Annotated in this window: 51 protein-coding genes (2 of these 51 running past the window's edge); 16 read left to right on the forward strand and 35 right to left on the reverse strand. The window is 39.7% G+C overall.

Annotated elements, in window-relative coordinates; translation table 11 throughout:
* Positions 1-266, reverse strand: partial view of an L-type lectin-domain containing protein gene (locus tag KO525_RS01890; RefSeq protein ID WP_215962085.1) — the beginning only. The gene continues 556 nt to the left of window position 1, outside the view; 266 of the gene's 822 nt are visible here — the first part of the coding sequence; its start codon is at positions 264-266; its stop codon lies off the left edge, out of view.
* Between the two features lie 124 nt (positions 267-390).
* Positions 391-1,455: a DUF3549 family protein gene (locus KO525_RS01895; RefSeq protein ID WP_215962086.1), complete on the reverse strand. Its 1,065-nt coding sequence runs from the start codon at positions 1,453-1,455 to the stop codon at positions 391-393.
* Between the two features lie 99 nt (positions 1,456-1,554).
* Here KO525_RS01895 and KO525_RS01900 point away from each other — a divergent pair, with 99 nt between their 5' ends.
* The 3 genes from KO525_RS01900 (at position 1,555) to KO525_RS01910 (ending at position 3,139) form a co-directional block, all read left to right on the forward strand.
* Complete coding sequence (locus KO525_RS01900; protein ID WP_215962087.1) at positions 1,555-1,884, forward strand: YqcC family protein; 330 nt, start codon at positions 1,555-1,557, stop codon at positions 1,882-1,884.
* Entirely contained in the window at positions 1,877-2,632 is a 756-nt protein-coding gene (truC, locus tag KO525_RS01905; protein WP_215962088.1) for a tRNA pseudouridine(65) synthase TruC, read from the forward strand. Before KO525_RS01900 ends, truC begins: the two co-directional genes overlap by 8 nt.
* 66 nt (positions 2,633-2,698) lie before the next feature.
* Positions 2,699-3,139: a flavodoxin domain-containing protein gene (locus KO525_RS01910; RefSeq protein ID WP_215962089.1), complete on the forward strand. Its 441-nt coding sequence runs from the start codon at positions 2,699-2,701 to the stop codon at positions 3,137-3,139.
* 135 nt (positions 3,140-3,274) lie between these two features.
* On the opposite strand, the gene topA is transcribed toward KO525_RS01910, so the two are convergent.
* Entirely contained in the window at positions 3,275-5,911 is a 2,637-nt protein-coding gene (gene topA, locus KO525_RS01915) for a type I DNA topoisomerase (protein WP_215962090.1), read from the reverse strand.
* A 353-nt stretch (positions 5,912-6,264) separates the two neighbouring features.
* On the opposite strand from topA, the gene astB reads away from it, so the two are divergent.
* Entirely contained in the window at positions 6,265-7,614 is a 1,350-nt protein-coding gene (astB, locus tag KO525_RS01920; RefSeq protein WP_215962091.1) for an N-succinylarginine dihydrolase, read from the forward strand.
* Between the two features lie 152 nt (positions 7,615-7,766).
* Here astB and KO525_RS01925 read toward each other — a convergent pair whose 3' ends face one another.
* Positions 7,767-11,969 carry an Ig-like domain-containing protein gene (locus tag KO525_RS01925; protein WP_215962092.1) on the reverse strand — a complete coding sequence of 1,401 codons (4,203 nt, stop codon included), beginning with the start codon at positions 11,967-11,969 and terminating at the stop codon, positions 7,767-7,769.
* Positions 11,970-12,175: 206 nt separating this feature from the next.
* On the opposite strand from KO525_RS01925, the gene KO525_RS01930 reads away from it, so the two are divergent.
* Positions 12,176-13,522 carry a dicarboxylate/amino acid:cation symporter gene (locus KO525_RS01930; protein WP_215962093.1) on the forward strand — a complete coding sequence of 449 codons (1,347 nt, stop codon included), beginning with the start codon at positions 12,176-12,178 and terminating at the stop codon, positions 13,520-13,522.
* A 129-nt stretch (positions 13,523-13,651) separates the two neighbouring features.
* Here KO525_RS01930 and KO525_RS01935 read toward each other — a convergent pair whose 3' ends face one another.
* The gene (locus KO525_RS01935) at positions 13,652-14,041 is read right to left on the reverse strand and encodes a DUF3192 domain-containing protein (RefSeq protein WP_215962094.1); all 390 of its coding nucleotides are present in this window, start codon (positions 14,039-14,041) and stop codon (positions 13,652-13,654) included.
* Between the two features lie 174 nt (positions 14,042-14,215).
* Here KO525_RS01935 and KO525_RS01940 point away from each other — a divergent pair, with 174 nt between their 5' ends.
* Complete coding sequence (locus KO525_RS01940; protein WP_215962095.1) at positions 14,216-14,497, forward strand: hypothetical protein; 282 nt, start codon at positions 14,216-14,218, stop codon at positions 14,495-14,497.
* A 131-nt stretch (positions 14,498-14,628) separates the two neighbouring features.
* Here KO525_RS01940 and KO525_RS01945 read toward each other — a convergent pair whose 3' ends face one another.
* Positions 14,629-15,057, reverse strand: a complete 429-nt coding sequence (locus KO525_RS01945) for a DUF4124 domain-containing protein (RefSeq protein WP_215962096.1) — start codon at positions 15,055-15,057, stop codon at positions 14,629-14,631.
* 83 nt (positions 15,058-15,140) lie between these two features.
* On the opposite strand from KO525_RS01945, the gene pssA reads away from it, so the two are divergent.
* The gene (gene pssA / locus KO525_RS01950; RefSeq protein ID WP_215962097.1) at positions 15,141-15,920 is read left to right on the forward strand and encodes a CDP-diacylglycerol--serine O-phosphatidyltransferase; all 780 of its coding nucleotides are present in this window, start codon (positions 15,141-15,143) and stop codon (positions 15,918-15,920) included.
* 137 nt (positions 15,921-16,057) lie between these two features.
* Positions 16,058-16,849, forward strand: coding sequence for a TIGR00266 family protein (locus tag KO525_RS01955; RefSeq protein WP_215962098.1), 792 nt, complete (start codon positions 16,058-16,060; stop codon positions 16,847-16,849).
* 88 nt (positions 16,850-16,937) lie between these two features.
* On the opposite strand, the gene KO525_RS01960 is transcribed toward KO525_RS01955, so the two are convergent.
* The 9 genes from KO525_RS01960 to glyA form a co-directional block, all read right to left on the reverse strand.
* Positions 16,938-17,426: a phosphatidylglycerophosphatase A gene (locus KO525_RS01960; RefSeq protein WP_215962099.1), complete on the reverse strand. Its 489-nt coding sequence runs from the start codon at positions 17,424-17,426 to the stop codon at positions 16,938-16,940.
* Between the two features lie 6 nt (positions 17,427-17,432).
* On the reverse strand, positions 17,433-18,404 hold the full coding sequence (gene thiL / locus KO525_RS01965; protein ID WP_215962100.1) for a thiamine-phosphate kinase: 972 nt from the start codon (positions 18,402-18,404) through the stop codon (positions 17,433-17,435).
* Positions 18,405-18,430: 26 nt separating this feature from the next.
* Entirely contained in the window at positions 18,431-18,850 is a 420-nt protein-coding gene (gene nusB, locus KO525_RS01970) for a transcription antitermination factor NusB (RefSeq protein WP_215962101.1), read from the reverse strand.
* A gap of 9 nt (positions 18,851-18,859) precedes the next feature.
* On the reverse strand, positions 18,860-19,324 hold the full coding sequence (ribE, locus tag KO525_RS01975) for a 6,7-dimethyl-8-ribityllumazine synthase (RefSeq protein ID WP_215962102.1): 465 nt from the start codon (positions 19,322-19,324) through the stop codon (positions 18,860-18,862).
* A gap of 96 nt (positions 19,325-19,420) precedes the next feature.
* Positions 19,421-20,530, reverse strand: coding sequence for a bifunctional 3,4-dihydroxy-2-butanone-4-phosphate synthase/GTP cyclohydrolase II (ribBA, locus tag KO525_RS01980; RefSeq protein ID WP_215962103.1), 1,110 nt, complete (start codon positions 20,528-20,530; stop codon positions 19,421-19,423).
* Positions 20,531-20,549: 19 nt separating this feature from the next.
* Complete coding sequence (locus tag KO525_RS01985) at positions 20,550-21,194, reverse strand: riboflavin synthase (protein WP_215962104.1); 645 nt, start codon at positions 21,192-21,194, stop codon at positions 20,550-20,552.
* A 10-nt stretch (positions 21,195-21,204) separates the two neighbouring features.
* The gene (gene ribD, locus KO525_RS01990) at positions 21,205-22,344 is read right to left on the reverse strand and encodes a bifunctional diaminohydroxyphosphoribosylaminopyrimidine deaminase/5-amino-6-(5-phosphoribosylamino)uracil reductase RibD (protein WP_215962105.1); all 1,140 of its coding nucleotides are present in this window, start codon (positions 22,342-22,344) and stop codon (positions 21,205-21,207) included.
* Between the two features lie 11 nt (positions 22,345-22,355).
* Positions 22,356-22,856, reverse strand: a complete 501-nt coding sequence (nrdR, locus tag KO525_RS01995; RefSeq protein ID WP_215962106.1) for a transcriptional regulator NrdR — start codon at positions 22,854-22,856, stop codon at positions 22,356-22,358.
* Between the two features lie 101 nt (positions 22,857-22,957).
* Positions 22,958-24,214 (reverse strand): serine hydroxymethyltransferase, encoded by a 1,257-nt coding sequence (glyA, locus tag KO525_RS02000; protein WP_215962107.1) that lies wholly within the window; start codon positions 24,212-24,214, stop codon positions 22,958-22,960.
* Between the two features lie 568 nt (positions 24,215-24,782).
* Here glyA and ettA point away from each other — a divergent pair.
* Both ettA and KO525_RS02010 read left to right on the forward strand, forming a co-directional pair.
* Positions 24,783-26,456 (forward strand): energy-dependent translational throttle protein EttA, encoded by a 1,674-nt coding sequence (gene ettA / locus KO525_RS02005; protein ID WP_215962108.1) that lies wholly within the window; start codon positions 24,783-24,785, stop codon positions 26,454-26,456.
* 119 nt (positions 26,457-26,575) lie between these two features.
* A complete protein-coding gene (locus KO525_RS02010; protein WP_215962109.1) occupies positions 26,576-26,944 on the forward strand; it encodes a PilZ domain-containing protein in 369 nt (122 codons plus the stop codon).
* Between the two features lie 76 nt (positions 26,945-27,020).
* Here KO525_RS02010 and radA read toward each other — a convergent pair whose 3' ends face one another.
* Positions 27,021-28,385 (reverse strand): DNA repair protein RadA, encoded by a 1,365-nt coding sequence (gene radA / locus KO525_RS02015; RefSeq protein WP_215962110.1) that lies wholly within the window; start codon positions 28,383-28,385, stop codon positions 27,021-27,023.
* A 274-nt stretch (positions 28,386-28,659) separates the two neighbouring features.
* On the opposite strand from radA, the gene KO525_RS02020 reads away from it, so the two are divergent.
* Positions 28,660-31,203 carry a PilZ domain-containing protein gene (locus KO525_RS02020; protein ID WP_215962111.1) on the forward strand — a complete coding sequence of 848 codons (2,544 nt, stop codon included), beginning with the start codon at positions 28,660-28,662 and terminating at the stop codon, positions 31,201-31,203.
* 198 nt (positions 31,204-31,401) lie between these two features.
* Here the strand turns inward: KO525_RS02020 and KO525_RS02025 are convergent, their stop codons facing one another.
* From KO525_RS02025 to rluD, 4 genes are all read right to left on the reverse strand, one after another.
* Complete coding sequence (locus tag KO525_RS02025) at positions 31,402-31,641, reverse strand: hypothetical protein (protein ID WP_215962112.1); 240 nt, start codon at positions 31,639-31,641, stop codon at positions 31,402-31,404.
* 131 nt (positions 31,642-31,772) lie between these two features.
* Complete coding sequence (gene clpB, locus KO525_RS02030) at positions 31,773-34,370, reverse strand: ATP-dependent chaperone ClpB (protein ID WP_215962113.1); 2,598 nt, start codon at positions 34,368-34,370, stop codon at positions 31,773-31,775.
* 113 nt (positions 34,371-34,483) lie between these two features.
* Positions 34,484-35,233: a peptidoglycan editing factor PgeF gene (gene pgeF, locus KO525_RS02035; RefSeq protein WP_215962114.1), complete on the reverse strand. Its 750-nt coding sequence runs from the start codon at positions 35,231-35,233 to the stop codon at positions 34,484-34,486.
* A complete protein-coding gene (gene rluD, locus KO525_RS02040; RefSeq protein WP_215962115.1) occupies positions 35,214-36,197 on the reverse strand; it encodes a 23S rRNA pseudouridine(1911/1915/1917) synthase RluD in 984 nt (327 codons plus the stop codon). Before rluD ends, pgeF begins: the two co-directional genes overlap by 20 nt.
* A 121-nt stretch (positions 36,198-36,318) precedes the next feature.
* On the opposite strand from rluD, the gene KO525_RS02045 reads away from it, so the two are divergent.
* Positions 36,319-37,074 carry an outer membrane protein assembly factor BamD gene (locus KO525_RS02045; protein ID WP_215962116.1) on the forward strand — a complete coding sequence of 252 codons (756 nt, stop codon included), beginning with the start codon at positions 36,319-36,321 and terminating at the stop codon, positions 37,072-37,074.
* 87 nt (positions 37,075-37,161) lie between these two features.
* Here the strand turns inward: KO525_RS02045 and KO525_RS02050 are convergent, their stop codons facing one another.
* From KO525_RS02050 to KO525_RS02070, 5 genes are all read right to left on the reverse strand, one after another.
* Positions 37,162-37,464 (reverse strand): metalloregulator ArsR/SmtB family transcription factor, encoded by a 303-nt coding sequence (locus tag KO525_RS02050; protein ID WP_215962117.1) that lies wholly within the window; start codon positions 37,462-37,464, stop codon positions 37,162-37,164.
* Positions 37,461-37,841 carry a response regulator gene (locus KO525_RS02055; protein WP_215962118.1) on the reverse strand — a complete coding sequence of 127 codons (381 nt, stop codon included), beginning with the start codon at positions 37,839-37,841 and terminating at the stop codon, positions 37,461-37,463. Before KO525_RS02055 ends, KO525_RS02050 begins: the two co-directional genes overlap by 4 nt.
* Positions 37,842-37,991: 150 nt before the next feature.
* Positions 37,992-38,360, reverse strand: coding sequence for a hypothetical protein (locus KO525_RS02060; RefSeq protein ID WP_215962119.1), 369 nt, complete (start codon positions 38,358-38,360; stop codon positions 37,992-37,994).
* A gap of 296 nt (positions 38,361-38,656) precedes the next feature.
* Positions 38,657-39,397 carry an enoyl-CoA hydratase-related protein gene (locus KO525_RS02065; protein WP_215962120.1) on the reverse strand — a complete coding sequence of 247 codons (741 nt, stop codon included), beginning with the start codon at positions 39,395-39,397 and terminating at the stop codon, positions 38,657-38,659.
* A gap of 270 nt (positions 39,398-39,667) precedes the next feature.
* A complete protein-coding gene (locus tag KO525_RS02070; protein ID WP_215962121.1) occupies positions 39,668-40,450 on the reverse strand; it encodes a HupE/UreJ family protein in 783 nt (260 codons plus the stop codon).
* A gap of 160 nt (positions 40,451-40,610) precedes the next feature.
* On the opposite strand from KO525_RS02070, the gene KO525_RS02075 reads away from it, so the two are divergent.
* Complete coding sequence (locus KO525_RS02075) at positions 40,611-43,928, forward strand: amidohydrolase family protein (RefSeq protein WP_252736898.1); 3,318 nt, start codon at positions 40,611-40,613, stop codon at positions 43,926-43,928.
* Positions 43,929-44,053: 125 nt separating this feature from the next.
* Here the strand turns inward: KO525_RS02075 and KO525_RS02080 are convergent, their stop codons facing one another.
* From KO525_RS02080 to KO525_RS02105, 6 genes are all read right to left on the reverse strand, one after another.
* On the reverse strand, positions 44,054-44,743 hold the full coding sequence (locus KO525_RS02080; RefSeq protein WP_215962122.1) for an outer membrane beta-barrel protein: 690 nt from the start codon (positions 44,741-44,743) through the stop codon (positions 44,054-44,056).
* 190 nt (positions 44,744-44,933) lie between these two features.
* On the reverse strand, positions 44,934-45,968 hold the full coding sequence (gene fba, locus KO525_RS02085) for a class II fructose-bisphosphate aldolase (protein WP_215962123.1): 1,035 nt from the start codon (positions 45,966-45,968) through the stop codon (positions 44,934-44,936).
* Between the two features lie 429 nt (positions 45,969-46,397).
* Positions 46,398-47,561, reverse strand: coding sequence for a phosphoglycerate kinase (locus KO525_RS02090; RefSeq protein WP_215962124.1), 1,164 nt, complete (start codon positions 47,559-47,561; stop codon positions 46,398-46,400).
* Between the two features lie 40 nt (positions 47,562-47,601).
* Entirely contained in the window at positions 47,602-48,699 is a 1,098-nt protein-coding gene (gene epd, locus KO525_RS02095; protein ID WP_215962125.1) for an erythrose-4-phosphate dehydrogenase, read from the reverse strand.
* A 129-nt stretch (positions 48,700-48,828) separates the two neighbouring features.
* Complete coding sequence (tkt, locus tag KO525_RS02100) at positions 48,829-50,820, reverse strand: transketolase (protein WP_215962126.1); 1,992 nt, start codon at positions 50,818-50,820, stop codon at positions 48,829-48,831.
* 192 nt (positions 50,821-51,012) lie between these two features.
* A complete protein-coding gene (locus KO525_RS02105) occupies positions 51,013-51,363 on the reverse strand; it encodes a VOC family protein (RefSeq protein ID WP_215962127.1) in 351 nt (116 codons plus the stop codon).
* Between the two features lie 67 nt (positions 51,364-51,430).
* On the opposite strand from KO525_RS02105, the gene add reads away from it, so the two are divergent.
* Positions 51,431-52,435, forward strand: a complete 1,005-nt coding sequence (add, locus tag KO525_RS02110) for an adenosine deaminase (RefSeq protein WP_215962128.1) — start codon at positions 51,431-51,433, stop codon at positions 52,433-52,435.
* Positions 52,436-52,456: 21 nt separating this feature from the next.
* On the opposite strand, the gene KO525_RS02115 is transcribed toward add, so the two are convergent.
* Complete coding sequence (locus KO525_RS02115) at positions 52,457-53,707, reverse strand: MFS transporter (protein ID WP_215962129.1); 1,251 nt, start codon at positions 53,705-53,707, stop codon at positions 52,457-52,459.
* Positions 53,704-54,225, reverse strand: a complete 522-nt coding sequence (locus KO525_RS02120) for a GNAT family N-acetyltransferase (protein WP_215962130.1) — start codon at positions 54,223-54,225, stop codon at positions 53,704-53,706. The genes KO525_RS02115 and KO525_RS02120 overlap by 4 nt, the downstream gene beginning before the upstream one ends.
* Before the next feature lie 121 nt (positions 54,226-54,346).
* On the opposite strand from KO525_RS02120, the gene KO525_RS02125 reads away from it, so the two are divergent.
* Positions 54,347-55,969: a response regulator gene (locus KO525_RS02125; protein ID WP_215962131.1), complete on the forward strand. Its 1,623-nt coding sequence runs from the start codon at positions 54,347-54,349 to the stop codon at positions 55,967-55,969.
* Between the two features lie 37 nt (positions 55,970-56,006).
* Here KO525_RS02125 and KO525_RS02130 read toward each other — a convergent pair whose 3' ends face one another.
* Together KO525_RS02130 and KO525_RS02135 are read right to left on the reverse strand one after the other, a co-directional pair.
* The gene (locus KO525_RS02130) at positions 56,007-56,462 is read right to left on the reverse strand and encodes a DUF2919 family protein (protein ID WP_215962132.1); all 456 of its coding nucleotides are present in this window, start codon (positions 56,460-56,462) and stop codon (positions 56,007-56,009) included.
* Between the two features lie 54 nt (positions 56,463-56,516).
* Positions 56,517-57,302: a flagellin gene (locus tag KO525_RS02135; protein ID WP_215962133.1), complete on the reverse strand. Its 786-nt coding sequence runs from the start codon at positions 57,300-57,302 to the stop codon at positions 56,517-56,519.
* A gap of 287 nt (positions 57,303-57,589) precedes the next feature.
* Here KO525_RS02135 and fliS point away from each other — a divergent pair, with 287 nt between their 5' ends.
* Positions 57,590-57,671, forward strand: partial view of a flagellar export chaperone FliS gene (gene fliS, locus KO525_RS02140; protein WP_215962134.1) — the 5' portion only. It continues 335 nt past the right edge of the window; the window shows 82 of its 417 coding nt (coding positions 1-82); its start codon is at positions 57,590-57,592; the stop codon falls past the right edge of the window.

The following is a 57,671-nucleotide window of genomic DNA, read 5'->3' on the forward strand; positions in this document are numbered from 1 at the left end:
CCGCCGTTAATTTGGCCATCAAAATTGAACGAAAACTGCGTTGAAAATGAACCTTCGGTTAAATCAATTAAGTCAGTTGAAAAGACACTGCCATTTTTAGTTCCTTGAGCAGGTGTTAACTGTAATATATTACCCGCGACAACCTGCGCATCACCGTTTAAAGTTAACCCTACTGTCGAACTAAAGTCATTATATGTAATGACTGTCGCATTGGCTGTACCGACGACGCAGAAAAGTCCGATTTTGAATAATTTAGTTAAGTTCATAAAGTCCCAGTAATTTTATTTTATAATTAAACAAGTATTATTCAAAATCCATACCAAAAATTAAACCATTAATATTCAAAAGGTTAACTTAACAAATTCTATTTATGTAAAAAATACTGACACTTTATGCCCGACCAAATACTCGTCCAATAGCCACAGAAATTGCATCTGGACGATTTGGATTACGCACTAAAGAAAGCAATGCCTGTCGCACTTCAGGGACGGCCACTAAATCGGAAAATAGACCGGCAAACAGGTTTTTATTGCCATGGGTGGCAACCTTTTCAAAGTAGGCCATCAAAACTTTTTCATCGTTAAGTAAATGCCACAAACGCCCTGCGATGACAATATATAGGGCTTCTTCCTCAGCCTCTTCGCTACTTAACAATTTAATCACTTGTTCTGTCAGTAAGGTTTTACTTTGGCTCCCTGCCATGCACCTTAAAGAATTGATCACTTGTTCGCGATCCCCTTGTTGTAAAAACTGGTTTTGCATTTCAATCAACTTTTCAGTCAAAGAAACGCCAATTTCAACATGCTCTAATGACGCTGCTAATGACCCCATAATTTGCACTGGGAGTTCATTTAAACAGTCACCTAATTTCTGGCCATTTTGCTCATCATTTATTCTAGCGCAATAATCGGCAATACCTTGAACCGTTAAGTCCTGCCATTTGTCACTATCTAACGCCCCGTAAAAGTAAGATTGTACGTGCTCATAATACATTGACGCAGGTTGCTTTAACTCAACTTTAACTTTGGCATTAAACATGGCCAATCGGTGTTGATCTGGCGTAAAAGAATAAGGGTGGTTGTCTAATTTGTCTGAATTATGGGTCCCTTGTGCAATAAGTTTATTACCAAGCTCTTTGATCACTAATGAAATGTAATGATCTCTTTGTTGTTGTTTTAACAACCCCATTTCGTCGAGTTCAAACTGGAGAAACCAAATAAACGGGTTTTTGCGGTGTGTTGGTGAGTCTGACTTATCCCAAAATACAAAGGCAAAACGGGCTTTTTGCTGAATCGGGTATGGATAAGGTTTTTGATTGAGTTCAATTTTGTCAAATTCAGATTTAGAAATCGTTTGGATCCGACGCCCTAAATCAAAAATTCTATACTGGGCGTTTGCCTGCTCCATTAACACACCTAACGTAGGTACCGGATTATTCTCAGAGGACTGACTCATAAAACTCATTATTTTTTATAATTACAGATGGTGCGAATTATAGGGACATTTGATGCTTAGTGGTATCATAGTCGCACTTTTTTACAAATTTATTTGCCAATGACAGCTAAAATCTCGACGTATTTAATCGAACTTCAAAACGCCTTAATTGAAGAACAACTATGGTCTTGTGAAACACCAACTGTAACAGCACTATCAAGTTTGGAACCCTTTGCAATCGACACATTGGAAATAGAACAATGGTTACAATTTATATTTATTCCTAAGATGAATGCACTGATCCAAGCAGGCAAGCCATTACCCACACAACTCCATTTGTCCCCTGTTGTACAAATGAGCTTTGCTAACCGAAACCTTGTCGCACCAAATACACTGGCCGCAGTAGCAGTTATTGATCGTAAATTTGTTGAGAAACCTTTTAATGCGTAAAATCGTTTTCACAGAAGCACCTGTAATTAGTGTCTTATATAAAGATGAATATATTGTCGTTATTGACAAGCCATCGGGTCTATTGGTCCACAGAAGTGAGATTGATAGGCATGAAACCTTGTTCGCTATCCAATTAACACGAGACACAATTGGGCAACATGTGTACCCAATACATCGACTTGATAGGCCCACTTCTGGGGTTTTGGTTTTTGCGTTAAGTTCTGATATTGCAAGGTTATTGTCAGAACAAATGCAAAACCATGTTATATCTAAAAAGTATCAGGCAATTGTCCGGGGACATTGTCCCGAACACGCCACGATAGACTATCCCTTGAAAGAAATTTTAGACAAAAAGTCTGACAAGTTAAAAGATAAATTAGCCGAGCCACAGTCAGCCATCACCACATTAACTAGGCTCGACATAGCGGAAATGCCTTTTGCTTCTGGGCGCTATGACACTTCGCGTTACTCACTTGTTGAACTAAGCCCTATCACTGGCAGAAAACATCAGTTAAGACGTCACATGGCCCACCTGAGACACCCGATGATAGGTGATACAACTCACGGTGATGGTAAACAAAACAAATCTGCTAGTATCAATTTAAACCTTCACAGATTGGCGCTGGTTGCTAAATCTATTAGTTTTGACCATCCAGTAAGTCATCAGCCACTAACCATAACCGCAAATCTTGATACATCATTAAAAAATGTATACCAAAAACTAGGCTGGCAAAAATGGTATTTTTGAGTTGCAGGTGATTACATCTTGCATGTTAGAATCGTTTATAATCAACTGAATACAAGGTCATTTTCCATGGCAAATATTGCAATCATAATGGGGTCGGTATACGGCGCTGCTGAATACTTAGCGGATACCATCGACAAAGAACTTAAAAAAGCAGGCCATACAACGACCTATAACGCCTCCCCCCTTGTTACGGACATCCATGATGTTGACGCATCGTTGATCATTACATCAACCACAGGGCAAGGCGATTTACCGTCCAACATAGAAGATTTTTATTTTGCTGCGCAGGACAAAAGGCCGTCACATGCAGGAAAGCCCTTTGGTGTTATTTGTTTAGGTGATTCTAGTTATGAGTCGTTTTGTGGTGCTGGTGAAAAGCTAGAAGAGTTATTTTATGAATTACAAGGTCGAGCACCCATTCCGATGTTGAAAATTGACGCCTGTGAAACGTTAGACCCAGATAGTATTGCACTCCCGTGGTTACAAAATTGGCTTACCCAAATTTAAACGCCACTTCAACATAAGCGACAAGAAGCCGTTGGATTCAAAAAATAACCTTAAGTGCCTTATTTTCTATTTCCCAAAAACAAAAAGGCTTTCATCTGAAAGCCTTTTGCAGTTGTATCATCGTATTCTAAACGTTTATTTTTTCTTACGTTTGTCTTCGACTTGCCACTTATCATCGGTGTACCAAGCACTCCACCCTGTCGCTTTACCTTCAGCATTTTCCGTCATGACATATTGCTGTTTGGTTTTTCGGCTAAAACGTACAACGGTTTTATTACCATCAGGGTCTTTAACCGGCGCGTCTGCTAAATAGTAAAACTTAGGACTGATCCTATCACGATACTTTTTCAATTCCGCCACAAGTGGTGCTCGAGTTTCACGTGATTTAGGGAAAGTCGATGCCGCCATAAATATACCTGAAGCGCCATCACGTAATACAAAATAACCATCTGACTTCGTGCATGGTAATTCTTTTAAGTGAACTGGATCTTCTTTTGGCGGCGCAGCTTCACCACTTTTAAGCAACTTGCGGGTGTTTTTACATTCTTCACCGGTACAACCAAAATATTTACCAAAGCGACCAGATTTAAGCTGCATATCACTACCACACTTATCACACTCAATAAGTGGACCGTCATAGCCCTTAATTTTAAACTCGCCTTGTTCAACTACATGACCATCACAAATTGGGTTATTGCCGCAGATATGAATTTTACGTTTTTCGTCGATTAAATAACTGTCCATCGCAGTCGAACATTTAGGGCAACGCTTCATCTGACGAAGAACTTCAGTTTCAAGTTCTTCTTCATCTGACACATTTACGGCTTCTGCCTCATCACCATGAGTTAAATTCATGGTGTTGGTGCAACGCTCTTTAGGTGGCAAGGCATAACCTGAACACCCTAAAAACACCCCCGTTGAGGCCGTTCGAATATTCATGTCACGGCCACATTTGCTGCATTCAATATCGGTAGGGACTGGCGTATTTTCTCGCATCCCGCCGTCATCACTTTCACCAGCAGCTGTTGCTAACTTTTTGGTAAAGTCTTCATAAAATATATCTAACAAACGTTTCCATTCTAAATCACCTTCTGCGACTTCATCTAAACGACCTTCCATTTTGGCAGTAAAGTCATAGTTGAGTAATTCAGTGAAATTTTCTACCAATCTATCGGTGACAATTTCACCCATTTTTTCAGCATAAAATCGTTTGTTTTCAAGACGAACATAACCACGGTCTTGAATTGTTGAAATAATCGAAGCATATGTCGACGGACGACCAATACCACGTTTTTCCAATTCTTTAACTAAGCTCGCTTCTGAGAAACGCGCTATTGGTTTAGTAAAGTGTTGTTTTGGTAGCAATTCATTTAATGTAAGTGTTTCACCTACGGCAACATTTGGTAATTCAATATTGTCGTCATTGGCTTTTTTCATTGCACTTTGAACACGTGTCCAACCATCAAATTTTAATACGCGACCTTTAGCGCGCAATTCAAATTCACCAGCATTTACTGTTAAGTTTGTTACGTCATATTCAGCCGCTGTCATTTGACAGGCCAAAAATTGATTTCTAATTAAATCATACAAACGAACCGCATCACGTTCCATACTCGCCAATTGCTCAGCATCTACGCCAACACTTGACGGACGAATTGCTTCATGCGCCTCTTGAGCCCCTTCTTTACTTCCGTAAAGATTAGGTTTTTCAGGCAAATACTTGTCGCCAAATTCACTTTGAATATACATACGACATGCGCCAACCGCTTCCGAACTCAAATTCGTCGAATCGGTACGCATATACGTAATATGACCGGCTTCATATAAACGTTGAGCCATCATCATGGTTTTCTTAACACCAAAACCAAGTCGTGTACTCGCCGCTTGTTGAAGTGTTGAGGTAATAAACGGCGCAGAAGGACGACTTTTTGAAGGCTTATCTTCTCGATTTACAACGGTATATGTTTGCGCTTTAATGGCCGCAAGTATCGTGTCCATCTGTGCTTTGTTCGTTGGCTTAAACGCCTTTCCAGACTGTTTAGCCACCTCAAGCATAATTGGTTGTTTTTCAGCCGTTGCGGTATCTGCATGTAAACGCCAAAACTCTTCAGGCACAAACGCCTTAATTTCACGTTCGCGGTCAACAACTAAGCGCACAGCTACAGACTGAACTCTACCTGCTGATAACCCACGAGCGATCTTTTTCCACAATAATGGTGAAACCATAAAGCCAACAACGCGGTCAAGAAAACGCCTAGCTTGTTGTGCGTTAACACAATCAATATTTAACTCGCCGGGTTTAGAGAACGCTTGTTGAATTGCACTTTTGGTTATTTCGTTAAAAACAACTCGTTTAAATTTACTGTCGTCGCCGCCAATGATTTCACGAAGGTGCCAAGCGATAGCTTCCCCTTCTCTATCCAAATCCGTCGCGAGATAGATTTGGTCAGCGTTTGCTGCTAGTTTTTTTAATTCAGCGACAACTTTTTCTTTGCCAGGCAAGACTTGATAATTGGCCGCCCAGCCTTTTTCCGGATTGATCCCCATCCGGCCTACTAATGCTTCTTTGTCTTTTTTTGCTTTTAGTTTCGCTTTTTCTTCTACGGACAACCCTTTAGTGGATGCTCGCTCTGCCGGTTTTTTTGCACCACCAGACGTAGGAAGATCACGAATATGACCAACACTGGATTTCACGACAAAATCTTTGCCTAAGTACTTATTTATCGTCTTCGCTTTAGCCGGTGACTCAACGATGACCAGAGATTTTCCCATAATTCCTCAATCACTTAACAGGACGTTGCGCATTCTTTGCGTAGTTATACTAACTTATAAGATATATATGCGATTCTATTCGAACTCAAGGCAAATTCACCAACAATTTCTATGCAACATTTAGATTTTGTTGGTTAACTGCGTATAATATAACCTGTTTCATTACCTCGAAACGCACTAAATTCAATCCTTTCGGCGGAGAGGGTAAAATAAACAACATACAAATTACAAATAAAAATTAGAATAAAATCTGATTAGTTGATTGTTTTACAGAGGAAATGGAAAAAAGTCGAAAATTTTTTTCTGAATAATTATGTTATTCAGTCCGATAGCAGCTAGGAGTTATCTAAATAATGAAGTTTTTTGAAACAAATTTTGACGGTCTAGTCGGCCCTACACATAACTATGCGGGACTTTCAGTCGGAAATGTAGCATCACTAAATAACGCAAATGACATTTCTAATCCAAAAGCAGCTGCCAAACAAGGTTTGGCAAAAATGAAAGCGCTTCATGATATGGGCCTAAAACAAGGTGTTCTAGCTCCACAGGAACGTCCTGATTTAAATGCTCTGCGTCGTCTCGGATTCAGTGGGTCGGATGCAAGTGTGTTAGAACAGGCCGCTAAACAGAGCCCAGCGGTACTACGAGCAGTTTATTCTGCATCTAGCATGTGGACTGCCAATGCAGCGACGGTTTCGCCTAGTGGCGATACAGCGGACAATAAGGTTCATTTTACTCCAGCCAATTTAACCAACAAATTTCATCGTTCGTTAGAGCCGGAAACCAGTGGCCGAATTTTGAAAGCAATGTTTAATAACGAGCAACATTTTGCGCATCATACTCATCTTCCTGACAACGATCATTTTGGTGATGAAGGTGCAGCAAACCACACTCGCTTTTGTAGCGATTATGGCAGTAACGGTGTTGAAATGTTTGTATATGGTCGACATGCTTTTGATTCTTCAAAACCTGCACCGGTCAAATTTCCAGCTCGTCATACCTATGAAGCCTGCGAAGCTGTAGCACGATTACACAAATTGAATGACAGCAATACGGTTTATGTTCAACAAAACCCAGATGTTATTGATCAAGGTGTGTTTCATAATGACGTTATTTCTGTTGGTAATCAAAACGTGCTGTTTTATCACGAACAAGCATTTTTAAATACCGAACAAAAACTAGCGGAACTTGGCAATAAATACGAAGCCGCAACGGGCAAGTCTATGCACTTTGTTAAAGTCCCAACGGCTCAAGTGTCGGTTGACGACGCAATTCGTACATACTTATTTAATACACAGTTAGTGGATATCGGCAATGGGCAAATGGCTATCATTGCGCCAATGGAATGCAGTGAAAACCCGAATGTTTCCGCCTATCTTGATAAGCTAGTGACCTTAGGAACACCAATTCAAAAAGTGCATTACTTTGACGTAAAACAGAGTATGCGAAACGGCGGTGGTCCTGCATGTCTGCGCCTACGAGTGGCATTAAGTGAGCAAGAGCTTGCCGCAACCAATCAAAACGTATTAATGTCTGATAAGTTGTTTGGGGAGTTAAATCACTGGGTTGACCGCAATTACCGTGACGAAATAAATGAAAGCGATTTACGTGATCCACAATTGGTCATCGAATCAAGACAAGCATTAGATGAGTTAACGCAAATATTACAACTTGGATCAGTTTACCCATTCCAAATTTGTTAATTTGTTAATTTGTTAATTTGTTAATTTGTTAATTTGTTAATTTGTTAATTTGTTAATTTGTTAATTTGTTAATTTGTTAAAACAATAAAGTCACAAACAAAAAAATCCCTGCAACTGCAGGGATTTTTATTTGTAAAAACGTTGTCCAACTTTTAATTGACCGTGGAGCAAACTCCATCACTACCAAACAAATTAGGTGTCGGAGGTGAATCCTCGTTTGTCACATCGCCAGATGAATAAGGTAATACAAGCGGAACGGCTTGCATATATTCGGTCCCACCCACTTTCGCTTTGACGACCAAATTAATCTTAACCCAAGCACCATAGCTTTCTGCGTAGCGGATGTTGACGGTCGTTGCACCGTTTTCATCAGTAATTAGATCCCCTAAAACGGTAACAACATTACCAGGCTCAAGAGTACCATTTTGATTTCTATCTTCTGTAATACCATTGGTGTCAGAAATACCGTCGTGATTAAAATCATGTTCAACAACATCTAAATTTCCATCGCCGTCGATATCTTCAAAAAGTCCAACTTCAATTCCTTCAATTTTTTCATTTCCATCGAGATCTCGTCCAGCAATACCATCATAATAGTCTGGGTAGGTGTCTAGATAACCATCGCCATCTTTGTCTTCCGCTCCATCCGGCACACCATCGCCATCTAAATCAAGAATACCGTCCAATTTGCCATCACCATCGACATCTTCATTAACTCGATCAAAACGACCATCACCGTGATTACCGCCATTATTTACGTGAGCAATAGCATCTGCCAATGTTGCAGTAGTCGCTTCGTTAATATCGATATCATAATCCTGATGGCCTGCATCGCCTGTCACTCGTTTAGTATCTAGATCTTCAGTTAAATCCAACAATCCGTCGTTGTCTCGATCTTCACCGTCATCAAGTTTACCGTTACAGTTTACATCTTCGCCTGTATCTAAATTACCATCGTTGTTCAAATCGATATTACGGGCATCATCTAATGAACATACCCCTGCAACATATTCGTAAAATAAATCATGGTTATTATCGCCATCAATATCTTCATCGACGTCAATGTTAAGGTCTCCATCAAGATCTTCGGCAATATCCAACACTCGGTCACCATCAACATCTTCGTTAAATGTATCTAAACGACCATCACCGTCTATATCTTCTTTATACAGATCAAATTTGCCATCACCATCAATGTCTTCAATCTGATCTAAATAGCCATCTCGGTCAATATCTTCATTTGGACACTCTCCAGCAGCAAACGGAACGTACTTATCAAACTCCCCTTCATCATTATATGCAATTGCCCAAAAACCTTCGATATATGACTCCGGTACAGCCGATACCGATAGTTCGACCCCTTCTACAGGATTAGACTCAACATCAGTTACAATAACCGAGAATGACTTTTGATATTCTATATCACTAGCTGAATCCAAAGTATTGCCAGCACCGACCGCAATAAACAACTCTCTATCAGCGACAGTGAGTTTAACCTCATCGTGAACACAACTATCACTTTCTTCGCAGTGAAAAATATCATTTCTACGATTTTGGTCAGTAATATCATTCGGCTCAGTTAATACATTTAAGCAATCCCCAGAATCTTTGGCAACATCCGTACATGCCGCGACCACCACGCCGTCCAGCGCAGAGATACCATTTGAGGTATATACCGTTGTTGCAAGTCCATTGCTGTCTGTAATATCAGACTGTCTTGATATCGAACCATTACTCACATCATAAAGCGTGAAGTTAACGATTTTATTTTTAACAAAGTTACCTAAGTCATCTACAACAACAGCACTAACCGTCGATTTTTGACCATTTGGACCTAATGAGAATGGCGAAGCCTGAACTTGCAATAAGTGCGCGATTTCAGCCACAAACTCCACATTAAAACTCGCTGATAATCCGTCAGCTTTTGCCGTTATAATAGCAGGGCCGGCGTCAGTAGAAGTCATATTAACGCAAATTTGACCAGACGCATTTGTCGTATTAGATGCAGTTGTATCGTCTGCACAATCAACTGCGACTATATTACCGCGTGTTGAAGAAAACAAAACGTTGCCTACATTTGGCACATCATCTTTCTGCCAAGTTAAGGTTAATTGCCCACCACTAAGAGGAACTTCATTCGTACTGTTATTTGCAACATACGCGGCGCCATCAAATACTTTCAAATCTGAAATGACAAAACTATCTGGCGATACCGACAATGCAAGCTGTCCTGACTCGCCAAGTGCCTCTGCCGTTAACGTATCCAAACCACTATTATCGGCCGTCAATCTAAATGTCGCACTACCTGTAGAGTCTGTCGTGACATATTGGCTAACGGTTCCGTCCGCATTGTCTATTTGATTTAATACGTTGCCGTCACTTTTAGTAAACGTATTACCAGCTTGTGAACTAATTATAATGTTTCGTTGTGCTATGCCATTCCCGTCTGAGTCAAGCATAACTACCGTCATATCTACTGTGTCACCAGTAACGATAGAGTTATTGCCAACAATTTTAATTGTAGTGCCTGATACTTCAATTGTGACTGACGCACTTTTATCGCCAACAAAAGCTGAAGCACTGATGGTTCGAGATTCTGGGTTATTTAATGTTTTTAATAATGCGGTTGCCACACCGTTCGCTGCCGTACTAGGCTCAGTTACCTGGATAACCCCAGTATCCGAACTAAAGGAAACTTGAATATCTTCCATCAAGTTGTTTTGACGGTCTTTAACTAACGCTAATAATTCAATTACATCTGAACCAGAAGAAGCTAATTGCACACTACTAGCCAACAACTCAATACTACCAATTTCTTTTACCGGCTCTTGATTACCGTCACCTAATGACTCAAAAGCAATAAGTGATGTCTTACCGTCATCAAAAGTCACTTGAATATAACCGGCTCCACTTACGTCTGTGGCGATTAAGTTGATAGACGCAAAACCATTGCTGTCTGTTAAATCTGAACCTAAATCATTACTTAACGTTGCCAATCGATTTGCATCACCAACAAGGCTAATTGTTACTAAGCTACGTGAAATAGGAGTGCCATCCGCTTGCGCCAGCTTTATTAAAATAGTCCCCGGCTGAGCAGATGAAATCGTTGTTATACTCGACACAGATACACCCGCATATAACTCATACGTTGTACTAGAAGGAATTAAAAAGACACCATAACTGATTTCATCACTACCTGAATTAATTACACCTAGTGACGTAAAACCTAAATTAACTTTATTTACGGAGATATTGGATGCCGGTACATCTACGGTTATTGTTCCCGTCCCTGCTACATTGGCACCAGTGAGTGTAATAGAGGCGACACCTTGATCGTTCGTCGTAATACTCGTACCTGACAATGAGGCAAAGTTATTATTAGTCGAAGTAAATGTGACGACCTCACCCGCAAGAGCAACACCATTATTAGTTAACGTTGCATTTACGATCAGGTTTTCGCCAGAGGACAAAGTGGAATCAACTTCGTTATTAGTATTGACCATAGATACGATTAGACTGTAATTTGCCGCTTCACCTGAGTTACCTTGACCAATTGATTTAAAAGTAATTAGGGTTTCGACGCCATCATCGAAGACAACTTTTAGATAACCAGCCCCGCTTAATTCTGTTGCATTAATTTTAAAGAATGCAAAACCGTTATCATCTGTTAAATCTTTTCCAAGATCGTTACTTAAAGTCGCAATTTTTTCTGCATCGTCCACTAATTGCAATTCAACTAAACTATTTGAAATTGCATTCCCATCTGCATCTGAATATTTAATTAGTAACGTTGCAGCTTGAGTCGTAGATATTGTGTTTAAAGAAGAGCTTGTGATATTTGCATAATCGGCATAAACCGTCGTGGCAGGAACCAAATAAACGTCGTGGTTAAACTCACCATTACGAACCGTTTCACGTCCTTCACTAGAAAAGTTAAGCGCAACATCTGCAACGTTTAGGGTTGAGTCATTTGCTGATACGGTAAGAACCCCTTCACCGGCTGTTACTAAACCAACAATTTCAATTTCGGCAATACCGTCACCGTCAGTAACTGCAGAACTGCTCGACAAAGAAGCTAATAAACTGTTAGAGCTGCTGAAGTTAATTGTTTTTCCAGAAACAACTTCACCACTATTCGTTAGTGTCGCTCGAACAATGAGTGTCGAACCTTCAGTCAAATTTGAATTTGCAGTTTCAGATGAAGTGATTAATGTCGCCACTAACGTATAATCATCAGTCGTTGTTTCATCAGTGTCGTCTATAACATCGCCACCGCCTGAACAAGCAGCCCCAACCAACGAAAATAATCCAATCAAAAATAATTTTGAAAGGCGCTTGAATAAGGTGGGTACCATGCAACTTCTCCCTAAAGTCAAAAACTATACAGTTATGTGGTTTTCACACACGTTAGGTGTACGTTAATAAATATCAAATTATTTAACAAACCTTTTCTTCAAAAATTAGGTGTTATTTCCAGTAATGACAAGGTTTTATGATGAATTCAACAGAAAAATAGGTATATACTTATGTTTATATAAAATAACGATAAGAACTAATAGTAATGTCAACGAACTCTTCAAATCGAAAACTCGGGCTTACAGCTCGCATATTAATAGGTTTATTTGCCGGTATCGGCACTGGTCTTTTGTTAAAACTCATTTTTGGTGAACAGGGTGATTTAATTATCCCATTGGGCTTTACCTCTCTATCGATCAAATCGTTTTTTGTCGATGGATTATTCCATGTCGGTGGAAGTGTTTTTGTCTCAAGTTTAAAAATGATTGTCGTGCCTTTGGTTTTTGTTTCCTTGGTAGTGGGCACCTGTTCATTAAATGACGCCAGCAAATTGGCTAGATTAGGCGGCAAGTCTATTTCTATGTATCTACTAACAACGGCAATTGCCATTACGCTAGCAATATTGTTTGCGTTATTTGTCGGGCCAGGCACTGGCGTAGATATTCCAACTAACCAAGTATTTGAAGCCAAACAAGCCCCAGGGGTTGCTCAAGTCCTGATCGACATGTTCCCAACCAACCCATTTAAATCAATGGCCGAAGGCAAGATGTTGCAGGTTATTGTTTTTGCGCTTTTATTTGGTGTCGCTATGGCACTATCTGGAAAACCGGGTGAGCGACTCGCAAGTGTTTTTTCAGACTTAAACACCGTAATTATGCGACTCGTTGTTATCTTAATGAACTTAGCACCGTACGGAGTGTTCTGTCTTTTAGCTAAGCTATTCACAACACTTGATGGTGGCACCATATTTAGCCTTATTAAATATTTTGCACTCGTTATATTTGTTTTATTACTGCACGGGTTTGTGGTTTACGGTTCACTATTAAAACTGTTCACAGGCTTGAGCCCGGTTATCTTTTTCAAAAAAATGCGCGATGCAGCGTTATTTGCATTTAGTACATCGAGTTCAGGTGCAACGTTGCCGGTAACAATGGAAACAGCCACCAAAAAGTTGGGAGTTAAAAATTCAATCGCTTCCTTCACCTTGCCAATGGGCGCCACGTTAAACATGGATGGCACAGCAATTATGCAAGGTGTAGCAACCGTCTTTATTGCTCAAGTATTTGGAGTCGACTTGTCTATCTCTGATTACCTAATGGTCATTCTCACCGCAACACTAGCTTCAATCGGTACAGCTGCAGTGCCAGGTGTTGGCCTCATTATGCTAGCTATGGTTCTGCAACAAGTTAACTTGCCAGTTGAAGGCATAGCATTGATTATCGGTGTTGACCGTTTATTGGATATGACACGCACCGCTGTTAACGTTACGGGCGACTGTATGGTGAGCTGTGTTGTCGCAAAATCAGAGAAAGAACTTGATGTTGATATGTTTAATGACGTTAACGCAGGCATTGATATGGAAAATGTCGACATCCATAATTTGAAAAGTTAATAATTGAGATAAGTTTTTCTTTATCTGTTCCGCCTGAAATTTTTTTACACTTTTGGATTGGGAAAATTTAACATTAAAAAAGGGCCATTTGAATTGGCCCTTTTTATATTTTAGATCGTAACTTTACTACTACAGCTTGTGGTAGGCTTTTTGACCCCAAGAAGTCAACAATCCATCGACAAAAATAAGCGGTGTGCATTCATCCTTTGTTGTCTCACCATCAGAGTGCTGGTGATTTGTCCGGTAGAATATAACCTGTACTTCTTTGCCTTCACTTTTAAACGCTTCGTTAAACTCAGGTGTTCCCATCAACTCACGTACATTAGAATAAGTCGCACCAACTTTTAGATCAGCAATTTTTTGTTTATTAATACGTTGCTCTTTTTTCCAAGAGCTTGTTCGGTCTGAACTTCCTATCCAATCAGCTTCACGACCTTCATCGGTAGAAACAATAATGCAGCCAGTAAGAGAAAATGTTAGGGGAATTGCGATAAGAGCCATTTTAAAAGTACGGTTCATGATAACCTCGTCGTTGTTGTAAATTATGTTATATAATATTTTGCAATGAATAAGGCAAGTTAAGTTCCAATTTTACTAACTTATTGTTTTAATTATCAATAAATAACAAAGGCTTGATTTTCGCCCGTTTTGAAGTCGTCAAATAAAACAAATTATAGTGAGAATAACTAAATAATGAGTAGCTCCGAGATCGCCCGTATTTGTGCCAAGCTTGTAGCCGATGGTAAAGAGCCAACGGTCGCTTTAATAAAAGGGAAGCTGTCGACCAAAACAGCATTACCACTAATTATTGATGGCCTAAAGCGTTGGAAAAATAATCCAAACGCCTCACTAGAGCCAGAAACAACTGAACAGAAACAGCAACAACCAGTAAGTTTGGACCAAAGAGTTAGCGACTTAGAAACATTGGTTGGGCAATTAACAAATGAAATTAGTGAGCTGAAGAAACGGCTTTAATTGTAGAAGAAGTTTTAAATTTAAGCTTATAAAGTTTTGTGCGATTGTCTAGATCGAGGATGCTGTGAAGGTCTATACTGCCAAGTGTATTTCGAATAACACTTGGCATTAAATGAGGTTTGACTTTAACGCTATTCGTTACAAAAAAGTTCGACTTGGCGCATTGCCAATCGTCTTTGTTCCATTACATCTTTTTTGTCTAAAACTGTAGGTTGGCCAGCTTCATTAAGTACCCGAACATTTTTAAATGTTTCTAACACATTGAGGTTATGTTTGGCCTTTTTACAATATTCATTCGCTTTTTCATTTAATTCTTGCACAACATTGTCGTCAACTTGTTTTCGACCTAAAGTCGATAAGTTGTAATCGACTTTGCCACTTTTACCACCAACGACTCTATCGCCTTCAATCTCTAGCTCGACATAGTCATCTTGAGACGGGCGATATTCACTAAATGTAACGACACCATTCTTATCAACCCACTTGTAAACCTTTATTTTACTGGCGTTGGCTTGATTAGCAACGACCATCAAAATGGCGATTGCAATTAAATTCTTCATCAAGTCTCCCCTTTTTTGTTTCTTTGCTCTATGGTATTTAACTGTTATATCCTGATTTTAATAGAAAATAAAAAGAAAACTACATGAGCCTTCAAAAAAATCAAAATCAAAACACGAATCGTGGCATTTATTTACTGCCAAACTTATTAACAACCGCCGGACTTTTTTCTGGTTTTTACGCCATTATTGCGTCGATAAACGGCGCATTTGAACCGGCAACCATCGCAATTTTTGTCGCCATGATATTCGATGGGCTTGACGGCCGAGTCGCTCGAATTACCAATACGCAAAGTGCTTTTGGTGCTGAATATGATTCTATGGCCGACATTGTATCATTTGGTGTGGCACCTGCACTACTTGCTTTTAGTTGGGCATTGTCTAGCTTAGGTAAATTGGGTTGGTTAGCAGCCTTTATCTATGTTGCCTGCGCAGCTCTTCGACTAGCACGTTTTAATGTACAAACTTCCACCGCAGATAAGCGCTATTTCCAGGGACTTGCATCTCCGGCCGCCGCGGCTCTAGTTGCTGCAACCGTTTGGGCCGGGGTTGATTTTAATATTGATGGGCATGAGTACAATATTGTAATGGCTATACTCATGGCGTTATCCGGTTTATTAATGGTAAGTAATTTTAGATACAGTTCGTTTAAAAGTATCGAATGGAAAGGTAAAGTTTCTTTTATCATGATCCTCGCTGTCGTTTTAATATTTGTTTTTGTTGCGGCTCAACCAGCTCAAGTATTACTCGCTGTATTTTTGGGATATGCATTGTCGGGTCCAATAACGACGTTTAAAGTCGAAAAAGAAATTAAATTGGAACACGTCATTGGTGACGATTCAGATGCAGATTTTGATGATAAATGAACGGTATAAATACATTGGTTCAAAAGTTTAAACACGAAAGTTTATTTTACTAATAATCAAAGAACGATTTTTAGAGCAACTCAAATATGAGCGACTCGTTTGTGGCAAAGCAAATAAAATTGATAAGGACTAAATAAATGAAATGCGACGAAATTGATTACGAAATCATTGGTGAAAGCATGCAGATGGTTGAAGTAGAACTTGACCCGTCAGAGGCTGTTATCGCCGAAGCTGGCGCAATGAACTATATGGAAGATGACATTGAATTTGAAGCCCGTATGGGGGATGGTTCAAACGTTGACCAGGGTTTTATGGGGAAATTATTTAGCGCCGGCAAACGAATGATCACTGGTGAGTCCCTCTTTATGACTCATTTCACTAACCGAGGAAATAGTAAACGTCGATTAACCTTTGCTGCACCTTACCCTGGGTCAATTATCGCTTTAGATTTAGCAACGCTCGGAAATGAAGTCATTTGTCAGAAGGATTCATTTTTGTGCGCCGCAATGGGAACAAAAGTTGATATTGCATTTAATAAAAAGCTTGGCAGTGGATTTTTTGGTGGTGAAGGATTTATTCTTGAGAGGCTCGTAGGCGACGGAATGGCATTTGTTCATGCTGGCGGAACAGTTGTAGAGAAGAAATTGAATGGCGAGACGTTAAGGCTCGATACGGGCTGTTTAGTGGCAATGGCTGGAGATATAGATTACGACATTCAAATGGTTAAAGGTTTTAGAAGTATGTTTTTTGGTGGCGAAGGATTATTTCTTACAACGATAAGCGGCCACGGTAGCGTATGGATCCAAAGCTTACCATTCTCAAGATTGGCTGATCGTATAATCCAACATGCGCCATCGGTAGGCGGCAAACGTCAAGGTGAAGGTTCTGTTTTAGGTTCGATTGGTGGGTTAATAGACGGCGACAGATAAAACGTTTTATTGAATCGTTGTCGCGTCTTAATATATGTTGAGGGTTTTAATGAAAGGCTAGGTGCTTCTGCTTCTAGCCTTTTTTAATTTACAAAGGCAATGTCGCCAGAGTTGGCAACAATAAATATAAACATAATCCAGCAAATAGACCTGCAACAACATCGTCAATCATGATCCCTAGTCCACCATGCACGTATTTGTCTAAATAAGATATTGGCCAAGGTTTAACAATATCAAAAAACCGAAACAAGACAAAACCCGCAAGCACATTTACGAAACTAAATGGCACAAAACACATCGTGATAAAGAAACCAGCAAACTCGTCCCAAACAATCGCTTTATGATCGTGGACACCAATATCTTCAGCGGCCTGTCCACATATTTTTGGACCAACCAAACAAACGAGTGCGGTAAAAATAAAAAACCAAATAGATGGGCTATAAACAAACATCAAATAAAACGGGATCGCTGCAATTGTGCCAAATGTTCCCGGCGCAAATGGCGCTAGACCACTACCAAAACCGGTAGCCAGTAAGTGCCATTTATTACATAGATTAAATTGCGCAGGTTTTGTCATTGTGTGTTACTCATTGCCAAAATGTTGATAACCCGATGTTATAACGTCAGTATAACACTCGCCATTTTTCAGCATTTTTATGCCTTGCCCTGACTTTCTAATTTGACCAACTTTAGTAAATTTAATTCCCATTGCCGTCGCATTTTGTTCGATATAACCTTTCTTTTCTTCAGGCACGGTGAATATCAACTCGTAATCTTCTCCACCCGTCAACGCTAATCTTTCAGCTTCTAAACGGTCAACTGACGCTAAAACGTTTTCATCAATCGGCAATTTATCGATATACAATTCAGCACTCATATTCGACGCCGTTAATATATGTTGAAGGTCCTGTAAAAAACCATCCGATACATCAATTGCTGAAGTTGCTGCGTGTCGTAAAACTTGACCTGCCGCTAAACGAGCAGATGGAAAATTAAATCGCTGTTCAATGTTTCTTAAATAAGGGTTATCTAGTTTAAAACCGTCAATTTTTGATTTAACAGCAAGTGCCGAAGCTCCCAATTGCCCAGTAACACAAATCCAATCACCTGCTTTCGCGCCACTGCGCTTCAACGCTTTTTCTTCCGTCACGAATCCTTTCAAACTAATGGTAACTGAGAGCGGTCCGCGGGTCGTATCGCCGCCAATGATCTGCACATTATAGTAATCCGCAATTTCAAATAGGCCGTCGGAAAAACCTTGCAGCCATTCTTCATTAATTTCAGGGATTGTTAAAGCAACTGATGCCCAAGCGGGTTCTGCGCCCATAGCAGCAAAATCGCTTAGATTTACTGCTAATGCGCGATGGCCAATTGAACGAGGAGATGAGTCTGGAAAAAAATGTACATTTTCAACCATAGTATCTGTCGCCACAACCAATAATTGGTCCTGTGGTACTTTTGTCAAAGCTGCGTCGTCGCCAACACCTAAAATCACGTCCTTGCGCTTAGGCCCACGCCCAGCGAAATAGGTTTGAATTAATTCAAACTCTTTCATATTTTGCCTATAGAGGTAAAGTATTTTTACTGCAGTGGGATCCGCAAGTCTTTAACAGCTTTGTCTAACACACCATTCACAAATTTATGACTGTCATCTGCGCCGAACTTTTTCGCCAGCTCAATGCCTTCATTAATTGCAACTTTATACGGTACGTCGATGCGAAATTTTAATTCAAATGCAGTTAAACGCAAAATTGCACGTTCGATATGATCTACATCGTCATAAGGTCGTTCAGTATACGGCGTTAACGCTGTATCGAGTTCTTTATAATGTCCTGCAACACCGCGTAGTAATTCTCTAAAAAATTCCACGTCAATTTTACTTACATCATTATCTAACAACATTTGTTGTTCAATGTCGCTGATATGATTTTGGCTCATCTGCCAGGAATAAATTGCCTGTACTGCCAATGCTCTTGCTTTTCTACGCGCTGCTGGTTTCATCGTCAATACCTAAAGCTGTGCCATTACATTAACCATTTCCAATGCACCTAAAGCCGCTTCAGCGCCTTTATTTCCTGCTTTGGTTCCTGAACGCTCAATTGCTTGCTCTATTGTATCCGTTGTAATAACACCAAATGCAACTGGGATATCAAACTCTAACGATACATTAGCTAATCCTTTGTTACATTCGCCTGCAACAAAATCAAAATGAGGTGTGCCGCCACGAATTACCGCGCCAATTGCGATTATCGCTTCATACTGACCTGATTTTGCAATCTTTTTAGCGGCCAAAGGCAACTCATATGCACCTGGTACATAAACAATGGTGATATCGTCTTGATTGACTTCACCATGACGCTCTAATGCGTCAACCGCGCCTTCCAATAAGCTGTCTACAACAAAATGGTTGAAACGAGAAACAACAATTGCGAATTTTTTGCCAGTGGCTCGGAAGTTACCTTCAACGACGTTCATTCAAAAACCTTTCTTTAAATAAAATGGATGATAAAAATTTTGCGCGATAATACCACAAGATTTTAATAGTTGTTAGGCCAAGTTGTTTGCTCAGCCCTACTCACTTACATATTCTGTTACTTCTAAACCGAAGCCAGACAGTGCATGATAATTTTTAGGTGAGCTTAATAAACGCATTTTAGTTACACCTAATTGAGCCAATATTTGACTACCAATACCGACATTACGAGACGTACCCTGCCATTTTGCCGGCGCTTGATGTTGACCCGAGTCTTCAGCTTCAAATCGTTTCACTAAATTAATCAGATCTGACGTTTGTTCCTGTTTCCCTAAAAGCACAAAAACGCCACCGACTTCAGCAATTCGGCTTAACCCGTCATCGATAGAAAAGCTGCGGTTAACAGAACGATCAGAACCAAGTAAATCAGAAAAGGTGTTCTGTAAATGCACGCGAACAAGTGGTTGTTCAAGTTTAGCTAAATCACCTTTTACTAGCGCAAAATGAACTTGCCCATCTATCGTATCTTTAAATGTATGTAAATCAAAATCACCATGTTGAGTTGGTAACTTACATTGTGCAACAAGCTCGACCGTTGTTTCGTTATGATTTCTGTATTCTATTAAATCGGCGATAGTGCCAATTTTTAAATCGTGCTTCTTAGCAAAGATTTCTAAATCTGGGCGACGCGCCATTGAGCCATCATCATTAAGTATTTCAACAATAACACCGGCGTCAGTTCTACCTGCTAAACGGGCTAAATCGACTGCTGCTTCAGTATGGCCTGCACGTGTTAAAACACCGCCTTTTTTTGCCACTAACGGAAAAATATGCCCCGGTTGAACGATATCGGCCGCGACCGCATCTTTTGCAACGGCAGCTTGAATGGTTCTGGCTCGGTCTGCCGCACTTATCCCTGTTGTCACTCCCTCAGCCGCTTCAATAGAAACCGTAAAGTTAGTGGCAAATTGGGCATTATTATTATCGACCATTAACGTAAGATTTAGTGCTTCTGCACGTTCAATTGTCATCGGTAAGCAAACTAATCCACGAGCATGCGTTACCATGAAATTAATATGCTCAGGTGTTAGCATATCCGCGGCCATAATAAGGTCACCTTCATTTTCGCGGTCTTCATCGTCCATCAAAATCACCATTTTTCCATGGCGGATGTCTTCGATTATCTCTTCTGGCGTATTCAATTTCATTTTACAGACCCACTAATTCTTATTTCAAAAAGCCACTGCGCGCGAGCAGTGACATAGATACGCCTTCATTAGAAGACGGATTTGCCAATTTTTCTAGATATCTGGCTATGATATCAATTTCAATGTTAACAGACGAGCCTGTAACCGCATTTGAAAGTGTCGTTTGTGACGCAGTATGTGGCACAACTGTCAATTTAAATTGACCCGCTTCTACGTTGTTTATGGTCAAGCTGATGCCATCGACTGTAATCGAACCTTTTGTAATGACATATTTTAATAAATCTGCTGGGGCATTTATCCAAATGTCTTTGGCTCGTCCATTGTCAATTATCGCAGCGATCGTAGCAATACCATCGACATGCCCACTAACTATATGACCGCCAAAACGAGATGTTGCCAGCATGGCTTTTTCTAAATTAACTGCTTGCCCTATTTGGTAATGTCTAAAACCGCTGTTGGTGATCGTTTCATTTGAAACGTCGGCTACAAAACCATTTGATAATTTCTCAACAACCGTTAAACAAACGCCATTGGTAGCAATACTGTCACCTAATTTTACGTCAGACATATCCAAATCAGAACTTTCGATGGTGACTTTTAGATCTCCTCCCAGTTTAGACAAAGACTTTATTTTTCCTGTAGCTTCAATAATTCCGGTAAACACGTGCCCTACCTTAAATTGTATTAGACAATATGACTTTTAGATCCGAGCCAACGGTCATTGTTGACTGCACCTGTAGTTCTTTAACATCCACCATCGACTCAAATGGACCAATGGGTAATAATTCTTGTGCGCCCGCGCCCATTATTTTTGGGGCAATATAAACAACTAATTGATCAAATAAATCTTGTTCGATGAAACTTGCTGACAATCTGCCGCCTGCTTCTATCCACAAATTATTTATTTCGTTCGCGCCACACCAAGAGACAAGCTCAGATAAATGAAACCCGTCAACATCGTCGTAACTTATGACTAACTCAGTAACATAATCGACGTTGGCAAAGTCATTGGATTTCGATGGTCTAACAATAATCACGTCTGTTTTGCCGTCAAATAACGCTAATTGAGCAATTGATTTTGCAGTAATGCGATTTTTGCCATCTAATATGATCTTAATCGGTTGTCTAATTTCACCGTCGTATTGATCTAGTGGGTAATCAAAGTTCAATTGTTCACTACGTACGTTCAACTTGGCGTTATCACGGATAACGGAAACGGCAGAACTGAGTATGGCGCAACTCTGCGCTCTAAACGTTTGAACGTCACTGCGGGCTTTAGGCCCCGTAATCCACTTACTTTCGCCATTTTTCAATGCCGTTTTACCGTCTAATGACGAGGCTAGTTTAACGCTGATAAACGGCTTGTTTTTTTCCATTCGGGATAAAAAACCTAAATTAAGCTGACGAGCTTGAGACTCTAATAAGCCGGTTTTGACTTTAATCCCTGCTTGTTCAAGCAGTGCAACCCCTTTTCCTGCCACTAATGGGTTGGGATCTAACATAGCTATTACTACGGTTTTAATACCAGCTTCGATTAATTTTCTGGCACATGGTGGTGTTCGCCCAAAATGACTACAAGGCTCCAATGTTACATAGGCCGTTGCGCCTGAACTTTGTTCAATATCAAGATCAACTAAAGCATTTACTTCTGCATGGCCGGTGCCGGCTTTTTTATGCCACCCCTGGCCTAAAATTGTGTTGTTTTTGACAATAACACAACCAACATTAGGATTAGGTGTCGTTGTAAATCGACCTCTAGCCGCTAATTCAATGGCGAGTGTCATATATTGATGATCAGATTCTGTAAACAACATAGATAAAATTCTTATTCAAACAACTTGGATTGTCTGGTGGTGATTTCTTTTTTCTTATCAGCTTGTTGACCAATTTTGGCAATTTCTTCACCAAATTCTTTAATGTCTTCAAACGAGCGATATACAGAAGCAAAACGAACATAGGCCACTTTATCGTATTGTACTAGTCCATCCATTATAAGATTACCAATAAACTCTGAACTAACTTCACGTTCACCCGTCATTCTAATTTCTTTTTTGATTGCCAATATAAGTTGGTCAATTTGTTCAGTACTCACAGGTCGCTTTTCTAGCGCCCGCAAAATACCGGCAGACATTTTGTCTTCATTAAATGGTTCACGTTTACCGTCTCGTTTTACCACTTTTGGCATAACAAGTTCGGCACCTTCAAAGGATGTAAAACGTTCGTTACATTGATTACACTCACGCCGACGCCTAACTTGAGAGCCGCCACCGACAAGTCGTGAATCTATTACCTTCGTTTCAGTTGCTGAGCAGAATGGGCAGTGCATAAAAAATGTCCGTAAACTAGTTAACTAAAAAAGCCGCGATAAACGCGGCTTTCGATCTTATCATAATTCTGCTAATGCTAGCGAGAACAAGATTTTACAGTTTAAGCATAAACAGGGAAACGTGCACAAAGTGCTTTGATTTGTTGCTTAACGTTTTCAATATTAGCATCATCTTCAATGTTGTCTAATACGTCACAAATTAAGTTAGTTAATTCAACCATTTCAGCTTCTTGCATACCACGACGCGTTACCGCAGGTGTACCTAAACGCAAACCAGAAGTCACAAACGGTGAACGTGGGTCATTTGGCACAGAGTTTTTGTTTACTGTGATAAATGCTTTTCCTAACGCAGCGTCTGCATCTTTACCAGTAATGTCTTTGTCGATTAGATCAACTAAGAATAAGTGATTTTGAGTGCCATTTGATACAATTTTGTATCCGCGCTCTTGCATGACTTCACACATTTTCTGAGCGTTTTTAACAACTTGTTGTTGGTAAACTTTAAACTCAGGTTGTAATGCTTCTTTAAATGCGACCGCTTTAGCAGCGATTACGTGACATAAAGGACCACCTTGACCACCTGGGAATACCGCACTGTTTAGTTTTTTATAAACGTCTGCGTCACCGCAGCCAGAAATAATTAAACCGCCACGAGGACCCGCTAGTGTTTTGTGTGTCGTAGTAGTAACAACATGAGCATGTGGAACAGGGTTTGGATATACGCCAGCTGCTATTAGACCAGCAACGTGTGCCATGTCAACAAACAAGTAAGCACCAATTTCATCCGCAATTTTGCGGAAACGAGCCCAATCAACAATACCTGAGTATGCAGAGAAGCCAGCAATGATCATCGCAGGTTTATGTTCACGTGCCAAAGATTCCATTTGCTCATAATCAAGCAAACCAGTTTCTTCATTTAGTCCGTACTGGATAGCATTGTAGATTTTACCAGAAAAACTAACGCTAGAACCGTGAGTTAAGTGACCGCCGTGCGCTAAGCTCATACCAAGTACAGTATCACCTGGTTTAACTAAAGCTTGGAATACCGCAGAGTTTGCTTGTGATCCAGAGTGTGGCTGAACGTTTGCATAATCTGAACCGAATAGTTCGTTTGCACGGTCAATTGCTAATTGCTCAGAGATATCAACATACTCACAACCACCGTAGTAGCGTTTTTGCGGATAACCTTCAGCATATTTATTGGTTAACTGAGTGCCTTGAGCTTCCATAACTCGTGGACTTGCGTAGTTTTCAGACGCAATTAACTCAATGTGTTCTTCTTGACGAATTGTTTCTTGTTGAATTGACGCCCATAGTTCTGGATCGAAATCAGCGATGTTCATATCACGCGTTAACATATTTGCACCTCGGCACTCTGACTAAATTATTAAAAAAAGAAGGCCGTATAATACGCGTTTATTACGTAAAATCCTATATCAAATCTGCGTTAGTTAGTGAAATTTAGCATTAGAAATATTTATAAGTTAGTTAATTAAATCAACCCAATGTCGACTTAGTTATATTCACACCAAATTGGTTTTTGGCGTTTCGTTAAGTGTAGTCAATGTTTAGTAGCATTTGTAATTCGTACCTATGGTGCCATTGTCACAATATTAACAGTATCAACACCCGTTACTGCGAGCGTTAACTAATAAGTAAAAAACGACTTTGGTATTTCACTTAAATCTAATTAATGGAAAATCAAAGCGATTTGTAGCACAGTCTATTTGCTACTTTTCCTAAAAGTATTTTTAATCAAATTGTTAGAGCAACAAAAATTCAATTGAACATTTGTATGAGCAAGCGAAAATATTGCGATTAAAACAATAAAACAGAAGTTAGATATAAATTGAATTGCTGTTTGCCTATCGTGGTGTATGTCACTTAAAATAGCGGCATCAGTTCTAAACATTAAAAAGGTTTCCTATGGCATTGCCAGATAAATTTATTTTTTCAATGAATCGTGTGAGTAAAGTTGTTCCACCAAAACGCACGATCCTCAAGGATATATCACTTAGCTTTTTTCCTGGTGCAAAAATTGGCGTGCTTGGACTAAATGGTTCAGGTAAGTCTACGTTACTTCGAATTATGGCTGGTTTAGACACCGAGATCGAAGGTGAAGCAAGACCAATGGCCGGGATTAAAATTGGCTATTTACCGCAAGAACCACAAATGGATTTGTCTAAAACAGTTCGAGAAATTGTTGAGGAAGCCGTTAGTGATGTTAAAAATGCACTTTCAAGACTTGATGAAGTCTACGCTGAATATGCTCTAGAAGGCGCCGACTTTGACGCTTTAGCTAAAGAGCAAGGCGAGCTAGAAAGTATTATCCAAGCAAAAGATGGCCACAATTTAGATAACCAACTAGAAGTCGCCGCTGACGCGCTTCGTTTACCAGAATGGGATGCAAAAATAGAACACCTATCTGGTGGTGAGCGTCGCCGGGTGGCTATTTGTCGATTGCTATTAGACAAACCTGACATGTTATTACTCGACGAACCGACCAACCATTTAGATGCAGAGTCGGTTGCTTGGTTAGAGCGATTTTTACATGAATACGAAGGAACTGTCGTTGCTATAACCCACGATAGGTATTTCTTAGACAACGTCGCAGGTTGGATCTTAGAGCTAGACCGTGGCGCGGGTATTCCATGGGAAGGCAATTACTCTAGCTGGTTGGAACAAAAAGAAGTACGTTTAGCACAAGAAGAACGTAGTGAAAACTCACGCCAGAAGTCAATTCAATCTGAATTAGAATGGGTACGAACCAATCCAAAAGGTCGTCATGCAAAATCTAAAGCCCGTATGGCTCGATTTGAAGAGCTTCAAAGTAATGATTACCAAAAACGAAATGAAACCAATGAGTTATATATTCCACCAGGGCCAAGACTCGGTGATAAAGTAATTGAAGTCAGCAACGTCAACAAAGGTTTTGGCGACAGAGTCTTAATTGACAACCTGTCGTTTTCTGTTCCTAAAGGCGGCATAGTGGGAATTATAGGCCCAAATGGCGCAGGTAAATCAACACTATTTAAATTAATTAGTGGCGCAGATACGCCGGATTCTGGCGAAATAGTTGTCGGTGACTCAGTATCACTTTCATCCGTTGATCAGTTTAGAGATTCAATGAACGACGGTAATTCTGTTTATGAAGAAATATCTGAAGGCAGTGATATTATTCAGGTTGGCAACTTTGAAGTGCCATCGCGCGCTTATGTAAGTCGATTTAATTTCAAAGGCTCAGATCAACAAAAGCGCATTGGTGATTTATCAGGTGGTGAACGAAATCGAGTGCATTTGGCTAAGCTGCTAAAAGCAGGCGGCAACGTTTTACTGCTCGACGAACCAACCAATGACCTAGACGTTGAAACGTTACGTGCACTTGAGAATGCCCTACTGGAGTTCCCTGGTAGCGCAATGGTCATCTCGCATGACCGCTGGTTCCTAGACCGGATTGCGACTCATATTTTGGATTACCGTGATGAAGGTAAGATTGAATTTTTCGAAGGTAACTATTCAGATTATGAAGTTTGGTTGAAAAAAACCTACGGTGCTGCGGCCGCAGAACCACATCGTATCAAGTACAAACGCTTGAAATAATAAGCCTATATGGTGTGACTTTAATTAGCGGTGAAAACACTCACCGCTAATTAAGCTTGATTTTTCTTCAATAAGTTCCATGATAAGTAAATAATCTTTCTATATGAGTGGTAAGTAAAATGGAAGACAAACGGCGATTTACTCGTATTGTATTTTCGGCCCCAGCAACCCTGACAGTTAATAATATCGATTACCCAACGACACTCGTTGATATATCATTAAAAGGTGCATTGATTGCACAAATAAAAGGGATTGAAAATCTTGTTAAAGAAACGTGTCTATTAAAGTTTTGCCTTAACGAATCCGATGTTGAAGTCGAATTGACGGGTCATATTACCCATGTTGAAAAAGAACATTTAGGAATTCACTGCGAAAAAATCGATTTACAGAGCGTGAGCCACTTGCGTCGATTAGTAGAATTAAACGTCGGCAGTTCAGAACTGCTTGATAGAAATTTGAATTCGTTAACATTTCCAAACCCAGAATAATCCTTGCCAGCGGATAAAGTCATGGTTGTCACCAAATTTTAAAATGGCGACAAACCCGTGACTTAGTATAGTCACTTTAAAGGTGTTCTAACGCCTCAACTAAGCGCGATATACCAATCACCTTCATATTGGCAATTGTATCTTTAGGCATATTGTTTTTGGGTACGATTGCACGTTTAAAGCCATGTTTCGCGGCCTCCCGCAAACGTTCTTGGCCATTTGCAACCGGTCTTATTTCACCAGCGAGACCAACCTCTCCAAAAACAACAAGCTCACGATCCAACGGGGAATCTCGAAAACTTGATACCATGGCCAACAACAGCGCTAAATCTGCACTCGTTTCACTAACTTTTACGCCCCCAACAACATTAACAAAAACATCCTGATCGCCAAGCATCAAGCCGCCATGTCTGTGTAGTACAGCAAGTAACATTGCTAGCCGGTTTGAGTCTAAACCGACAGCAACGCGCCTGGGGTGCCCCATTTGCGAGTGATCAACCAAGGCTTGAATTTCGACCAACAACGGGCGAGTTCCTTCCCATAAAACCATAACAGAGCTGCCAGACGAGTCCCCTTCTGCACGATTTAAAAATATTGCGCTTGGATTACTGACTTCTTTTAAGCCTTTGTCCGTCATTGCAAACACACCAAGCTCATTAACCGCGCCAAATCTGTTTTTAGTACCTCGTAAAGTTCGATATCGGCCATCTGTGTCACCATCTAACATGATGCTAGCATCGATACAGTGTTCCAATACTTTAGGCCCTGCCAAATTACCGTCTTTGGTGACATGGCCAACCATAATCACCGCAACATTATTTTGTTTCGCAAAACGAGTTAAATACGCTGCGCCTTCACGTACCTGAGATACACTCCCCGGCGCAGATGCAATTTCAGCCATATGCATAACTTGAATTGAATCAACAACCATAATCGAAGGTTTGATATTTTGAGCATGAATACAAATCGCTTCTACACTTGTTTCTGCCAATGCGTTTAATTTATTGGTTGCTAAACCTAGTCGATTAGCTCGCATCGCAACTTGTTGCAAACTCTCTTCCCCCGTCACATATAGGGTAGACATATGCTCGGCCAAAAAGCACATTGTTTGCAGCAATAAAGTACTTTTCCCTGCACCTGGACTTCCGCCAATTAGTATTGCAGAACCAGGCACTACGCCGCCGCCTAATACTCGGTCAAATTCTCCATAACCAGTCGTAAACCTAGGCAGTGCTTCAAGGTTAACCTTATCCAAAGTTTGGACCTTGTTCTCAGCTGCTCCCGCATAACCTTCATAACGGCTAACAGATGCCTTAGTCTTAGCTGCAACACGGAATTCAGAAATCGTATTCCAAGCATGGCAATCTGTACATTGTCCCTGCCACCGCGGATACTCTGAACCACAATCGCTACATACATACGCTATTTTTGATTTCGCCATAATTTCTCTGCTTGTTATACTAATGTCACAAGTCCGTGGCATAATTATTGCTTCATCTAAAGTAATAAAATATACACTTGTTTAAATTTGTATTTGACCCGAACTATTGATGTTAGAGCTAAATGCTCTATATTTATGAATAAATAACAAAAAATTAAATAAACTAAATTGTTACTCAATTGAAAATTATAAATGATTTATAAATAATTGTATTCATTTGTGAGGTGGGTTTTAATTGTTTTGTATTAAAAATTGCAGGTAATCAAATCTTTATATGGCAACCGAATTACACGATTACAACAACATAATTGAAGATTTAAAATCTGCGGTCAATCACGCGGACTTTGATAAGCAATTTAAATCTAAAGTATCGAGTGTACCTAAGGCCAAACAGTTTCTTATAAAAATGGAGTTGAAGAGACTTGGGCAACCTTGTAACCGACTCTTAGATTTACGTGGCCATGTTGCTGGCGAACCTACTGCATTTGAATATAAGGGACAGATCCATTTTCTAGATGAAGTCGCTAAACAAATTTTTAAAGATCAAATAGAAAAATTTGGTCAATACACCATTGGTTGTTACGAAGCCGTGCTTAATGCGGAAAACAACCATAGGGTAATGCATAAAAAAGAGCAAGAAGCGCGTCTAGTTGAAAAAGCTCGACAGGAAAAAAACCCACGAGCCTCTACTAGTGCAGATGCTGAACAAGTAAATAAAGCCCCAGAAAAACCCAAAATCATTTACGGTGCAAATCTTGTGCACTTTACCCAATACGGAATTCGAGCAGAAGAGCGAATGAATTTCAGTATCGCTATTGAAATGCAATTTGCAATTGGTGATACATTAAAAGCAGTCAGTAGTGACCTCTCGGTTAGTGGGATAAAAGTAAAAGTGCCTTCTGCGAGAAAGTTTGTTAAAGGTCAAAAAATTGCAATTTACCTAACAGGTTTAGAGCAAGAGTTTGAATTAGGTCTCAAAGACGGTATTCAATATGAAGTCGTTGGCATCGATAAAATCAATATCGCCAATAATTACATTAGAATGAAAAGAACATTCACTGAGGACATTGCAGCCTTTGATGATTTCCTTGGCAATTTTATAAACGGCAATAAACGTCGCTATAAAGTGAATTTGGACAATACGCTTGAAGCTGTAGCGGTTAAGGGGTATGAGCAGTATTACCTACCACGGGTTACCACCTTGCCCGTTTATATCCGTCAAATTAATGACCGTTTGTTGCCTACATTGGCGCTCGCGACCGAAAACAATCGTTCCACACTTGGCTATTTTAGTGACGAAAGTAAAAATTTGGTATTTCAACAAATATTGGATATGGCAAGACTTGAAAATATGCTGCTCAGTGATCGCGGCATTAAGGAGTCTTTACTTTATTGCTTTACCCACGCTCGTAAAGGAAAAGTATATTTTTACTCTGCAACCACTGAAGAACTCGATGCATCGCCAGAATTGCGGTCAACGTTTTTGCATTTTGCGAGTAAAAAAGACAGTTGGAAAGTTTTCAAATTACAGTTAGTACCGGTTTCAGAACATGATGCCCATATTCCTTTATCTGTTCCAGATTCCGCAGGTAAAGAAATTCAACGCTACAATCAAATACCGTCACCAAAAGTCCAAGGGTTATTGCAGAATTTAAAATTCATTGTTTATATGACTCCGATTTCAAATCCAGATCAAAAAGAAGCCTATCAAAAATATCATGAGATGACTGCGCCGGCCGCACAATTGAACAAGTTTGGCCACCCTAAATTAAAACGTTACATAAATATGGAAGTCGAAACCATTGAATACGTTAATTTAAGGTCAGAGGAGCGCTATTTATATAAGACAGAGGTCTCTGTTGCCCTCCCAGGCCAAGAAGAACGAGCAAAAGGTACGACACGTGACTTTTCAAGTCACGGCTTACAGCTTGTCATTGAGCAAGGTTGCCCGTTTACAAAAGGCGATATTATTGTCATTGGTCTGCCTGAAATGCAGCGTGTAACTAACAAGTTTAATTTAACTAAATTAGCATACGAAATCGTGGCTATTTCGCGCGACAAAACAGTTATGAATTTACGAACCTTTGAACCTAAAGGCGTGCATCATGGTCGACAATTTTTCAAAAAACTAATTGTGCAGAACAAAGCCAAACTTACCCCTGCAAAAATGGAAAGTCGCTATCCGGGTTTATCTAAAGCGCTAAGAAACTTGTGCGCTAAACACGTTTGCAACACGCCTATTTATATCGACAAAGAAGGAACAAAAGTTGACATAAATTTGGTGGGGAAGAGCTGCGAAGCTAACTTGATTTTGCACTTGTTGAGTAAACATAAACCTGAACAACATGATATTAGTCTATACCCTTTGCTAAAAGACAACGCGGCAAACAATGTGTTTGCTCCTCTCGTTGCCGATATGGAACGGGCAGATACACCTAAAACAGTGGAACTGTTTATTCGTTATCGTACCGATCAAAATACAGAAGCTCGCTCGTTTATATGCCATTACGCAGATCAGTTTTTATCAACCGAAATGTTAACGAGCTTTATCAAAGCCAGTACCAAAGCCGATGTATTTTTTGCTTTTAGAATTTATATTTCGAAAACTGGGCGTCCTGACATGGATTATATTTCCAGAGAGCTAAGTTACATTGGAAATTATTCCCAACATAGAGCAAAAGAACTTGAAGGCCGGTTGTGGAATGTTACTGGTGTTGGCGATATGGTTGATATATCTGAAGAAGTATTAACCAGATTTGGTTACTCTGTTGAAGAAATCCAAAAGCAATTGGAACGACGTTACAAATTATTAAACTAGTTATTAAGTTGCGGCCTGCTGAAGTCCTTCCACTGGAAATTCTCTAGTCCAAAGTCCCCCCAGAATCAAAACAAGAAACGAGAAACGGATTACATTATATATGTGTAACCCTCCCATATATTTTAATGTCGACTCGCGATGGTTGCTATTACACAAGTCGAACAATAATGCACTGATAAAACCAATAGATATAACGAGTTATTTATCGTCTGGAAGCTGTTCAAACTCACTGCGTTTTTGATCAAAAAATTCTTGCAATTTTTCTGGTTGTTGCATTAACGCCATCACTTTTTGCATCGCTTCTAAATGTTCAGGATCTTGTTTTTGAAACATTTCCATGCCGTGCATCTTACTTTTTTCAGCCATTTCCTCGAATGTTTCAGCTTGAAATTTAAGGTCGCACGCACCGCCTAATTGCTTACATGTCATCGTTTTCATTTATCATTCCTTTCTAAATTATCAATTTTTGGTAAAACGTCGGCAATGGTTAACTAGCTACAAACGAACCCAATAACATTGCCGAACTTTATTACTGTCAAAATACAACAGATGGACACTGAACTCTATTTTTAAACATCAACGGACTGAATATTTAACGTAAATTCACCATCAATCACATCTAATTCAATCTTGTCTTTCGGTTTAATTTCGCCTGACAACAAAGCTTGTGCAAGTTTGTTTTCAACATACAATTGAATTGCACGTTTTAATGGCCTTGCACCAAACACTGGATCAAAACCCGCTTCCGCTATTTGATCTAATGCCGCTTCCGTTAAGGTCATTTCTACTTCTTGTTCAGCTAATCGTTTTTTCAGCCCCGTTAATTGAATTCCGGCAATCTGTTTAATTTCAGCAGAATTCAACGGATGAAATACCACAGTGTCGTCAATTCGATTAATGAACTCTGGACGGAAATGTTTACCGACAACTTCCATGACCATAGCCTTCATCGATTCATAATCGGCAGGTTCTTTACCTACATATCCTGATTGAATTAAATCAGAGCCTAGATTTGAGGTCATAATAATAACGGTATTTCTAAAGTCGACGGTTCGACCTTGTCCATCTGTTAACCGACCTTCATCTAACACTTGTAACAATATATTAAACACATCAGGGTGGGCTTTTTCAACCTCATCTAGCAAAACAACAGAGTAAGGTTTTCGGCGTACAAGTTCAGTTAAGTACCCACCTTCTTCATAACCCACATAACCAGGAGGCGCACCAATTAGTCGAGCGACCGAGTGCTTCTCCATAAACTCAGACATATCTATACGAACCATAGCGTCGGTTGAATCGAATAGAAAGTGAGCTAAAGATTTAGTAAGCTCGGTTTTCCCTACTCCCGTTGGGCCAAGGAACAAAAACGAGCCATTTGGTCGGTTTGGGTCTGACAGCCCAGCTCGCGAACGACGAATTGCATTTGCTACAGATCTGACCGCCTCTTCTTGTCCTATGACTTTAGCGTGCAGCTGTTCTTCCATTTTCAACAATTTATCACGTTCACTTTCAAGCATCTTAGTGACCGGGATCCCCGTCCAACGTGATAAAACCTCAGCAATTTCTTTTTCTGTCACTTTATTACGAAGCAATGTCATGCCTTGCATTTCTGCCTGCGACGCTAAATCCAACTGTTTTTCAAGCTCTGGTATTCGACCATATTGCAGTTCAGACATACGTTGCAAATCGCTTGCTCGTCGCGCTGTATCAAGGTCCATTCTGGACTGTTCAAGTTGCTCTTTAATATTTTGAGTGCCTGACAATGCAGCTTTTTCAGCTTTCCACACTTCTTCGAGCTCTTGGTATTTTTTATCTAATATATTGATCTGATCTCTGATCAACATTAATCGATTTTTACTGGCTTCATCTGTTTCTTTTAACAGCGCATTATCTTCAAGTTTTAATTGAATGATTTTCCGTTCCAATTTTTCCAATTCTTCTGGCTTGGAATCGATTTGCATTCGAATACTGGAACCCGCTTCATCAATAAGATCAATCGCTTTGTCAGGTAATTGTCTGTCACTGATGTAACGATGAGATAAGCTGGCCGCTGCTACGATTGCAGGGTCGGTAATATCAACAGAATGATGCAATTCGTAACGCTCTTTTAATCCACGTAAAATTGCCACTGTATCTTCAACGTTTGGCTCATCAACCTGAACCTTCTGGAAACGACGTTCCAATGCAGCATCTTTTTCAATGTATTTACGATATTCGTCTAACGTTGTGGCACCAACACAATGTAATTCGCCTCGGGCTAATGCCGGTTTAAGCATGTTACCGGCATCCATTGCGCCATCAGATTTACCGGCACCAACCATAGTATGAATTTCATCGATAAATAGGATGACCTGCCCTTCTTCTTTCGCAAGTTCATTTAATACCGATTTAAGTCGTTCTTCAAATTCACCACGAAATTTCGCGCCCGCAACTAAGGCACCCAGATCGAGCGACAACACACGTTTGCTTTTAAGTCCCTCAGGCACTTCACCATTGATGATCCGTTGCGCTAAGCCTTCTACAATGGCTGTTTTACCAACACCAGGTTCACCAATTAACACAGGGTTGTTTTTTGTACGGCGTTGCAATACCTGCACAGTGCGGCGGATCTCTTCGTCTCGCCCAATAACAGGGTCTAGCTTACCTTGTTCAGCGCGTTGAGTTAAATCAACTGTATATTTTTCAAGAGCTTGACGTACATCTTCCGCGTTGGCATCTTCAACTTTCTGCCCACCACGCATCGTATTTATCGCTTCTTCAACTTTTTGCTTTGTCAAACCGAGTAATTTTAGTATTTTACCGGCAGTACCATTATCGTCGACCAAAGCGAGTAGGAATACTTCACTGGTTATAAATTTGTCTTTCCGCTGTTGCGCCAGTTTGTCACACATATTTAAAATTTGAGCCGTGCTTCGAGACAATTGAATGTCGCCACCAATTCCGGTCACGGTAGGGATAGCTTCCAACTCTCTTGATATTTTTGAGCGTAACTCTGCGGCGTTCACTCGACAATGATGAAGCAAGGTAATAACCGAGCTATTTTCTTGATTAATAAGAGAGTTGAGAATGTGAACAGGTTCTATATATTGATGATCACGACCAACAGCTAATGACTGTGCATCGGCAATTGCCTGTTGAAATTTATTTGTTAATCGATCTAATCGCATTACATACCTCGAAAATAGAAACGGACTTAGTTACTTATAAAAGTTTGGTCTAATTCGAATTTTTCAATGACAAACAGTAAAATTAATTGTTCATACCGATTTAAACAGTCAACCTAGTCAATCCAAATAATGGAAACCATGCGTCCGGTTTGGCCATCTCGACGGTAAGAGTAAAATTGGTCATTCTGTTCAAATGTGCAATGTTCGCCCCCCGAAATAAACTTAACGCCCAATAACTCTAGTTGAATTTTTGCAATTTCGTATATATTTGCAGAATATTTTTGGGGGATTTTTTTTGACTCAAAACACCTGCTAAAAATAGGATTAAGTTGTTGGAAGTAATCAAAAACGTCTTGGCCAACTTCAAATGCGCTTTGGCCTATTGCTGGCCCCATATAAACGTGTAAATCCTGTGCCTGAGCGGTAAATTTTGCAAGGGTTTTAGCGATAATACCATTGGCTAATCCACGCCACCCAGCATGAATTGCGGCTACTTGAGTGCCGGTATTGTCAACTAACAATAATGGTAAACAATCTGCGGTCATTACCGCGCACAGTGTTTTCGTCAAGAAAGTGTAACTTGCATCTGCCTCTAAATAAGGCCGGTACTCATAAGGTAATTCCACAACAGTATTTGTGTGGGTTTGATTTAGCCAATATGGCTCAGAGGGAAAATTAAGCTCTTCGCGTAACAAAGCTCGATTGGCCATCACAGAAGATAAATCGTCGCCGACATGGGTGGCGACGTTAAGTCCATTAAACGGAGCTTTTGACACTCCGTCCAATCGCGTACTCGTGCCAGCACAAATACGTTTTTTAATTTTACTGCTTAAATTTGGAAAATCAGCAGAAATCCATTTCATCTTGATGTTCCGTTGCGTCGTTGTTTAATTCACTTAATAACTGAATAAAATCGTCTGGCAGTGGTGCTTCAAATGTCATTTCTTCGCCACTTATTGGGTGGTGAAAACTCAACATTGCCGCATGTAATGCTTGGCGTTTAAAACTTCTTAAGTATTGAATAAACTGCTCAGACGCACCTTTTGGCGTATGCACTCTGCCGCCATATTGAATGTCACCCACTAATGGATGTCTAATATGAGACATATGCACACGAATTTGGTGTGTCCGTCCGGTTTCTAGCCTTAAACGAATATGCGTGTGAACTCGAAACTTTTTGATCAAACGATAATGAGTCACTGATTCACGACCCATATTGGTTACCGCCATACTCGTGCGTTTGGTTGAATGACGACCAATTGGTTTATCTACCGTTCCGCCGGCAGTTAGACGCCCTAAACAGACAGCTTCATATTCTCTGGTCACTTCTCTGTTTTGCATATCTGATACTAACTGAGTTTGGGCGGGTACCGTTTTAGCAACAACCATTAACCCTGTCGTATCTTTATCTAGACGATGTACGATACCAGCTCGCGGAACTAGATCAATTTCTGGAAAATGATGCAGTAAGGCATTCAAAATGGTTCCAGACTGATTACCAGCCCCTGGATGTACCACCAAATTCGCCGGTTTGTTGATAACTAAAATGTCATCATCTTCATAAACGATATCTAATTTGATATCTTCTGGTTGGTGATGGACCTCTACCTCAAGCTCAGCTGAGATATGAATTTCTTCATCGCCCATCATCTTTTCTCGAGCTTTTGAAATTATTTCGCCATTAACTTGAACTTTTTCATCTAAAATCCACTCTTTAAGACGACTTCTTGAATATTCAGGAAACAAATCAGCAATTACTTGGTCTAAGCGTTTGCCAAAATGTTCTTCTTTAACGTGTGCATGTAGTTCTATTGTTTCTTTGTTCATGATAAATAGTTTGAATTTGCCAGTGCATGTCACTAAGGACTGAGTTAGAATGCGGTCGATATTGCCTATTCTACTCGAAAAATGGTTTAACGAGAAAAGAAAACTCTTCAGGTTGTAATTAATGTTTAATTTTAAGTCTAGATTTCGATTTACCTTACTGATTGCTATCAGTATTTTTGTTTCTGCTTGTACTTCAGCACCGGACCAAGATGTAGAGCGTTTACCCGATCGTTCACCTCAGGCTCGCTACCAAGAAGCCAAACAGCACCTTAACAACAATATGTATACCCGTGCGATTGGTATATTAACAGATTTAGAAAGCCGTTACCCATTTGGGCCGCTTTCTCGTCAAGTACAGCTTGATTTAATGTTTGCCTATTATAAATCAGGCAAATATGAAGAAGCGTTACCAGCTATAGACCGCTTTATTCGACTAAACCCAGATCATAGTAATCTTGATTACGTGATTTATATGCGTGGGTTGGTGAATATGGATACCGGCGAAAACGCATTCCAAAACTTCTTTGGTATTGAAAATGCGGATAAAGATATGGAAGGTTCTCGTGAAGCCTTTAAAGACTTCAAGAAACTAGTAATCAAGTACCCAAATAGTAAATACAGTGAAGAAGCTAAATCACGAATGAAGGTTTTACTTGATAAACTGGCCAGTCATGAAATCGTTATTGCCGAATATTATATGAGACGTTCATCTTATGTGGCGGCCGTTAATCGTTGTAAATATGTCTTAGAATATTATGGTCAGAGCGGCAGTGTGAAACGTGCACTAGAAATTATGATTGAAGCATATGACAAACTTGAATTACCAGAGATGAAAGCGGATACGGAAAAAGTATTAGCTGAAAACTTTTCAGATTAGCCCCCCCCGCTAATCAAAAAGCGCTTAATGAAATGATCCCAACGATTGGCATGTCCAACTATAGGGTTATTTCATTAAGCGCTTTTTTTATGGCGTTTTAGTTGAATAAAGTTGATGGAGCAAACTCATTATTTGTTTAACTTCATCACCACTTAACGAATAATAGACGGTCTGTGAGGCTTTACGAGTCGCAACGTACTCTTCATTCCGCAGAATTGCTAAGTGTTGTGACAATGCTGACTGGCTAAGCCCAACACGTTCAGCTAACTCATTTACTGATAATTCTCCATCAAGCAAATTACACAGAATAAAAAGGCGTTTTTCGTTTGCCATTGTTTTAAGTAAAGCCAAAGCTTGTGGCGCGCACACACGCATTTCTTCTAAATTCATTTGTTCTGCATATACCTTTTTAAAACCGAGCGGATTTTTTGTGATGTAAACGGTTTAACAACAAAACCTGAAGCGCCTAATTCTATTGATGTTTTTACATTATCAGCACTCGAATGCGCAGAGACCATTACAACAAATGCATTTGGCTTAATTAATCTCATTTCTTTCAATATTTGTTGGCCGTTTGATTTAGGTAATTCTATATCTAAAAAAATAATATCTGGTAAGTTTTTGTTAAAGGACTGCATCCCCCCCTCACCTGTCGAAGCTTCAAAAATATTGTTGGCCCCCATGTTAACTAATGTTTGACGTAAAAAATCACGAACCATTGCTACATCGTCAACAATCAAAAAAGACAAATTGGTTATTGCAACCATCTAAATTTTTACTCCGATTAAGCTTTATTAGCTAATTTATATTACCTTATAATTTATATACTTATAACCCAAACTAGTTTAGTAGTTAACGACGATTATTGATTAAATTGTTAGATTTTGTGTATTTCAAACTCAGCTCTAGTGTGGCACCTATCCAAATTTTAACTGTCGGCTTCTTTTTATCGCTCTCAAAAAAACAATATATATACCAACCAAAACAGCTAACGTTGCAAAAGAACTCGTCAAATTTGAACCAAACCAGGTATAAAACATTACCCCGAGTAAAATAAGCAAAAATGGCTTCAACTCATATAAACCAAGCTTTGACTTTGAATCAAATAAACGAAAGTCATCAAATCGGCGATAGTTCGATCGTAAAATCCAAATCAACGCCCCTGCAAAAAAGAACAACAGACCTGAACTTGTAGTTAAATATGATTTGAAGTAACCAATTTCAGCTACCCCAATAGACATGTAAGTATATGGCAATATTTCATATAGCGTTTTAGGTAAGATCATACTTCCCCCTAACCAATGAAAAACAGAACCAGATTTGAGTATAGTAATTGCTGGCGTTTCTACCAACTATTTAACATTTGGTGATCAACAACACATTTAAGTGGAAGAAACAAAAAGAAACAAAACCGATGTTTATCAATCTAGAACAAGGTTAAAAAATAGAACATGAGTTATGACGTGGGGGTTAAATTTAGGGGAAACCAGGCGACTTGTTTAACCGACAAAAATCATGACATCCATAGTTGTAAGTGCAGTTAATGCCAATTCACAAACATGATGAATTGGCAAAAGGTGTTTTATTTATTAAAAAATGACGACACTCGCTTTTGACACTCATCCGACTTAAGTAAACTTGAGAAAGCCCCCAATTCTTGGGCTATAGACGCATTTTGCACTTGTCGTAAAGGTAACTTCATTAACCTTTTACTTTCAATCACGGCTTCAACTGGCAACAGACTTAACGTTTCAGCGATTTGACTTGCGACATTTATCACATCACCGGGTTCAACCACTTGATTAATCATCGCCATATCTAACGCCGTATCCGCGTTAAAAGGTTTACCTAAAACTAAATACTCAAAAGCTCTTGGATGACCGGCCATATATGGCAACAACAAGCTTGAGCCAGCTTCTGGGCACAAACCAAGTTGCACAAATGGCAGTTGAAATTTACTATTATTTGCCGCAATAACCATATCACAATGTAATAACATCGTCGTACCAATACCAACTGCAGGCCCAGCAACTGCTGCGACAATTGGTTTTGAAAAGTTGGCCAGTAACTTAATAAACTTTACGGTTGGATGACTATCATCTAAAACACTTGAATTCATAAAGTCTTTTAAATCGTTGCCAGCACTAAAACAACTCGTAGAACCGTATATTAAACCAACATGTAAATTGTCAGACGAATCCAAATACTCAAATGCCTCAACTAACTCTCGATACATTTCAATAGACAGCGCATTTTTAACTTGTGGCCGATTTAATTCTATATGAAGAACATGACCAATGTCGCGGGTAACAATTTCATTCATCTTATCTCAACCTTTTTAAACGTCAGATACAAAAACGCCCAGCAATGCTGGGCGAAAATTTAAAACGGTAAACGTATTATAACTGAGTTGCTAGTGTTACAACGGCTAGTAAAACAACCAAAACACAGACATGGCCAAGGCCAATACCTTTACTATAAGAATTAGAATACATGCGTATTTCCTTTATTATTGTTTTTATTGAAATAATCAATCGCACAAACAGTGGATTTACTCAGTCTATTTAAAGCGGAAAAGGAATTCAACTAATATTTAGATTATTCGCTCTAATAGCCAAAATAGACCTAAAAATCCAACAATAACAGACAATGGGAGCTGAACAAATGCCCTATAACTCGGCGCACGACTCCATTTATAAAATAAGGTCATTAAAATAGCGATTACAAATAACTGTCCAAGCTCGACGCCAACATTAAACGACACTAATGAAACGGCTAAATTATTGTTGCTAAGTCCAAATTCGGATAATACAAAAGCAAAACCAAAACCGTGTAATAGGCCAAAAATAAAGGTCACTAGATATCGACGTTTTAAGGTTTGTTCAGTCCGTATATTTTCTATGGCTACATAGATAATACTAAGCGCAATAAGCGGCTCCACTATACTCGCCGCTAATGATATCCCCCAGATAGTAGCCAATGCTAACGTAATGGTATGTGCAAGCGTAAAAACCGTGACTTGCCAAAATAGAGTAGAAAACACTGTGGTTGATAAAAATAAGGCAATAATGAATACAATGTGATCTAAGCCCATTGGGACAATATGTAAAAAACCAGAAACGAGATATTTCTCTACTCTTTGTTTTGTTGTCAGGTTGGTAACTTGGCTTTGCTCTACATTTTTAAAGGCGTCGAGCATTTCTTTAGACGGGGTCCGTTGCGCCATGCCCGAAGATTTCTCCGCATCCAAACTTGCATTAACACTTGAGATGTTATCCGTTATGGCGTTTCCAATTTGATTATCATCACCAGCATAAACTGTACTTAACGGACTCATTAATAAAACAAAATATAAAGTTAAAGTTTTAAACATCATTTACCCCAGTTCTAAATTATTTACATTATATCCTTAATTAAACGTAACTTTGTTGCGAATTAACTGGGCTTTTTGCGCTTTCATCGCAATAGTGTTTATCCTGAACTAAAGGTAAGTACACTAGACTGAAAATCGTCAACCCTACGCGCTGGAGAAAATAATGATATTAATAAGTAAGCGCTCAGTTAATCGTGCCGTTTTAGCACTCTCGTTGATTGGCTCAACACACGCTTTTGCCAACGACACAACTGAGCAAGAAAAATGGGATGTCAGTCAACCGACTGGTGAAGTCCATACGGTAAAAATTGATACAACAGAATCAACATGGTCTAACCTAGACGTCCACCCAAATGGTGACACCATTATTTTTGATATGTTAGGTGATCTTTATACGATGCCAATTTCGGGCGGCGAAGCAACCCCATTATTGGTTGGTTATGATTGGAATATGCAGGCCACTTACAGCCCAGACGGTAAAAAAATTGCATTTTTAAGTGACCGTGATGGCATGATGAACATATGGGTCATGAATGCAGATGGCACAGAGCCGATGCAGATATCTAAAGAAACTGCCAATACCATTCATACCCCTACATGGAGTCATGATGGGCAATATATCGCAGCAACTCGTGGGGTAATGAGTTCTCGTTCTATAGCAGCCGGTGAAATTTGGATCTACCATCATACTGGCGGCAGTGGCAGTAAAATAAAAGCAGGGAGTCACGGTGCATTTAATCAAAAAAATATTACCGACCCCAAATTTTCTCCAGATGGTAAATATCTTTATTATACGCAAGATGTTACTGGCGGCCGAGTTTGGCAGTACAACAAAAATTCGACATTAGAACTCTTCAATATTATTCGCCATGATCTAGTTACGGGTGAAGAAGAACGTTATATCGGCGGTGCCGGCGGTGCGGTAATTCCAACCCCATCTCCAGATGGCAACGCGATGGCCTATTTAAAACGTGAAGACAATAAAACGGTTTTATATGTCAAAGATCTCAAATCGGGAATTGATACACGCTTATATACTGAAATGGAAAGGGATAACCAAGAAACGTTTGGAACCGAAGGTAACTACGCCTACTTTGATTGGACACCGGACGGTAAACAAATTGTATTTTGGACCAACGGCCATTTTCAAAAAATTTCAGTCAAAGACAAGTCTGTTAAACAAATTCCATTCCACGTAAGTGTTGAAAAGAAAGTACAACAAGCAGTTCGTGTAGCTGTTGATGTCGCACCAGATGAATTTAAAGTCCAACAAATACGCTGGGCAACCATGTCACCAAAAGGTGATAAAATTGTTTATCAAGCACTCGGAAAATTGTACATCCGCGATGTAAAATCGGGTAAAACTAAACGCTTAACGAAACAAAATAAACACGACGAATACTACCCAAGCTTTTCTCGCAATGGCAAATATATAGCTTATACGACTTGGGATGACAAAAAGCTCGGCACCGTAAGCATTGTTAGAAGTTCAGGTGGTAGAGGTAAAGCCATTACGACCGAACCTGGCCATTATATCGAACCTCGATTTTCTCCCGATGGCGACCATGTTATTTTTGATCGTTTTACTGGCGGTTATTTATTATCTCCTGAATGGTCAATGGAACCTGGTTTATATATTGCCGATGTTAAAGGCAAATCAATGAAACGGATTTTAAAATCTGGTCACAATGCCCATTTTGGTGCTGACAACAACCAAATTTTCTATGCTGATTACCAAGATAAAAGCTTTGGTACGAAGAAAAAATTGATGACCGCCAATATTGATGGATTAGAGCAACGTGAAGTCTTATTGGGTGATGACATTACTGAATTCCGAGTTTCGCCAGACGGTAAATGGCTTGGGTTTGTTTATCAATACAATGCCTATATCGCGCCATTCGCCAAACTAGGTAAAGTGATGAGTATTGGCCCTAAGTCCACTTGGGTGCCGGTTAAGCAAGCTTCTAAGGCCTCAGCATCAGAACTCCATTGGTCTGCTAAATCAGACACTTTACATTGGTCAAATGCGTTCACCTTATATTCACGAAAACTGACGGATACGTTTGACTTTATCAAAGGTGCGGCAACTGAATTACCTGAGCCAACGGATAACGGTATTGATTTAAGCTTCACAAAAAAGGCCGATATTCCTGAATCAACCATTGCGCTTATTGGTGCTGACGTCGTCACAATGAAAGATGCCGATAATCAACAAGAAGTCATCAAAAACGGTGTGGTAATCGTATCTGGTAATCGAATTGTTGCCGTTGGCAAACAAGGTGACATTGAAATTCCTAGAGGGGCTAAAACCAAAGACCTCACTGGTTATACTATTGTCCCTGGTTTAATTGATGCCCACGCGCATGGTTCTCAAGGCAGTAATCAAATCATTCCACAACAAAATTGGAAGAACTTCTCGTCAATTGCATTTGGCGTAACAACAATCCACGACCCGTCTAATGATAGCCGAGAAATATTTTCAGCCGCAGAACTGCAAAAGTCAGGAAAAATACTAGCGCCTCGAATTTTTTCTACAGGTAAAATTCTATATGCCGCTTATGCACCAGGGTATACAGCAAAAATAGATAGTCTAGATGATGCTCGTTTCCATATTAAACGAACAAAAGAAAATGGTGCAGTTTCGATTAAAAGTTACAACCATCCAAGACGTGATACACGCCAACAAGTTTTAGCAGCGGCAAAAGAGCTTGGCGTAAATGTCGTACCAGAGGGTGGCGGTAAGCTATACCAAAATATAACAATGGTTATCGACGGTCATACCACACTTGAACATTCGTTAAATGTGCCAAAAGGTTATAGTGATTTGACACAACTGTGGAGCCAAACCGAAACCGCCTACAACCCCACATTAGTAGTTGCTTATGGTGGTTTAACAGGTGAATACTTTTGGTACGATCGAACAAACGTTTGGGAAAACGAGCGACTAATGCGTTACGCACCTCGCTATATTATCGAGCCGACTTCAATTCGTCGTTATAAAGCGCCCGATGATCATTACAATCACTTTGCCGTAGCAAGCTACGCTAAAACTTTACGTGATAATGGTGTTCGGGTATTAATCGGTGCCCATGGACAACGTGAAGGTTTAGCTGCACATTGGGAAATGTGGATGTTGCAACAAGGTGGATTTACGCCGTGGGAAGCGTTACGAGGCGCAACGTTTGATGGCGCTAAAGCATTAGGAATGGACAAGGATTTAGGGTCTATCGAAAACGGTAAATTAGCTGACTTTGCCATCATAAAAGGTGATGTCTTAAACGATATCCGTCAATCGGAAATGGTCGACTATACTATGATCAATGGTCGACTATTTGACACTAAGACAATGAAAGAAGTCTTAACTGGTGACTTTGAACCAGAACAGCTATTTTTCGACAGATTAGAAATTAATGCTATGCCAGCAGCGACTGCACAAGAGCAAGAACAAAAATCTGAGAAATACCATTGGAGTCATCATTAAAAATAGCAGTAATTAACTCGCTTTAATGATCTATAAAAAACCATCACTTATCGTGATGGTTTTTTTTACGTTGCCAATCAGACTCTAATAGTCTTGCTGTAAATAATCTATTGATAACGTCTGTATTAAAAATTGTATAGAAGCCCTAGATTAAAAGAAGTCGCCGTTTCTTCATCAATTTGATATTTTTGAAGTTCAGCAAATACATCAATTCCAGATAAATGATAACTTAAGCCGAGGGTGTAAGTAGAATCGCTACCATCTAAATTTTCTGTACTCGACTCGCTGCTGCTTTCACTAATATCCATCGCTTTAATCTCAGCCACAACAACTGACTTGCTTATAACTTCACCAGACCAATTGAATAACCCGGCTTTACCATAAATATCGAGTGCGGCAGAAAGCGGAAATTGAGCTTTTAAAGCAATATCAAATGCCGTTATTTCAGCTAGCGATGAGAGTTCACCACTTACATCGAGTATCTCACTAGAAATTGGTTCCTGATAACCAAATTGGCCTTCTAGTCCAAATTTGCCAAGTTGGTAATAACCCACTTCCACCGAAACATTCTCAGTAATTGAATAACCCGCAAACAATTTAAAACCAGTATCACTGTCTTTAACATTAAAATTACCAAATCCACCTTCATTAAAAGAGTCATTGATATCATCTAAATCATCGTCTATTGCGTATGAGACTGAATTGATGGCCGCGCCTAAATAAACATCTTGAAATAGATCTGAGGCCAATGCTGTGCATGGAGTGATAAGGGAAATTGTCGTAATAAGTAATGTTTTATTGATAGTGTTTTTCACTATTTAGCCTTGAATTTTAACGTTTTAATTTACGTTAGCTATCTTAATTGCTTAAACAAACAAAGTCTTATATTTATTAACCTAGCATTATACTTATTCATATTTTTGTAGATATTTAACCACAAAAAAAGCGTACAAATTGCTCTGTACGCTTTTGGTCACATTGGTTTATAACGTTAGAAAACTGTATTTAGTAACGTGCAACCATATTTTCTAATGAAATTACTTTAATCTTATCCGCCTGCCCTGCTGTGCCAAAAGCATTGTATCTATCAACACAAATGGCCGACATTGCATCAATGGTTTTAGCCAAATATTTACGTGGATCAAACTCAGCAGGATTTTCCGCCATAAACTGCCTAATGGCCCCTGTTGAAGCTAATCTAAGATCGGTATCGATATTCACTTTACGAACACCGTTTTTGATACCTTCAACAATTTGTTCAACCGGAACACCATAAGTTTCGCCAATCTCACCGCCAAATTTGTTAATCGTCGCAAGCCACTCCTGAGGGACGGAACTTGACCCATGCATAACTAAATGGGTGTTAGGAATACGTTGATGTATTGCCTTAATTTGGTCAATTGCCAAAATATCACCAGTAGGTGGACGGGTAAACTTGTATGCTCCGTGAGATGTACCACAAGCAATGGCTAGTGCATCTACCCCTGTTTTTTCAACAAAATCAGCGGCTTCATCTGGATTAGTTAACATTTGTTCTTTGGATAAAACACCCTCTGCGCCTACCCCATCTTCTTCGCCAGCCATACCAGTCTCTAAAGAACCTAACACGCCTAACTCCCCTTCTACAGATACACCACACGCATGAGCTAACTCAACTGTTCTGCGAGTCACGTCAACATTGTATTCATAAGTAGAAGGCGTTTTGCCATCTTCTAATAGCGAGCCATCCATCATCACTGACGAAAACCCTAATTGGATTGAGCGTTGGCAAATTGCCGGTGACGTTCCGTGATCTTGGTGCATACAAACAGGGATATGAGGAAATTCTTCAATCGCTGCTAATATCATGTGACGTAAAAAAGGCGCGCCGGCATATTTTCTGGCACCCGCTGAGGCTTGCACAATAACTGGACTATTAGTCTTATCTGCAGCCGCCATAATTGCTCGCATCTGCTCGAGATTATTTACGTTAAACGCAGGAACACCATAATTATGTTCTGCTGCATGATCTAATAATTGACGCATCGAAATTAAAGCCACAAGTCACTCCAAAGGAAAAGTTAACAAAATTAATTTATTATGTAACAAAGGTTGTAATGTTACATAACAACAAACAAAAAGTCTTGTAAGTATTTCTATTAAGTTTTAACAATAAAAATAATCCGACTGTAAAACCCGTAATTAACGCCTTTAAAACCACTGGATAAAAAGCAAACTCATCTAAACTTTGAAAAACTTACAGTTTAAGAAAGAACTATTACAATACAATTTTAACAATTGGAGTGGTTTACTGTAGTCATGTTCAGTATTATCAAATACAAAACATTGGCTTTAGCCGTGTTTTGGGAACAAGGTTTCTAAAGGTTTGGCCATCGTTTTTCGATTTAGAGCAGAGGCTTGAGTAGAATAATTTGGTACAAAAAAACCACGCAATGCGTGGTTTTTTGACGTTATAAAACGGTTTTAAAATTACTTGCCAGCGCGCTCTTCTAAAATTGCCACGGCAGGTAAAACTTTACCTTCAACAAATTCTAAAAATGCACCGCCACCGGTTGAGATATAAGAGATCTTATCGGCAAGTCCATATTTATCAATCGCAGCCAAGGTATCACCGCCGCCAGCGACCGAAAATGCATCGCTTTGCGCGATAGCTTGAGCTACGACTTCTGTACCTTTAGAGAAGTTGTCAAATTCAAATACGCCACAAGGACCATTCCATAAAATGGTTTTAGCGTTTTTCAAAATATCTGCCATTGCCTGCGCAGAATCAGGACCCAAATCCATAATCTCTTCGTTGTCTAAAACCGCATCAACAGGTTTTATTGTTGCTAGAGCCGTTTCTGAGAACTCGGTACCAATACGCACGTCTGTAACCGCAGGAATATCAAGATCATTCATTAGTTTCTGTGCTTGAGGAATTAGATCGGGTTCGTACAGAGACTTACCAACATTATAGCCACGAGCAGCAACAAATGTATTTGAAATACCGCCACCAACAATTAACTGGTCGCAAATTTTAGATAATGACTCTAATACCGTTAGTTTAGTTGATACTTTAGAACCGCCAACAACCGCAACAAGAGGTCTAGCTGGGTTATCAAGCGCTTTACCTAATGCTTCTAACTCACCTGCTAAAAGTGGGCCTGCACAAGCTGTAGGAGCAAATTTTGCTACACCATGGGTTGAACCTTGGGCACGGTGAGCCGTACCAAATGCATCCATAACAAAGACGTCACATAAAGCGGCATACTGCTGAGCAAGTTCATCTGAATTTTTCTTTTCGCCGACATTAAAACGAACGTTTTCAAGGACGACAACTTCGCCTTCATTAACAGTAACACCACTTAAATATTCTTTTTCCAAACGAACTGGCACTGATAAGTTTTGGTTTAAATACGTTACAACCGGTGCCATTGAATATTCATCTGCATATTCGCCCTCTGTTGGACGACCTAAATGAGACATTACAAGCACTTTTGCGCCCTTTTCCAATGCCAATTTAATCGTTGGGATAGAGGCGTCAATACGAACGGCTGAAGTCACTACGCCATCTTTAACAGGTACGTTTAGGTCTTGTCTGATAAGAACGGTTTTACCTTGCAGATCTAACTCTGCCATTTTCAAAACTGTCATGTTCGTTTCCTTAATAATGTAAAAACTAATAATTTAATAACTAATGATTTATATATTTTTTTAATTCTGCCGTGGTGTCCAACATACGGTTAGCAAAGCCCCATTCGTTGTCACACCACACTAATAATTTAACCAATCGTTTGTGGCTTACCCGTGTTTGATTGCCATCAACAATGGCTGAATGCGGATCATGGTTAAAATCAATTGAAACAAGTGGTTCTTCGGTATAACCCAAAATACCAGAAAGACCATTTTGTTGTGCTGCCTGAATCGCTCCGTTTACCTGCATAATGTTAACGTCCGAATTTAACGTTAAACTAACATCCATTGCGGTCACATTAATCGTTGGAACGCGCACGGCAATTGCCTCAAAACGACCTGCAAATTTGGGCATTATGCGTTCAATACCCACTGCAAGCTTCGTATCAACTGGAATTATGCTTTGACTCGCAGCTCGAGTGCGGCGTAAGTCATCGTGATAGGCGTCGATAACTTGCTGGTCATGCATTGACGAATGTATGGTCGTAATCGTGCCACTGTCGACACCAAATGCGTCGTCTATCGCTTGAATAACGGGGACAACGCAGTTTGTTGTACATGAACCATTGGAGATCACATTGTGTTCCGCCGTTAACGTATGATGGTTAACACCATAAATTATTGTGTTGTCTACATCTGGATCCGCAGGGTGCGAATAGATGACTTTTTTAGCACCAGCTTTAATGTGGGCTTGACCATGTGCTTGGCTGTGATAAACGCCAGTGCAGTCGAGAACCACGTCAACTTGTAATTCACGCCACGGTAAGTCGGCAAGCTCTTCTTCATGCAATAGTTTTATATTATTGCCAGCCACCGCCATCGTTGAATTTTCGGTTAACGCTACGTCAAAACCAAAACGACCATGGGAGGTATCGTATTTTAATAAATGGGCAATACCTTCTGGTTTTGCCAATTCGTTGATCGCAACAATTTCAATTTCATCGTCGCGTCCGGTTTCAAACAATGCTCGCAATACGTTACGACCAATCCGACCAAAACCATTTAATGCCACCCTTATTTTATTAGGTTGCCCATCGATAGGATCGGTATTCAAAGTCCTAGCGTTTGTTGGGCTAGTCTTTAATGGTTGGTTAGACATAATACTCCAGGTTTGTTCGATACCACTTGCATGACACAAATATTATTTACTAACTTTAAAAGTAAATAATAAAAATAAAAAAAGCGGGCATATCATACCCGCTTTATTTTATTTGTTAAGTGTTCTGTATTAGAGCGCTTTAACCTTACTAACAACATTTTCGACTGTAAAACCGAAGTGTTTAAGTAATGCGCCACCAGGAGCAGATTCACCAAATGTGCTCATGCCAACAACATCACCGCCAAAACCAACATATTTAGTCCAGAAGTCAACGTGAGCCGCTTCAATCGCAACACGTTTAGTCACGGCTGCAGGTAATACTGACTCTTTATATTCAGCATCTTGGGCGTCATATAAATTAGTACAAGGCATAGAAACAACACGTGCTGCGATGCCATCGGATTTTAATGCCGCCGCCGATTGCACAGCCAAATCAACTTCAGAGCCTGTCGCAATTAAAATAACATCTGGCGTACCATCTGTATCAACTAGGATGTAACCACCTTTAGCAATATCAGCAACTTGCTGTTCAGTTCGCGATTGTGCCGCTAAACCTTGACGTGAGAAAACTAATGCAGAAGGACCTTCTTGGTATTCTACAGCTTCTTTCCAAGCTATTACTGACTCAGTACCATCTGCTGGTCTCCAAGTACGTAAATTTGGCGTTAGACGTAAATTTGCAACCTGTTCAATTGGCTGATGCGTAGGTCCATCCTCGCCTTGACCGATTGAGTCGTGGGTATATACAAAAATGTTTTGAATGCCCATAAGTGCTGACATGCGAACCGCATTTCGGGCGTATTCCATGAACATTAAGAATGTCGCGCCGTAATTAATGAAACCGCCATGCAATGAAATACCATTCATGATCCCGCTCATTCCAAATTCACGCACACCGTAATAAATGTAGTTACCAGCGGCGTCATCTTGGATCCCTTTCGAACCAGACCATAACGTTAAGTTTGAACCCGCTAAGTCGGCAGAGCCGCCTAACATTTCAGGTAAAAGCGGACCAAATGTTTCAATTGTGTTTTGCGAAGCTTTACGTGAAGCGACATTTTCAGATTTGTTCTGAGTTTCCAGCGCATAGGCATATGCTTTTTCAGAAAAATCTTCTGGCAGTTCACCAAGAATGACACGACGCTCAAATTCAGCGGCTAATTCTGGATGAGCGTTTTTATACGCAACAAATTTTTCATTCCATTCGTTTTCAGATTGTGTTCCAGCTTCTTTTGCATCCCAAGCAGCATAAACATCAGCAGGCACTTCAAATGGTGCATGTGGCCAGTTCAACATTTCACGAGTAGCAGCAATTTCTTCGGCACCTAGAGGCGCACCGTGACAGTTATGTGTACCTTGTTTATTTGGAGAACCAAAACCAATCGTTGTTTTACAGCAGATCATAGACGGCTTGTCAGTAACCGATTTTGCTTCTGCAATTGCATTTGCGATAGCAACAGGGTCGTGTCCATCGACATCGGCAATTACATGCCAGCCGTACGCTTTAAAACGTGCTGGTGTATCATCACTAAACCAACCTTCAACGTGTCCGTCAATTGAAATACCATTGTCATCCCAAAATGCAACAAGTTTTCCTAGACCTAAAGTACCAGCAAGAGAACACGCTTCATGAGAAATGCCTTCCATTAAACAGCCGTCGCCTAAGAAACAGTAAGTAAAGTGATCTACGATGTCATGACCTTCACGGTTAAACTGCGCCGCTAGCGTTTTTTCAGCAATTGCCATTCCGACAGCATTTGATACGCCAGCGCCTAGCGGGCCAGTCGTCGTTTCAACACCTGGTGTATAACCATATTCAGGGTGGCCCGGAGTTTTAGAATGTAACTGACGGAAGTTTTTCAACTCACCAATTGGCAAGTCATAACCAGAAAGATGTAATAAAGAATAAATCAACATCGAACCGTGGCCATTAGACAACACAAAGCGATCTCGGTCCGCCCAATTTGGATTGGTCGGATTGTGTTTTAAAAAGTCACGCCATAATACTTCAGCGATGTCGGCCATCCCCATAGGTGCGCCTGGGTGTCCAGAGTTGGCCTGTTGAACCGCGTCCATACTTAATGCTCGAATAGCATTCGCTAAATTTCTTTTCGACGTCATGTTATTACCTGTTATTTTATAATTTTTGATAAAAGTGGTGAAGTTGCCCTATTTGACCTAAAAATGAAAAGTAAAGCAATCACTCTACGGGATTAATTTAAAATCATAAAACGACAATTAATAACGATAATTTCTAACGAAACTGAAAAAAACAGTACTAATTACTATTTTAGTCCCATTTTGTTCGTTTTATTATTCGGACCAAACCGCAAATTCGTTGCCATTTGGGTCTAGGAAATGAAACCGTTTACCGCCTGGGAATTCAAAAACGTCTTTGCAAATAGTGCCACCAGCGGCAACAACCTTTTGTTCAGTCTTTGGTAGTGACTCGCTGTAAAAAACGATAAGTGCCGCGCCATTCTGTGTTTTTGAATTAAGATCTGACTGATAAAAGCCGCCATCAAGTCCTGCTTCAGGACCAAACGCTATGTACTCTTGACCATAGTCAGTAAACGTCCAATTAAACACTTGGGTAAAAAATTGTTTGGTTGCGGACAGATCTGTTGCCGGAAATTCCACATAATTTATTGTCTCTTGTTTCATCTAACTGCCCTTTTTGATTTATACTAGCGCCATTATTTACAGTAACTAAAAGCACCATAGAATATTTATGATCAATCCTACATTACCGCTTGTTGATTTGCATCGCCACCTCGATGGCAATATTGCGCCAAAAACAGTTTGGGAACTTGCCCAACTTCATAACATTACTTTACCAGCTGAGTCTTTAGAGCAATTTGCACCTATGGCTCAAATTCAAGGGCAAACCTCAGATTTAATGGCGTTTTTGACAAAATTGGATTATGGCGTGTCCGTATTGGCCGATTACGACAGTGTATATCGAGTTGCTCGCGAAAATGTATTTGATGCATTAGATCAGGGATTAGATTACGTAGAGTTGCGTTTTTCACCTTATTATATGGCAAAAACTCACAACCTAGACCCGCAAAAGGTCGTTGAAGTAGTAATAGATGCAACGCAAACGGCGAGTAAAGAAACCGGTGTGGAAACGAACCTCATTGGCATATTAAGTCGCACATTTGGAGTTGAGGCATGTACGATTGAGCTCAATGCATTATTAGCACATAAAGAACATATTGTTGCGTTGGATTTAGCCGGAGATGAAATTTCTTTTCCAGCGCAATTGTTTGTAAACCACTTTAAACAAGCCCGCGATGCTGGATTACAAATAACGGTACACGCTGGTGAAGCTGACGGTCCAATAAGTATTTGGAATGCAATTAACTTATTAGGCGCAACGAGAATTGGGCACGGCGTCGCAGCAACTCAAGATCCTAAGTTAATGGCTTATCTTGCGACCAACAATATTGCGATTGAGTCATGCCCAACGTCTAATTATCAAACGGCAACAATTAACGATATTCGTAAGCACCCTTTAAAACAATTTTTAGATGCTGGCATTACCGTGTGTTTGAACACTGACGATCCAGCTATTTCTAATATCACGTTAGCCCACGAATACGATTTGGTTAAAAACATACTTGGCTTGACCAATCAAGAAATCGAACAGGTTCAAAAAAATGGAGTTGAAGCGGCGTTTATGGATGCCCAACAACGCCAACGATTATATGCCAAAGTAGCAGCACGAGATTAGGCCAGCTCGGTCAAGTACAAGCTACTCTTTTATTTTGACACTAAATTGGCTGTTTTGAATTTTAAACAGCCAATATTGAAACAAACCAAGCGCCAATAAAAAGAAGCCAGCCGACATATAAATCGGTAACGTAGAATCAAACATCAATAAAATACCACCAACGATTGAAGCAAAAACATTTGCCAAACAAAATGTCATCGTTAACAACCCCATCGTTGCACCATGCCCTGAACTAGGTTCATTTTCACTGACATAAACGGGCAACATACCATTAAATATGGCGATTAATATGCCGCACATTGCAAATAACAAATGGGTTTGGAGCCCTTCTGAACTTGGCACTATTAATAAGGCACAAGCCAATAACGCCATGGCAAAACGCATTGGAGCGGTTAAGCCGAACTGTTTTTGAAAATACGTTACTAACAACACAGATGATAACGTCATAAATAGTGTCATATTGGTGGTGGCTAAGCCGATATCGAGAGACCCATAATCTTGCTTATCGACGAGCCAAATTGGGTAAAATTCATAAAAAAGATTAATCGCTAAGGTATAGATAAAATAAGCGTAAAATAACTTTCTTATCCATTGGCTTCTTAACAAATAAAACGAATTTTCTTGTCGTACCGCCTGCCAAACAGATAATTTACTGGCATAACTCACAATTCGGGTTTCTTGTAAAAAGGCGGTGACTAAGACATAACAAACAAACGCACCAAAAGCCGCGGCCAGCATCGCATAATACGATTCAACCTCGGCTAAAAGTCCACCAATCAGCGGGCCAAGCAACCATCCGAGAAAAACGGCACTATTGATTAATGATATTGCAGCCGTTTTTGATTGCGCAGACTTTTCGTCTCCTGTCTCACCAATGTCCAACGCAATAGCACGTGCAATTGCGACATTACCTTCCGTGATCCCTGTTAAAAATCGACTGACCAGCAATAATAGATAATTTTGTTCCATCAGTGCATAAGCAGATACCCAATAGCCGATAAAACATATAATGAGTGTTTGGCCCAGAACTTTTTTACGCCCAAATCGATCAGATAAGGCTCCAATAAAACTGCTTCCGATAAAAATACCGAGTGGATAAACCGCGATAATGATGGTCAACAAGACATTACCAGAAAGCCCGGCATATTGGTTTAACGCTGTAGGCTCAGCCCCAATAAATAAAGGCGTTAAAACAGGGTACGGTAGCGATATCCCCATGCTAGCAAGTAAAGTAACGCAAAGTGCAACTAGCAACTTCTTATTTAGGATCATGCTGAATGTAACCGCTTAGTAATTTCAAAATTAACAACCTGGTGCCCTTGGTACAAATCAGTTCCAAGGTTGGTAAACCCTAGATTAGCCAGAATACTGAGCGAACCAGAATTGTCGGGCATTGCCATTGCAATGACTTTGGGTAACTTTAATGTTTCAAAACCATATTCTAAACATGCCTTGGCCGCTTCCATGCCCAAACCTTGCCCCCAGTATTGAGGCAACAACCGATAGCCAAGGTCGGGTAGTTGCTTCTCCTCCAAAAACTTAAGGCCACAGAAACCAATTACTTTATTATCTTTCTTATGAACAATGGCATATCGACCATAACCGTATTTTTCATAATCTGAGAACCAAACTTGAGTGATAACATTTTTAGCGTCGTCTAACGTTTGCACATTACCCGCATCGCCAGTGTATTTAGTGACTAACGGATCAGAACTAAATTCCAATACCGCGGGTGCGTCAGATAAGGTAAAATGGCGGAAACCTAGCCTAGGTGTTTCAATCAATAACATTAAATATTGCCTTGCATATTTTTGATTTTATTCTAATAATCATAATACCAAGCATCTAAACTCAATCCATTTATTTCTTTAAATTGGTGGTGATTTCTATTTCGACTGGGTCAAAATAAAAATGGATTTAACACATTCTTTGCAAGCTGCATTAGTGATAGAACACCAAGCATTAGCGCAAAGTCACATCAAATACTCTTTATTAAATCTTGGATTTAAAACCATCGAGTTTGCTGATCGCGCCACCATGGCGATAAAAGCATTGCATAAGTCACATTTTGATCTAATCCTCTGTGCCTACGATTTAAATCGAGGCGCCGATGGATATCAGTTATTTGAGCGAATAATAGAAGAAGGCCTGTTAAAATCCACTACTGCATTTGTTTTTATGAGTTCAGAAAATGATCTTCCTTTAAGCCAAAGTATTATTGAATTAAAACCTGACGATTTCATACTGAAGCCTTTCACTGCCAAAGAACTTGAATTGCGTTTAAAACGTATCTTAAGCAAAAAACTGACATTACGACCTGTATTTGAAGCTATCGATGACGATGAGTTTGACGCTGCCCTGAATTTACTTAACGAACAACTGGCCAAAAATGCAAAACCCAAATGGGTCCCTTATTTGTTGAAACTAAAAGGGGAATTGATCACTGCCAAACAAGACTGGCATGACGCAGAAGTGTTCTACCAAAAAGTGCTATCAATCAAAGAATATGCCTGGGCCAATATTGGATTAGTGAATAGTTTACTCAATCAAAACAAAGTTAAGCTCGCCGAAGAAAAGCTAAAGTATCTTGTCACCAATCCAGCGACGCGTCTTGCGGCTCTGGATATTCTAACTAAGATCTGCAAAAACAAATTCGATTTTGAAGAAGCCATTAACCATTTGAAAAACGCTGCGACAATCGCTCCGCGCAATGTTAATAGGCAACAAGATGTAATTTCACTGGCCCGCATAACTCATGACTTTGAAACCCAATTTAATGCCTCAAATAAAATAGTCGAGTACATTAAAAACTCAGTCCATGACACCCCAGATGCCTATTTAGGCGCAGTGCGTTCAACTATTGACTACGGTTTGACGTCACTTAATGATGATGAAATTAAGAGCTTGGCTCAGACCGGCGAATCTATTCTTCGTCAATTGAAAAAACAATTTCCCGACACCCCTTTAAACGACCAGATCCGAGTCGCAAAAGCACGAATTTATAATATGAGTAATGACAAAGAGAATGCCAAAAAGCTCATACAAGAAAATATGGAGGACGAAAATTACTTAGTTGATGATTTAGAAGATGCTCTAGATAAAGCTAAAGCATTCCATGAACTTGGTTTTCATGCAAATTCGGAAAAGCTATTTGAATTGATCGCCACCGAATGTAAAACCCAAAGTAAAGATGAAGTATTTAATCAATATATTGATAAAGAAAAACAGTTAAGAATTGAAATAAAAGAGTCGCCAAAAGTACTTAATAACAAAGCGGTTCAGCTATATACCCGCGGGAATTATCAAGCCGCATTAAACGCGTTTTTGTCGGCTTTTAAGGTGATGCCCAAAAACCCTTCTATTTCGTTAAATTTATTACAAACCGTTGTAGATTGTAATTATCAAGAATCACATCCTGAAGAAGCTGATGAGATTGTTACTAAGTGTTTAAAAAACTTGAATGCAACTGACCTAAACAAAGAGCAAATTTCTCGACTAGAGGTTTATTTAGAAAAACTCAAAAAACCTGACTAGCAAATAGAGCTTAGTTTCATAAATTTTTGAAATCGGTCTATTGCTCAAGCCAATGGGTGAAAAAACGTTTTATCCGTTTTGATTTCCACCAATACCAACATAAATAAACACCACTAATAAATTGTACGACCTGCATTGGATGAATATAAATCGCACGATTGATAATACTCATTAACTGTAATAACAAGTCGAGTAAAAATGCAATGAGCAGAAACACTCTCAGTTGTTTCCAAACAGCTTGATACCAACCTTTAGAGACTTGCTTTTTCATACTAAAAAAGAAAAAGGTCACCATAGCCGGTAATCCAATTAACAAAGTAATAACAAATAAAGAATGATCTGGATAAAACAGAGAGAGAATAAAGCTTCGGTCTTCGCTATAAGTCAGGCTTATCGCCCAGAATACATACGCCCTGAGCAAATACAAAATTGTTAAATTAAAACCGAGGGGGACTTGGATTTTTCCATCTAAGTCAAAATCTTGCGACAACATTTCTGGATGTCCTGGGGCAAATTACCCGAAATTGATATACCCCATTAATGGGTATTATTTCAAAAGGTTCAATGCCTGAAAGTCAGAAAAGTTAGCTTGAGCTTGCAACGCAATGGCAACTTGGCTTTGAATACCATTAGCGGTTTGGTCACTAACAGCCTTTGCATAGTCGGTGTCAACAATTTGACTACGGCTCGATTGGCTGTTGATATTTTGGTTTGTTAGATTACTAATACTGGATTCAACACGATTTTGAAAAGCCCCAATGGAACCACGGCTTGAATCTACTTGTTCACGAAACGATTGTGCGGCACCTATTGCCGCCTGCGCGCCAGCTTGTGTTGTGACATCGATATCACCAAGAGATTGATTGCTAACACCAAGTTCTATTGTTTGGTTAGAATTTGCCCCAACTTGAAATTCAACTGAGGAGCCAAATACCTGCTTGTCACCAAACCGAGTGTTTGAATAAACATCTTCTACGTGGCCCTGTAATTGGGTAATTTCCTGTTGAATTGCTTTTCTATCACTCGGCGAAAGCGTGCCATTTGCAGCTTGGATTGAAAGTTCTTCAATACGAAATGCAGCGTCAGAAACACTGCTTAAAGCGCCCTCAGCTACCTGTGCATAAGAAACACTATCGTTCGCATTCCTAATCGCTTGGTTTTGACCATTAATTTGAGATGTTAATCGGTTAGCTAACTGTAATCCAGCCGCATCGTCCTGAGCTTTTTGGACTTTCAGTCCAGAGGACAGCTGCTCGAAGATCTTCTTTTGCTGCTGCTCAATAACAGACAACGAATTTGAGTTGTTAAAACTACTACCAGCCCCAATTCTCATAATCACTTCCCACCAAGCTAACAAACTTAACAATCAGTATACGACAACAATTTTAATTTGCCATTAATCTGTACACAATTAAGGAATTTCCCTACCTTTAATAAAGATGTCTGCTATATAAAATTAAAAATTTAAGAAAATAGGTTAGTAACCGATATAAATATCACTAAGCTTTAACTAATACCGCTAAAATTAAACCTTCTTAACGATTTAATTTGAAGTTGGTATCCTAATTGCTAGAACTATTTGCTTAGATTAAGCTGTATCAAGATTATTTGGAGTTTCTAATGGCAAGACTATCAATAAAAAAATATCAAGACATGAAGATAAACAGCGCTAAAAACGCTGACCCATATGAACTTGTTCAAA

The sequence above is a fragment of the Psychrosphaera sp. B3R10 genome, assembly GCF_018861025.1.
Lineage (GTDB): Bacteria > Pseudomonadota > Gammaproteobacteria > Enterobacterales > Alteromonadaceae > Psychrosphaera > Psychrosphaera algicola.

Coding starts and splice junctions, on each gene's coding strand:
- KO525_RS01895 (WP_215962086.1), bottom strand. CDS start 1,455: ATGAGTCAGTCCTCTGAGAATAATCCGGTACCTACGTTAGGTGTGTTA.
- KO525_RS01900 (WP_215962087.1), top strand. CDS start 1,555: ATGACAGCTAAAATCTCGACGTATTTAATCGAACTTCAAAACGCCTTA.
- truC (WP_215962088.1), top strand. CDS start 1,877: ATGCGTAAAATCGTTTTCACAGAAGCACCTGTAATTAGTGTCTTATAT.
- KO525_RS01910 (WP_215962089.1), top strand. CDS start 2,699: ATGGCAAATATTGCAATCATAATGGGGTCGGTATACGGCGCTGCTGAA.
- topA (WP_215962090.1), bottom strand. CDS start 5,911: ATGGGAAAATCTCTGGTCATCGTTGAGTCACCGGCTAAAGCGAAGACG.
- astB (WP_215962091.1), top strand. CDS start 6,265: ATGAAGTTTTTTGAAACAAATTTTGACGGTCTAGTCGGCCCTACACAT.
- KO525_RS01925 (WP_215962092.1), bottom strand. CDS start 11,969: ATGGTACCCACCTTATTCAAGCGCCTTTCAAAATTATTTTTGATTGGA.
- KO525_RS01930 (WP_215962093.1), top strand. CDS start 12,176: ATGTCAACGAACTCTTCAAATCGAAAACTCGGGCTTACAGCTCGCATA.
- KO525_RS01935 (WP_215962094.1), bottom strand. CDS start 14,041: ATGAACCGTACTTTTAAAATGGCTCTTATCGCAATTCCCCTAACATTT.
- KO525_RS01940 (WP_215962095.1), top strand. CDS start 14,216: ATGAGTAGCTCCGAGATCGCCCGTATTTGTGCCAAGCTTGTAGCCGAT.
- KO525_RS01945 (WP_215962096.1), bottom strand. CDS start 15,057: ATGAAGAATTTAATTGCAATCGCCATTTTGATGGTCGTTGCTAATCAA.
- pssA (WP_215962097.1), top strand. CDS start 15,141: ATGAGCCTTCAAAAAAATCAAAATCAAAACACGAATCGTGGCATTTAT.
- KO525_RS01955 (WP_215962098.1), top strand. CDS start 16,058: ATGAAATGCGACGAAATTGATTACGAAATCATTGGTGAAAGCATGCAG.
- KO525_RS01960 (WP_215962099.1), bottom strand. CDS start 17,426: ATGACAAAACCTGCGCAATTTAATCTATGTAATAAATGGCACTTACTG.
- thiL (WP_215962100.1), bottom strand. CDS start 18,404: ATGAAAGAGTTTGAATTAATTCAAACCTATTTCGCTGGGCGTGGGCCT.
- nusB (WP_215962101.1), bottom strand. CDS start 18,850: ATGAAACCAGCAGCGCGTAGAAAAGCAAGAGCATTGGCAGTACAGGCA.
- ribE (WP_215962102.1), bottom strand. CDS start 19,324: ATGAACGTCGTTGAAGGTAACTTCCGAGCCACTGGCAAAAAATTCGCA.
- ribBA (WP_215962103.1), bottom strand. CDS start 20,530: ATGAAATTGAATACGCCAGAAGAGATAATCGAAGACATCCGCCATGGA.
- ribD (WP_215962105.1), bottom strand. CDS start 22,344: ATGTTGTTTACAGAATCTGATCATCAATATATGACACTCGCCATTGAA.
- nrdR (WP_215962106.1), bottom strand. CDS start 22,856: ATGCACTGCCCATTCTGCTCAGCAACTGAAACGAAGGTAATAGATTCA.
- glyA (WP_215962107.1), bottom strand. CDS start 24,214: ATGTTAACGCGTGATATGAACATCGCTGATTTCGATCCAGAACTATGG.
- ettA (WP_215962108.1), top strand. CDS start 24,783: ATGGCATTGCCAGATAAATTTATTTTTTCAATGAATCGTGTGAGTAAA.
- KO525_RS02010 (WP_215962109.1), top strand. CDS start 26,576: ATGGAAGACAAACGGCGATTTACTCGTATTGTATTTTCGGCCCCAGCA.
- radA (WP_215962110.1), bottom strand. CDS start 28,385: ATGGCGAAATCAAAAATAGCGTATGTATGTAGCGATTGTGGTTCAGAG.
- KO525_RS02020 (WP_215962111.1), top strand. CDS start 28,660: ATGGCAACCGAATTACACGATTACAACAACATAATTGAAGATTTAAAA.
- KO525_RS02025 (WP_215962112.1), bottom strand. CDS start 31,641: ATGAAAACGATGACATGTAAGCAATTAGGCGGTGCGTGCGACCTTAAA.
- clpB (WP_215962113.1), bottom strand. CDS start 34,370: ATGCGATTAGATCGATTAACAAATAAATTTCAACAGGCAATTGCCGAT.
- pgeF (WP_215962114.1), bottom strand. CDS start 35,233: ATGAAATGGATTTCTGCTGATTTTCCAAATTTAAGCAGTAAAATTAAA.
- rluD (WP_215962115.1), bottom strand. CDS start 36,197: ATGAACAAAGAAACAATAGAACTACATGCACACGTTAAAGAAGAACAT.
- KO525_RS02045 (WP_215962116.1), top strand. CDS start 36,319: ATGTTTAATTTTAAGTCTAGATTTCGATTTACCTTACTGATTGCTATC.
- KO525_RS02050 (WP_215962117.1), bottom strand. CDS start 37,464: ATGAATTTAGAAGAAATGCGTGTGTGCGCGCCACAAGCTTTGGCTTTA.
- KO525_RS02055 (WP_215962118.1), bottom strand. CDS start 37,841: ATGGTTGCAATAACCAATTTGTCTTTTTTGATTGTTGACGATGTAGCA.
- KO525_RS02060 (WP_215962119.1), bottom strand. CDS start 38,360: ATGATCTTACCTAAAACGCTATATGAAATATTGCCATATACTTACATG.
- KO525_RS02065 (WP_215962120.1), bottom strand. CDS start 39,397: ATGAATGAAATTGTTACCCGCGACATTGGTCATGTTCTTCATATAGAA.
- KO525_RS02070 (WP_215962121.1), bottom strand. CDS start 40,450: ATGATGTTTAAAACTTTAACTTTATATTTTGTTTTATTAATGAGTCCG.
- KO525_RS02075 (WP_252736898.1), top strand. CDS start 40,611: ATGATATTAATAAGTAAGCGCTCAGTTAATCGTGCCGTTTTAGCACTC.
- KO525_RS02090 (WP_215962124.1), bottom strand. CDS start 47,561: ATGACAGTTTTGAAAATGGCAGAGTTAGATCTGCAAGGTAAAACCGTT.
- epd (WP_215962125.1), bottom strand. CDS start 48,699: ATGTCTAACCAACCATTAAAGACTAGCCCAACAAACGCTAGGACTTTG.
- tkt (WP_215962126.1), bottom strand. CDS start 50,820: ATGACGTCGAAAAGAAATTTAGCGAATGCTATTCGAGCATTAAGTATG.
- KO525_RS02105 (WP_215962127.1), bottom strand. CDS start 51,363: ATGAAACAAGAGACAATAAATTATGTGGAATTTCCGGCAACAGATCTG.
- add (WP_215962128.1), top strand. CDS start 51,431: ATGATCAATCCTACATTACCGCTTGTTGATTTGCATCGCCACCTCGAT.
- KO525_RS02115 (WP_215962129.1), bottom strand. CDS start 53,707: ATGATCCTAAATAAGAAGTTGCTAGTTGCACTTTGCGTTACTTTACTT.
- KO525_RS02120 (WP_215962130.1), bottom strand. CDS start 54,225: ATGTTATTGATTGAAACACCTAGGCTAGGTTTCCGCCATTTTACCTTA.
- KO525_RS02125 (WP_215962131.1), top strand. CDS start 54,347: ATGGATTTAACACATTCTTTGCAAGCTGCATTAGTGATAGAACACCAA.
- KO525_RS02130 (WP_215962132.1), bottom strand. CDS start 56,462: ATGTTGTCGCAAGATTTTGACTTAGATGGAAAAATCCAAGTCCCCCTC.
- KO525_RS02135 (WP_215962133.1), bottom strand. CDS start 57,302: ATGAGAATTGGGGCTGGTAGTAGTTTTAACAACTCAAATTCGTTGTCT.